General features: G+C 56.5%; 49 protein-coding genes (2 of these 49 only partly in view). 31 read left to right on the top strand and 18 right to left on the bottom strand.

Going from position 1 to position 57,671, the window contains the following annotated elements; all coding sequences use genetic code 11:
- The 3 genes from xdhB to dcp form a co-directional block, all read left to right on the top strand.
- A protein-coding gene (xdhB, locus tag M2407_RS18025; protein ID WP_259218810.1) for a xanthine dehydrogenase molybdopterin binding subunit crosses the window boundary here: on the top strand, window positions 1–1,958 show its 3' portion. The gene continues 436 nt to the left of window position 1, outside the view; the window shows 1,958 of its 2,394 coding nt (coding positions 437–2,394); its start codon lies off the left edge, out of view; it ends in the stop codon at window positions 1,956–1,958.
- Entirely contained in the window at window positions 1,951–2,724 is a 774-nt protein-coding gene (gene xdhC, locus M2407_RS18020) for a xanthine dehydrogenase accessory protein XdhC (protein ID WP_259218808.1), read from the top strand. The genes xdhB and xdhC overlap by 8 nt, the downstream gene beginning before the upstream one ends.
- Before the next feature lie 166 nt (window positions 2,725–2,890).
- The gene (gene dcp / locus M2407_RS18015) at window positions 2,891–5,092 is read left to right on the top strand and encodes a peptidyl-dipeptidase Dcp (protein ID WP_130015691.1); all 2,202 of its coding nucleotides are present in this window, start codon (window positions 2,891–2,893) and stop codon (window positions 5,090–5,092) included.
- 192 nt (window positions 5,093–5,284) lie between these two features.
- Here dcp and M2407_RS18010 read toward each other — a convergent pair whose 3' ends face one another.
- From M2407_RS18010 to M2407_RS17990, 5 genes are all read right to left on the bottom strand, one after another.
- Window positions 5,285–6,592: an MFS transporter gene (locus tag M2407_RS18010; RefSeq protein WP_130015692.1), complete on the bottom strand. Its 1,308-nt coding sequence runs from the start codon at window positions 6,590–6,592 to the stop codon at window positions 5,285–5,287.
- Between the two features lie 118 nt (window positions 6,593–6,710).
- Complete coding sequence (locus M2407_RS18005) at window positions 6,711–7,352, bottom strand: N-carbamoylsarcosine amidohydrolase (RefSeq protein WP_259218806.1); 642 nt, start codon at window positions 7,350–7,352, stop codon at window positions 6,711–6,713.
- Window positions 7,353–7,361: 9 nt separating this feature from the next.
- Complete coding sequence (locus M2407_RS18000) at window positions 7,362–8,114, bottom strand: Asp/Glu racemase (protein WP_409049654.1); 753 nt, start codon at window positions 8,112–8,114, stop codon at window positions 7,362–7,364.
- A gap of 15 nt (window positions 8,115–8,129) precedes the next feature.
- On the bottom strand, window positions 8,130–8,924 hold the full coding sequence (locus tag M2407_RS17995) for an alpha/beta fold hydrolase (RefSeq protein WP_198639606.1): 795 nt from the start codon (window positions 8,922–8,924) through the stop codon (window positions 8,130–8,132).
- Window positions 8,921–10,072 carry an FAD-dependent monooxygenase gene (locus M2407_RS17990; protein WP_041414542.1) on the bottom strand — a complete coding sequence of 384 codons (1,152 nt, stop codon included), beginning with the start codon at window positions 10,070–10,072 and terminating at the stop codon, window positions 8,921–8,923. Before M2407_RS17990 ends, M2407_RS17995 begins: the two co-directional genes overlap by 4 nt.
- A gap of 329 nt (window positions 10,073–10,401) precedes the next feature.
- On the opposite strand from M2407_RS17990, the gene M2407_RS17985 reads away from it, so the two are divergent.
- From M2407_RS17985 to M2407_RS17970, 4 genes are all read left to right on the top strand, one after another.
- Window positions 10,402–11,460, top strand: a complete 1,059-nt coding sequence (locus M2407_RS17985) for a 2,5-dihydroxypyridine 5,6-dioxygenase (protein WP_217331220.1) — start codon at window positions 10,402–10,404, stop codon at window positions 11,458–11,460.
- A gap of 66 nt (window positions 11,461–11,526) precedes the next feature.
- Entirely contained in the window at window positions 11,527–12,000 is a 474-nt protein-coding gene (locus M2407_RS17980) for a MarR family winged helix-turn-helix transcriptional regulator (RefSeq protein WP_046373624.1), read from the top strand.
- A 203-nt stretch (window positions 12,001–12,203) separates the two neighbouring features.
- Entirely contained in the window at window positions 12,204–12,746 is a 543-nt protein-coding gene (locus M2407_RS17975) for a (2Fe-2S)-binding protein (protein WP_198639608.1), read from the top strand.
- Window positions 12,739–16,314: a molybdopterin-dependent oxidoreductase gene (locus M2407_RS17970; RefSeq protein ID WP_259218799.1), complete on the top strand. Its 3,576-nt coding sequence runs from the start codon at window positions 12,739–12,741 to the stop codon at window positions 16,312–16,314. Before M2407_RS17975 ends, M2407_RS17970 begins: the two co-directional genes overlap by 8 nt.
- A gap of 19 nt (window positions 16,315–16,333) precedes the next feature.
- Here M2407_RS17970 and M2407_RS17965 read toward each other — a convergent pair whose 3' ends face one another.
- Window positions 16,334–17,215, bottom strand: a complete 882-nt coding sequence (locus M2407_RS17965; protein ID WP_259218797.1) for a LysR substrate-binding domain-containing protein — start codon at window positions 17,213–17,215, stop codon at window positions 16,334–16,336.
- Window positions 17,216–17,326: 111 nt separating this feature from the next.
- Between M2407_RS17965 and M2407_RS17960 the strand changes: the two genes are divergently transcribed.
- From M2407_RS17960 to M2407_RS17950, 3 genes are all read left to right on the top strand, one after another.
- Window positions 17,327–18,073, top strand: a complete 747-nt coding sequence (locus M2407_RS17960) for a sulfite exporter TauE/SafE family protein (RefSeq protein ID WP_128864943.1) — start codon at window positions 17,327–17,329, stop codon at window positions 18,071–18,073.
- Window positions 18,074–18,838: 765 nt separating this feature from the next.
- A complete protein-coding gene (locus tag M2407_RS17955) occupies window positions 18,839–20,107 on the top strand; it encodes an HlyD family secretion protein (protein WP_122079263.1) in 1,269 nt (422 codons plus the stop codon).
- A 2-nt stretch (window positions 20,108–20,109) separates the two neighbouring features.
- On the top strand, window positions 20,110–22,245 hold the full coding sequence (locus M2407_RS17950; protein WP_128864941.1) for a peptidase domain-containing ABC transporter: 2,136 nt from the start codon (window positions 20,110–20,112) through the stop codon (window positions 22,243–22,245).
- A 32-nt stretch (window positions 22,246–22,277) separates the two neighbouring features.
- On the opposite strand, the gene hpxO is transcribed toward M2407_RS17950, so the two are convergent.
- Complete coding sequence (hpxO, locus tag M2407_RS17945) at window positions 22,278–23,435, bottom strand: FAD-dependent urate hydroxylase HpxO (protein WP_259218795.1); 1,158 nt, start codon at window positions 23,433–23,435, stop codon at window positions 22,278–22,280.
- A gap of 331 nt (window positions 23,436–23,766) precedes the next feature.
- On the opposite strand from hpxO, the gene M2407_RS17940 reads away from it, so the two are divergent.
- The 3 genes from M2407_RS17940 to M2407_RS17930 are packed head-to-tail and all read left to right on the top strand — an operon-like array spanning window position 23,767 to window position 27,763.
- On the top strand, window positions 23,767–25,974 hold the full coding sequence (locus M2407_RS17940) for a xanthine dehydrogenase family protein molybdopterin-binding subunit (protein WP_020826796.1): 2,208 nt from the start codon (window positions 23,767–23,769) through the stop codon (window positions 25,972–25,974).
- Window positions 25,975–25,988: 14 nt separating this feature from the next.
- On the top strand, window positions 25,989–26,447 hold the full coding sequence (locus M2407_RS17935; protein WP_020826797.1) for a (2Fe-2S)-binding protein: 459 nt from the start codon (window positions 25,989–25,991) through the stop codon (window positions 26,445–26,447).
- A gap of 11 nt (window positions 26,448–26,458) precedes the next feature.
- Window positions 26,459–27,763: a cytochrome c gene (locus tag M2407_RS17930; RefSeq protein WP_048759055.1), complete on the top strand. Its 1,305-nt coding sequence runs from the start codon at window positions 26,459–26,461 to the stop codon at window positions 27,761–27,763.
- Between the two features lie 34 nt (window positions 27,764–27,797).
- On the opposite strand, the gene M2407_RS17925 is transcribed toward M2407_RS17930, so the two are convergent.
- Complete coding sequence (locus M2407_RS17925) at window positions 27,798–28,967, bottom strand: cupin domain-containing protein (protein WP_048759053.1); 1,170 nt, start codon at window positions 28,965–28,967, stop codon at window positions 27,798–27,800.
- Between the two features lie 602 nt (window positions 28,968–29,569).
- Between M2407_RS17925 and M2407_RS17920 the strand changes: the two genes are divergently transcribed.
- Genes M2407_RS17920 through licT form a run of 3 tightly spaced genes read left to right on the top strand, consistent with a single transcriptional unit; the run spans window position 29,570 to window position 33,710 of the window.
- On the top strand, window positions 29,570–31,435 hold the full coding sequence (locus M2407_RS17920) for a beta-glucoside-specific PTS transporter subunit IIABC (RefSeq protein ID WP_259218794.1): 1,866 nt from the start codon (window positions 29,570–29,572) through the stop codon (window positions 31,433–31,435).
- Window positions 31,432–32,844: a glycoside hydrolase family 1 protein gene (locus M2407_RS17915; RefSeq protein WP_130015701.1), complete on the top strand. Its 1,413-nt coding sequence runs from the start codon at window positions 31,432–31,434 to the stop codon at window positions 32,842–32,844. Before M2407_RS17920 ends, M2407_RS17915 begins: the two co-directional genes overlap by 4 nt.
- A 26-nt stretch (window positions 32,845–32,870) precedes the next feature.
- Complete coding sequence (licT, locus tag M2407_RS17910) at window positions 32,871–33,710, top strand: BglG family transcription antiterminator LicT (protein WP_048759048.1); 840 nt, start codon at window positions 32,871–32,873, stop codon at window positions 33,708–33,710.
- Here the strand turns inward: licT and M2407_RS17905 are convergent.
- Window positions 33,707–34,627 (bottom strand): LysR family transcriptional regulator, encoded by a 921-nt coding sequence (locus M2407_RS17905; protein WP_046373611.1) that lies wholly within the window; start codon window positions 34,625–34,627, stop codon window positions 33,707–33,709. The genes licT and M2407_RS17905 overlap by 4 nt on opposite strands.
- A gap of 99 nt (window positions 34,628–34,726) precedes the next feature.
- Between M2407_RS17905 and M2407_RS17900 the strand changes: the two genes are divergently transcribed.
- On the top strand, window positions 34,727–35,299 hold the full coding sequence (locus M2407_RS17900; protein WP_020826804.1) for a chromate transporter: 573 nt from the start codon (window positions 34,727–34,729) through the stop codon (window positions 35,297–35,299).
- Window positions 35,296–35,817, top strand: coding sequence for a chromate transporter (locus tag M2407_RS17895; protein ID WP_020826805.1), 522 nt, complete (start codon window positions 35,296–35,298; stop codon window positions 35,815–35,817). The genes M2407_RS17900 and M2407_RS17895 overlap by 4 nt, the downstream gene beginning before the upstream one ends.
- 38 nt (window positions 35,818–35,855) lie before the next feature.
- Here the strand turns inward: M2407_RS17895 and M2407_RS17890 are convergent, their stop codons facing one another.
- Entirely contained in the window at window positions 35,856–36,215 is a 360-nt protein-coding gene (locus tag M2407_RS17890; protein ID WP_020826806.1) for an AprI/Inh family metalloprotease inhibitor, read from the bottom strand.
- A gap of 418 nt (window positions 36,216–36,633) precedes the next feature.
- Here M2407_RS17890 and M2407_RS17885 point away from each other — a divergent pair, with 418 nt between their 5' ends.
- Window positions 36,634–38,244 carry a serralysin family metalloprotease gene (locus M2407_RS17885; RefSeq protein WP_128864934.1) on the top strand — a complete coding sequence of 537 codons (1,611 nt, stop codon included), beginning with the start codon at window positions 36,634–36,636 and terminating at the stop codon, window positions 38,242–38,244.
- A gap of 57 nt (window positions 38,245–38,301) precedes the next feature.
- Here M2407_RS17885 and M2407_RS17880 read toward each other — a convergent pair whose 3' ends face one another.
- The 3 genes from M2407_RS17880 to M2407_RS17870 all read right to left on the bottom strand — a co-directional run bounded on the left by M2407_RS17880 (window position 38,302) and on the right by M2407_RS17870 (window position 41,373).
- Complete coding sequence (locus tag M2407_RS17880; protein ID WP_130015705.1) at window positions 38,302–39,309, bottom strand: alpha/beta fold hydrolase; 1,008 nt, start codon at window positions 39,307–39,309, stop codon at window positions 38,302–38,304.
- Window positions 39,310–39,392: 83 nt separating this feature from the next.
- Window positions 39,393–40,550, bottom strand: coding sequence for a phytanoyl-CoA dioxygenase family protein (locus tag M2407_RS17875; RefSeq protein ID WP_259218781.1), 1,158 nt, complete (start codon window positions 40,548–40,550; stop codon window positions 39,393–39,395).
- The gene (locus M2407_RS17870) at window positions 40,543–41,373 is read right to left on the bottom strand and encodes an SDR family oxidoreductase (protein WP_234530236.1); all 831 of its coding nucleotides are present in this window, start codon (window positions 41,371–41,373) and stop codon (window positions 40,543–40,545) included. The genes M2407_RS17875 and M2407_RS17870 overlap by 8 nt, the downstream gene beginning before the upstream one ends.
- Before the next feature lie 161 nt (window positions 41,374–41,534).
- Here M2407_RS17870 and M2407_RS17865 point away from each other — a divergent pair, with 161 nt between their 5' ends.
- Window positions 41,535–42,575 carry a LacI family DNA-binding transcriptional regulator gene (locus M2407_RS17865; RefSeq protein WP_046373604.1) on the top strand — a complete coding sequence of 347 codons (1,041 nt, stop codon included), beginning with the start codon at window positions 41,535–41,537 and terminating at the stop codon, window positions 42,573–42,575.
- 85 nt (window positions 42,576–42,660) lie between these two features.
- Here the strand turns inward: M2407_RS17865 and M2407_RS17860 are convergent, their stop codons facing one another.
- The 4 genes from M2407_RS17860 to M2407_RS17845 form a co-directional block, all read right to left on the bottom strand.
- Complete coding sequence (locus tag M2407_RS17860) at window positions 42,661–44,265, bottom strand: GMC family oxidoreductase (protein ID WP_128864932.1); 1,605 nt, start codon at window positions 44,263–44,265, stop codon at window positions 42,661–42,663.
- Between the two features lie 19 nt (window positions 44,266–44,284).
- On the bottom strand, window positions 44,285–44,815 hold the full coding sequence (locus M2407_RS17855) for a sugar dehydrogenase complex small subunit (RefSeq protein ID WP_174574188.1): 531 nt from the start codon (window positions 44,813–44,815) through the stop codon (window positions 44,285–44,287).
- Complete coding sequence (locus tag M2407_RS17850; RefSeq protein WP_130015709.1) at window positions 44,812–46,107, bottom strand: cytochrome c; 1,296 nt, start codon at window positions 46,105–46,107, stop codon at window positions 44,812–44,814. Before M2407_RS17850 ends, M2407_RS17855 begins: the two co-directional genes overlap by 4 nt.
- A 216-nt stretch (window positions 46,108–46,323) precedes the next feature.
- Window positions 46,324–47,229: a DMT family transporter gene (locus M2407_RS17845; protein ID WP_020826815.1), complete on the bottom strand. Its 906-nt coding sequence runs from the start codon at window positions 47,227–47,229 to the stop codon at window positions 46,324–46,326.
- A 177-nt stretch (window positions 47,230–47,406) separates the two neighbouring features.
- On the opposite strand from M2407_RS17845, the gene M2407_RS17840 reads away from it, so the two are divergent.
- The 4 genes from M2407_RS17840 (at window position 47,407) to M2407_RS17825 (ending at window position 49,999) form a co-directional block, all read left to right on the top strand.
- The gene (locus M2407_RS17840) at window positions 47,407–48,276 is read left to right on the top strand and encodes a helix-turn-helix domain-containing protein (protein WP_020826816.1); all 870 of its coding nucleotides are present in this window, start codon (window positions 47,407–47,409) and stop codon (window positions 48,274–48,276) included.
- Window positions 48,277–48,293: 17 nt separating this feature from the next.
- Window positions 48,294–48,731, top strand: a complete 438-nt coding sequence (locus tag M2407_RS17835) for a glyoxalase (RefSeq protein ID WP_259218775.1) — start codon at window positions 48,294–48,296, stop codon at window positions 48,729–48,731.
- 319 nt (window positions 48,732–49,050) lie between these two features.
- Complete coding sequence (locus M2407_RS17830; RefSeq protein ID WP_238387455.1) at window positions 49,051–49,500, top strand: MoaF-related domain-containing protein; 450 nt, start codon at window positions 49,051–49,053, stop codon at window positions 49,498–49,500.
- A gap of 10 nt (window positions 49,501–49,510) precedes the next feature.
- Window positions 49,511–49,999, top strand: coding sequence for an ester cyclase (locus M2407_RS17825; protein ID WP_020826819.1), 489 nt, complete (start codon window positions 49,511–49,513; stop codon window positions 49,997–49,999).
- 31 nt (window positions 50,000–50,030) lie between these two features.
- Here the strand turns inward: M2407_RS17825 and M2407_RS17820 are convergent, their stop codons facing one another.
- A complete protein-coding gene (locus tag M2407_RS17820) occupies window positions 50,031–51,227 on the bottom strand; it encodes a multidrug efflux MFS transporter (protein WP_259218772.1) in 1,197 nt (398 codons plus the stop codon).
- 262 nt (window positions 51,228–51,489) lie between these two features.
- On the opposite strand from M2407_RS17820, the gene M2407_RS17815 reads away from it, so the two are divergent.
- The 7 genes from M2407_RS17815 to M2407_RS17785 form a co-directional block, all read left to right on the top strand.
- Window positions 51,490–52,338, top strand: a complete 849-nt coding sequence (locus M2407_RS17815; protein WP_259218771.1) for a GNAT family N-acetyltransferase — start codon at window positions 51,490–51,492, stop codon at window positions 52,336–52,338.
- A 246-nt stretch (window positions 52,339–52,584) separates the two neighbouring features.
- Entirely contained in the window at window positions 52,585–53,457 is an 873-nt protein-coding gene (locus tag M2407_RS17810; protein ID WP_020826822.1) for a MurR/RpiR family transcriptional regulator, read from the top strand.
- 17 nt (window positions 53,458–53,474) lie between these two features.
- A complete protein-coding gene (gene ddpX, locus M2407_RS17805; protein WP_046373595.1) occupies window positions 53,475–54,038 on the top strand; it encodes a D-alanyl-D-alanine dipeptidase in 564 nt (187 codons plus the stop codon).
- A 35-nt stretch (window positions 54,039–54,073) separates the two neighbouring features.
- A complete protein-coding gene (locus M2407_RS17800) occupies window positions 54,074–55,624 on the top strand; it encodes an ABC transporter substrate-binding protein (protein ID WP_115058858.1) in 1,551 nt (516 codons plus the stop codon).
- Window positions 55,625–55,672: 48 nt separating this feature from the next.
- On the top strand, window positions 55,673–56,689 hold the full coding sequence (locus M2407_RS17795) for an ABC transporter permease (RefSeq protein WP_259218770.1): 1,017 nt from the start codon (window positions 55,673–55,675) through the stop codon (window positions 56,687–56,689).
- A 5-nt stretch (window positions 56,690–56,694) separates the two neighbouring features.
- On the top strand, window positions 56,695–57,582 hold the full coding sequence (ddpC, locus tag M2407_RS17790; protein ID WP_020826826.1) for a D,D-dipeptide ABC transporter permease: 888 nt from the start codon (window positions 56,695–56,697) through the stop codon (window positions 57,580–57,582).
- Window positions 57,582–57,671, top strand: partial view of an ABC transporter ATP-binding protein gene (locus M2407_RS17785; RefSeq protein ID WP_259218768.1) — the start only. Its footprint extends 915 nt past the window's final position; 90 of the gene's 1,005 nt are visible here — the first part of the coding sequence; the start codon lies at window positions 57,582–57,584; its stop codon lies off the right edge, out of view. Before ddpC ends, M2407_RS17785 begins: the two co-directional genes overlap by 1 nt.

The raw sequence follows: 57,671 nt of genomic DNA, 5'->3' as shown, positions 1-57,671 counted from the left end.
TACCGGCACGGTTGGACGTCACTCAATCTTTACGGGAAGGCTTCCTGGTGCAGGAGGCGCATCGTCATCAACGGGGTGACGCCGACCGCGCGTTGGCGCAGGCCAAACACCGCATTCAGGGGGAGCTGCATGTCGGCGGTCAGGAACACTTTTATCTGGAAACCCAGATTGCGTCGGTGATGCCGGCCGAGGACGGCGGCATGCTGGTGTATTCCTCGACCCAGAACCCGACCGAGATCCAAAAGCTGGTGGCCTCGGTGCTCAACCTGCCAATGCACAGAGTGACAATCGATACGCGGCGCATGGGCGGTGGTTTTGGCGGTAAGGAAACGCAGGCTGCCGGCCCTGCGTGTTTGTGCGCCGTGATGGCGCATCTCACAGGGCGACCGGTCAAAATGCGCCTTAACCGCCGCGATGACATGTTGATCACCGGCAAGCGCCACCCGTTTTATATTCAATATGACGTAGGTTTCGACGACAGCGGGCTGCTGCACGGGGTGAAAATCAGCCTGGCAGGCAACTGTGGCTATTCGCTCGACCTTTCGGGTTCTATCGTCGATCGCGCCATGTTCCACGCTGATAATGCCTATTTTCTGGAAGATGTGCTGATTACCGGCCACCGCTGTAAGACGCATACCGCTTCCAATACTGCTTACCGGGGCTTTGGCGGGCCGCAGGGCATGATGGCGATTGAACAGGTCATGGATCATATTGCACGCTATCTGGCGCTCGATCCGTTGGCGGTGCGAAAAACCAACTATTACGGCAAGGATCAACGCAACGTTACGCATTATCATCAGCCGGTGGAGCAGAACCTGTTGCAGGAAATCACCGCAGAGCTGGAGCAAAGTGCCGATTATCAGGCCCGCCGTCAGGCGATCCGGCAGTTCAACATGCAAAATCCAATCCTGAAAAAAGGGCTGGCGCTGACGCCGGTGAAGTTTGGTATTTCATTCACCGCCGGCTTCCTTAACCAGGCAGGTGCGTTGGTGCTGGTTTACACCGACGGCAGCATTCAACTTAACCACGGCGGCACCGAAATGGGCCAGGGGCTAAACACCAAGGTGGCGCAGATTGTCGCCGAAGTGTTCCAGGTGGACATCGAACGTATTCAAATCACCGCTACCGATACCGGCAAGGTGCCGAATACCTCGCCGACGGCGGCGTCATCCGGCACGGATCTCAACGGCAAGGCGGCGGAGAATGCCGCGCTGATCATTAAACAGCGGCTGATCGAGATGCTGAGCAAACAGCATCAGGTCAGTGCGGAGCAGATTATTTTCAATAACGGCCAGGTCAAAGTGGCCGAGCGTTATTTCAGCTTCGAGCAGGTGGTTGAGCAGGCGTATTTCAATCAGGTTTCGCTCGCCAGCACCGGCTATTACCGCACGCCGAAAATTTTCTACGATCGCGACCAGGCCCGCGGTCACCCGTTCTATTACTTCGCCTACGGCGCGGCCTGCGCGGAAGTGGTGATCGACACCCTGACTGGCGAGTACAAACTGCTGCGCGCCGACATCCTGCACGACGTGGGCGACTCGCTGAACCCGGCAATCGACGTCGGTCAGGTCGAGGGGGGCTTTGTGCAGGGCATGGGCTGGCTGACCAGCGAAGAGCTGGTGTGGGACGAACAAGGGAAGTTGCTGACGAACGGGCCTGCCAGCTACAAAATCCCGGCTATCGGCGATGTGCCTGCCGATTTGCGCGTCAGGCTGCTGGAAAACCGCAAAAACCCGGAAGATACGGTATTTCATTCCAAAGCGGTGGGCGAGCCGCCGTTTATGCTGGGCATTTCGGTATGGTGCGCAATCAAAGACGCGGTCGCCAGCCTGGCGGATTACCGCCTGCAACCCAACATTGACGCACCGGCCACGCCGGAACGGGTGCTGTGGGGCGTGCAGCAGATGTTACACGGTGACGTTGTCACCGATGACGTGCGGGAGAACGGCGATGGATGAATGGATTGAAGTACTGGCCGATCTGCGGCGACGCGGTGAACCTTGCGTATTGGTGACGCTGGTGGACGAACTGGGCTCCACGCCGCGCAACCGGGGTACCAAAATGCTGGTAACCGCCGAACGTGCGGTGAATACCATTGGCGGCGGCCATCTGGAGTTTCAGGCATTGGCGATTGCCCGCGAAATGCTGCAACAGGCTGCGCCCCAGTTACGGCTGGAACGTTTCCCGCTGGCGGCGCGACTGGGCCAGTGCTGCGGCGGCACCACCAGCGTGCTGTTTGAGCCGATGATATCGCCGCGCCCGCAGATCGCTCTGTTTGGTGCCGGCCACGTCGGGCGCGCGCTGGTGAATATCCTCGCCACGCTGCCGTGCCGGGTGCGCTGGGTGGACGGCCGCGCGGCGGAATTCCCGCGGGTTATTCCCGCCGGGGTGCAGCAAGAAATCAGCGATGAGCCACTGGAGATCGTCGACGCCATGCCGCCGGGCAGTTTCTTTATCGTCATGACCCACGATCACGCGCTGGACCTGGCGCTGGCGGAGCGTATTTTGCGCCGTGGCGACGCAGGGTACTTCGGCCTGATCGGATCGCTGACCAAACGCAAACGCTTCGAATACAAGCTCGGCCAACGCGGCATCAGCGAAGCGGCGATCGCCGCCATGCGCTGCCCCCTGGGCCTGCCGGACGTGAAGGGCAAACTGCCGGCGGAGATCGCGGTGGCGGTGGCCGGAGAGGTTATTGCCTGCTACGGGCAAGGTTTACGCTGAAAAGGTTTTCATTAAACCGAAGGCCAAAAGCCTGATGCTTAGGCCAACTCAACATTCTAATCACTTGTTTTTGCTCAAACTGCCAACTGCGCCTAAGCTAGGATGTGGCCTGGGAACTGGGGTTCCCGCGCAATTTATTCTGTGAACATGGAGGAGTTTCGATTTGATGCGTTTATCTACATTGGTGTTGGCGATCGGCATGGCGCTGAGCTCGCAGGCACAGGCAGCAGAAACTAACCCGCACGCTGACCACACCGCGTTGCCGAGTGGTCAGGCGAAGGAGGCTAACGTGACCGGTGAAGCCAACCAGCACAACAATAAAAAGAACCAGAACCCGTTCTTCTACCAAAGTCGCCTGCCGTTCCAGGCGCCGCCGTTCAATTTGATTAAAGAGAGCGACTACGCCCCGGCAATTGATGCCGGTATCAAGCAAAAGCTGGAGGAAGTGGAGAAGATTGCCAACAACCCGGCCAAGCCTGATTTTAAAAATACCTTCGTGGCGCTGGAACAGTCTGGGGCGTTGCTGTCGCGGGTGATGAACGTGTTTAGTGCCATGACCTCGGCCAACACCAGCGACGCGCTGCAAAAGTTGGATGAAGAAAGCTCACCGAAGCTGGCGGCGCTGGACGACGCCATCATGCTCAACAGCAAGCTGTTCGCGCGTATCAAGACGATTTATCAGCAGCGTGATGCGCTGAAGCTGGATGCGGAATCTCGCCGCCTGGTGGAAGTGACTTACAAAAATTTCGAGCTGGCGGGGGCCAATCTCTCCGACGCCGATAAAACCAAGCTGAAGGCGCTGAACCAGGAAGCGGCGACGCTGAGTACCCAGTTCTCCAACAAGCTGCTGGCGGCGACCAAAGACGGTGCGCTGGCTATCGCCGACAAGGGTAAGTTGGACGGATTGTCTGAGAGCGAACTGGCCGCTGCCGCTCAGGCCGCCGGTGAGCGTAAGCTGGACAAGCAGTGGTTACTGGTATTGCAAAACACCACCCAGCAGCCGGATTTGCAAAGCCTGAAAAATCGAGACACCCGCAAGGCGCTGTTTGACGCTTCGTGGAACCGGGCAGAAAAGGGTGACGGCAACGACACTCGCCAGACGATTGCCCGGCTGGCCAAAGTCCGTGCCGAACAGGCCAAACTCTTGGGCTTCCCGAACTATGCGGCCTGGAAGCTGCAAAACCAGATGGCCAAAACGCCGGATGCGGCGCTGAGCTTTATGCGTAATATCGTCCCGGCAGCCACTGCGCGTGCCGAACGTGAAGCCAAAGACATTCAGGCGGCTTCCGACCAGCAGAAAGGCGATTTCAAGGTTGCCGCCTGGGATTGGCAGTTCTATGCCGAACAGGTGCGCAAGGCGAAGTACGATCTGGATGAATCGCAGATCAAACCTTACTTCGAATTGGATAACGTGCTGAACAACGGCGTGTTCTATGCCGCCAACCTGCTGTACGGCATCAGCTTCAAAGAACGTAAGGATATCCCGGTTTACCAGCCGGACGTGCGCGTGTATGAGGTGTTCGATAAAGACGGCAAATCGATGGCGCTGTTCTATACCGACTTCTTTAAACGCGACAACAAAGGCGGCGGCGCCTGGATGAGCAACTTCGTCGAACAGTCGAAGTTGAAAGGCACCAAACCGGTGATTTACAACGTTGCCAACTTTACCAAACCGGCACCGGGCCAGCCTGCGCTGCTGTCGTACGACGACGTGATCACCATGTTCCACGAGTTTGGTCATGCGTTGCACGGTATGTTCGCCGATCAGGAGTACCCAAGCCTTTCAGGTACCAATACCGCACGTGATTTTGTCGAATTCCCCTCGCAGTTCAACGAGCACTGGGCCAGCGATCCTAAAGTCTTTGCGCATTACGCCAAACACTACAAAACCGGTGAAGCCATGCCGCAGGAACTGGTCGATAAAATCAAAAAAGCCGACAAGTTCAACAAGGGCTACGACATGACCGAGCTGCTGTCTGCGGCACTGTTGGATATGCACTGGCATATGCTGAGCGCCGATCAGCCGCAGCAGGACGTGGATAAATTCGAAGCCGAATCGCTGATGAAAGACAAGATCGATCTCAGCTACGTGCCGCCACGCTATCGCTCAAGCTACTTCAAACACATCTGGGGTAACGGCTATGCCGCCGGTTATTATGCCTATCTGTGGACTGAAATGCTGGCGGATGACGCCTTCCAGTGGTTCAGCGAGCACGGTGGGCTGACGGCGGAGAACGGCCAGCGTTTCCGCGATATGGTGCTGTCGCGCGGCAACAGCCAGGATCTGGAGAAGTTGTACGTCGAGTGGCGCGGTAAAGAACCGAGTATCGAGCCGATGTTGATCAACCGCGGTCTTAAAGACGAATAACAGTTCGCGGCATAACCCAAAACTCCCAGAAGGGCGCAAGTTTCTTGCGTCCTTTTTTTCGTCGGGACATAGCCGAAACGAGGATTTATCATGCGCCGGATATTTTTGGCCCGTGAGCAATCAAGCACAAAGATGGCAGACCGATCCTGTGGTTGCCAATAAGTCAGGCCCCGCGAGCGGGGCCCAACGTCCTCAGCGGTTAACCACCTTGGCAGGCAATGCAACTACCAGCAATGAACTGATCAGCAGACACCCGGCGAATGCCCACAGAGCGCCGCCGCTTTTACCGGTCAGGTCCAATGCCAGCCCCATCAGCGAGTTACTCACTAACCCGGCAATGTTTGCTAGCGAACAGGCCAGCGCGAAGCCGGTTGCCGCTGCTGTGCCGCGCAGAAAGGTGGCCGGCAGGCTGAAAAACACCGGTACCGCACCGATGATTGCGGCCTGCGCAACAGAGAACAGCAACACCGTGGCGATCACGTTATGGGTGAAGAACGTGCTGCCGGCCATCGCCATCGCGCCGACAATAAAGGGCACAATGATGTGCCAGCGACGCTCACGCATGCGGTCGGAACTGGTACCGATCAGCAACATCCCCAGCAGGGCAGCAACGCTTGGTAACGCAGTCAGCAGGCCGATGGTAGTGATGTTGGTCACGCCGGCAGTCTTGATAAAGGTTGGCATCCAAAAGCCCATGGCATAGGCGCTAAGCAGGATCGAGAAGTCAATGCCACCCAACATCCACACTTTGAGGTTAAAGAAACCGTCGCGAAAACTGTGCTTGCTGTGGCTGGCTTCGGCGTCGTCCTGGGCCAGATCGTCTGCAATACGTTGTTTTTCGTCCTCGGACAGCCATTTGGCCTGTCGATAGTTGTTCGGCAGCACCCAGAACGTGAGTACGCCCAACAATACGCTGGGAATGCCTTCCAGCAGAAACAGCCATTGCCAGCCGTGCAGCCCGTGTCGCATATCAAAATGTCCCATGATCCAGCCAGACAGCGGGCCGCCAAGCACGCTAGACAGGGGCAGGCCGATCATGAACAGCGCAATGATGCGGCCGCGACGGTAAGTCGGGAACCACAGCGTCAGATAATACAGTACTCCTGGCAGGAAGCCGGCTTCCGCTACGCCAAGTAAAAAGCGGATGATGTAAAACTGGTTGGGGGTAGTGACAAACATCGTACAGGCGGAAAGCAGGCCCCAGGTGATCATGATGCGGGCAATCCACACCTTGGCGCCGACGCGCTGCAGGATCAGGTTACTCGGCACTTCAAACAGGATATAGCCGACAAAGAACAGCCCGGCGCCCAGCCCGAAGGCGGCCTCGCTAAGTTGCAATTGGTCGGCCATCTGCAACTTGGCCAAACCGACGTTGATGCGGTCGAGATAGGCGGCCAGATAGCACAAACAGAGGAACGGGATCAGCTTCCAGGTGATTTTGCGGTACAGAAGCGATTCTGCTCCCGCTTTCCCGGTTAACGGGGTTTCAACAATGGCCATGATGATGTCTCCAGGTGGTGCATGGTGGCCTCCGGAGGAGGAGCGTTGTGTGTTTGCTTTTGAGGCGCTTTCCGCGCCTTCTTTATTGTTCAGCTCTCCGTGCAGGTGAAGCTCTGGGTTACAGCCGATTCAGATAATCGAGGGCCTCCTTTTTAGTCACGACGTCACCGTATTTACTGTCGATGTCGAACAGATTGGCCTCATGCGGCCCGGGGTGACGATCGCCTACGCATTCCCGCACGACGATGGTGCGGAAGCCGTGCTGTACCGCGTCCACTGCGCTGGCACGGATACAGCCGCTAGTGGAGCAACCGGCTAACAGCAGGGTATCGACGCCCAGCGCCACCAACATCGGGGCCAAAGAGGTGCCGAAAAAGGCGCTGGCATACTGTTTGCTTAATACCACTTCTGCGGCCAGAGGAGTTACCTGCGTGCAAAAAGCCGCCAGCGGGTTGCCTTCCACCATGTCCTTCATAACCGGAGCTTTTTTCACCCAAATGCCGCCATTGGCAAAATGCCCCGCATGATAGCGGATATTGGTGTGAATCACCGGAATTCCCGTTTGGCGAGCGGTGGCCAACAGCGCCACGCTCTCGTCGACCGCGCTGACCACGCCGGGAGCGAACAGCGGTGCACCCTCGGTTGTGTAGCCCTGCATAAAGTCGATCATCAGCAGGGCCGGATGTCGGCCGAAGCCGATGCGGTTGCCCCAGACGCCGCTGTAATTATCGGTGAGTGAGTTATCGGCTGCGGATGCCATAGTTGCTCCTTAATAGGCGCCGGACAGCAGGGCACCTGCGCCGGGAACGATCGGCTCCAGCTCCAGCGCGGTCAGCATGGCGTAAGTGGTTGCGATGGCGGCGGTCAATACCGGTTTGCCGGTTTGTGCTTCAACGGTAACCACCGCCGGTAAGGACGGCATTTGCACGCAGGCGGACAGCACGATGGCGTCAACGTCGCTCAGATCCATCTCGGCGACAATGCCCGGCAGTTTGGCCGGGTCATGGCGTCCCACGGCCAGATTGTCGGCAATCTCCAGTGCCCGCCATACCTTGACCTCAATACCCTCGTGCTCGATATAGTCCACCACCATTTGGGTCAGGGGTTTCATGTAGGGGGCGACTAACGCAATGCGTTTGGCCCCCAGCACTTTCAGACCGTTGACCAGCGCTCCGGCGCTGCTGATTACCGGAGCGCCGGCGTTATTATCTTGCGTCACCTGTGCCAGTCGAGCCTGTGACTCACGGTGATAGCCCAGCCCCATCGACATGATTGCCACCAGGCAGGCATAACCGAGCACGTCGACTTGTGCGTCGGAAAGTTCCAGAGCACAACGGTCGGATTCGGCGTCCATCGCCGCCAACTCCGCCTTGCTGACGTGTTTCATGCGCATGCGGCTGGAGTGAAAGGTGAAACGCTCCGGGCGGATCAGTTGGCGAGCGTTCAGCATCGCCGGAATTTCGGTTTCCATCGTGGTGTTGGAGCTGGGGACGATTTGGCCGATACGGTAATTTTTAGTCATGACACCACTCCTTAATTAATCCAGAAAATTGCCCAGAGCACGGAAGAAACCGTCAAAGTCATCCCACGGGATCATATGTCCGGCATTTTCAACGTGCGCGAGAGTTATCTCTGGCTGCAATGCGCGGATCTCCGCCTCGTCTTCCTGCTGGATCACGCCGCCAAGGCCCGCGACCATCAGTAATGTCGGCATGCTCAACGCGGGATAATCGCGATGACTATCGACCTGATGGAAATCTTCATAGGCGCGTTGGATGGCCGGTTCATAGCAGGTGTGCAGCCATTCGGCACGCAGTTGGCGCTGCGATTCGCTCCAGTTGGGGCAGTAAGTGCGCATCTGTTCGGCGTTCATACCCAACAGTGACTGACGGATCGAATCGACATACCAGGGCCACTTGCCCGGATATTCACGACGACCGGGACCGGAAACTGGCGGGTCGATCAGCACCAGCCGTCGCACCCCTGCCGGATGGAGCGCGGCAGCGCGTAAGGCAAAGCGCGCCCCCATTGAATGACCGAGCAGGGCGTAGTTTTCCAATTGCAAAGCGCCAGCGAAAGAGGTTATGTCCTGGGCACAGGTTTCGGCGTCATAAGCCAGGTCCGGTCCGCTGGCGGATAGACCGCGCCCACGCACGTCCAGCACGTAGGTGTCGTACTTTTCAGCCAGTCGTTCGGCGACGAAGCCCCAGGTGATCGCCGGGCTGGTGATGCCGGGGATCAGGATCACCACCGGGCCTTGCCCGCCGTAGCGCAGATAGTGCTGGCGAATGCCGTTGGCCTGCACGTTGGCGCCATACAGAAAGTGGCTCATGCGGCGTTCTCCGATTTCAGTGCTTGCGCGTACAGGTCATAGCCGTAAACCCAGGCGGGATCTTCCTGCGTGCGCAGGAAGGTATTGGCATTGGATACCGCCTGCACGCGAGAAGCCCGCTCTTTGCGGTTGGCTTCATACAGTTGGAAAGCGGTGCGATAGTCGGTCAGGCCGGTTTCCTGCAGACAACGCGCCAGCATGGCGGCGTCTTCGATCGCCATGGCTGCGCCCTGAGCCATGTGCGGCTTCATCGGGTGGCAGGCATCGCCAAGCAGTACCATGCGGCCTTCGCTCCACAACGGCAGCGGTTTACGGTTCAGCAACGGCCATTTGGTGACCTGTTCGCTGGACTCGATCAATGCCTGCACAATCGGGTGATAACCGGCGAAGGTTTCGTACATTTCCTCGCGGCTGCTGTCGATAAAGCTGCCCTGGAAATCCCATGCCGGGTGCGGCACGCCGCTGACGTAGTAGTATTCGTCGCGCTTTTGGGTGGTGTAATAGACCATCAAGTGACGATCGGCCGACCACCATTTAACGCAGTCTTCAAAACTCAGGTTGTATTTGGCCAGTTTATCGCCGCGAATCAACGCCCGGTGCGCCACCCAACCACTGTAGGTTGGGGCTTCAGTGCCCAGCAGGTGTTCGCGAATGCGGGAATTGATGCCGTCGGCGCCAATCACGATGTCTGCACTGGCCTGAGTACCGTCGGCAAAATTCAGCACCACATGGTTTTCGCGCTCTTCAATCTTGCTCAGGTGCTTGCCAAAATGCACGCTGCCCGGTTGCAGTGCCGCCATCTGCAAGGCCTGCAGATCGCCGCGGTGTACCGTCACGTAAGCGGCACCGTATTCTTTGCGGGCAAATGCCCCCAGTTCGATGCGAGATAGATAATCACCCGTTTCGGCGTCGCGGCTGAACCAGAAGTCCGGGTGAGACGCCATTTGCTCCAAGGGTTGTTCAATGCCGAGACGGCGGAAAATCTTCAATACGTTTGGCCCCATATGGATACCGGCACCCAATCGTGAAAACACCGGACTCTGTTCGTACAGGTCGACGGTAAAGCCCGCTTTTTGCAGCAGACCGGCGGCGGCGGCGCCACCCAAACCGGCGCCGACTACGGCAATGCGTTGTTGTTTGCTCATCATTTTTCCCCTGACTGTTGGTTATTTTACCTGCCATCCGCTGCGATAACGGATAATCGATTTATAGTGTATACGCTAAATAACGCAAAGTTGCATAAGTGTTAATTTTGACTTGGCTCACGCTAATAGGCCGCCTGTTTCTGTTAACCTTATGTTAATCACAGGACGGGGAGGGCTTAAAATAGGATTTGCTTATAGGTGTCTCGGGCTTCTTGCTTCCGGTGTGTTTTTAGTCTTAGATAATTAAAAGAGTGTATTCACTGTAATTTGTGCAAAATAACCTCGTTGGCGCCGGGCGCGTCGACCCCTTTAGGCAAAACAGGAGATACCGCATGGCGGTCAATGATAGTCAGTTGGTTCAGCTGTTCGAGCAGGTGCTTACGCTGTCAAAGGTTGATGCTTCGCAAAGCGTGGCGATCCTGAAAAGTCACTATTCCGATGCGCGCACGGTACGCGCAGCTACCGATGCTGCACTGCGATTGGGCGCTAAGGTTTATGCGGTGGAGTTGCCCTCGTTTAACCATCCGCGCGCCATGGGCAACGACATGACTGCTTATTGCGGTGATACGGCATTGACCGGCAACCATGCGGCTCAGCGCGCGTTGGAGGCCGCCGATCTGGTGGTCGACACCATGATGTTGCTGCACTCGCCGGAGCAGGAGCAAATCCTTAAGACCGGCACGCGTATTTTGCTGGCGGTCGAGCCGCCGGAGGTGTTGGCACGGATGTTGCCTAATGCGGAAGACAAAGCGCGAGTGTTGGCGGCGGCTGCCGTGCTGGAACAGGCAAAATTAATGCAGGTGAAATCTGTCGCCGGCAGCGATTTTCGCGCCCCGCTGGGGCAATACCCCACGGTAACCGAATACGGTTACGCCGACGAACCGGGACGTTGGGATCACTGGCCAAGCGGCTTCCTGTTCACCTGGCCGAATGAGGAACAGGCCGAAGGGGTACTGGTGCTGGATGTGGGCGATATCCTGCTGCCGTTCAAGAGCTATGCGCGGGAACGGATCACGCTGGAGATAGACAAGGGCTTTGTGACGTGTATTCACGGGGGGTTTGAGGCGGAATATCTTCGGGAGTACATGAAATATTTCAACGATCCGGAAGTGTACGGCATCTCGCACATCGGCTGGGGCTTACAGCCACGTGCACAGTGGACGGCGATGGGGCTGCACGACAAAAACGACGGGATGTGTATGGATGCACGTGCTTTCTACGGCAACTTCCTTTTTTCCACCGGGCCGAATACCGAAGTCGGTGGTACGCGTAAAACGCCGTGCCACATGGATATCGCGCTGCGCCATTGCGACATTAGCCTGGACGGTACGACGGTAGTGGCGGATGGCGAAGTGGTGGCTCCTGCGGCGTCCCGAGTAAGCCAGGGCTAACCTTGCTGCTAAACGCGGGGGTTTGTACTATTCTCGGTGGTTTCCATAGATGGTGAGAGTAACGCAATGACGCCCCCCGAATACCCGGCTGCAGAAAACGGCAAGACCGAAAATTATCATTTTACTGAACAAGTCGGGCACCTGCTTCGTAAGGTTTACCAGCGCCATGTGGCCATCTTTCAGCAGAACGTTGGCGATTCGCAGCTGACCGCGGTGCAGTTTATTACCCTGTGCGCGGTGCGTGACATGGGCCCGAGTTCGCTAACTGAGCTGGTGCAGGTGACGGCGGTCGATCAGGCCACCATTCGCGGTATTGTCGAGCGCCTCAAAGCGCGTGAATTGATCACCGTTATGCCGGATCCTGTCGACCGGCGCAAAGTGGTGGTCGGGCTGACCGATACCGGTGCCGATCTGTTGAGGGAAACGGTGCCGCATGCGGCGAAGATCACAGAATTAACCTTCGGCACGCTCAATCCGGCCGAACGTATAGCACTGATGTTCCTGCTCAATAAAATGCTGGAAGACCAGCCACCCGGCTGATTCGTCCCGCGCAACTGCTGTTGTCTGGTGAGTGCGGTGGCGGCGAGGTCACGGCCCACAATTCATACCCTATAGCTTTCAAGTTGCAACCAGGCTGGTAGCTTGCCCACTCTCAAGTCAGTAACTGGGATGAGCAAGTGCGGCAACGACGCAGCGGCGTGAAAGATGACGGGTATCACCAGAGCGCAGGCGGAGACGCGAGAATGGCGATATCTGAAGTGCAATCGCCCAGGGAAGGCGCGGTAAAAACGCTGACGGAGCATCCATTGATGCTGTCGGTAAATGGCGAAAATATTCATACCTGGGTGATGGCGGATACGCCTCTGTTATTGGTGTTACGCAACGATTTGGCGCTCAATGGCCCAAAGTACGGCTGCGGCCTCGGAGAGTGCGGCGCATGCACCGTATTGGTTGACGGCATTGCCGCACGCTCCTGCGTGATCCCGGCTCTGGGTGTGACCGGCCGTGAGGTCACCACGCTGGAAGGGCTGGGCGATCGCCAACATCTGCATCCGGTGCAGCGCGCTTTTATTGAGGAACAGGCGGCGCAGTGCGGTTATTGCCTGAACGGCATGATCATGACCACCAAAGCCCTGTTGGATCGAAATTCCTCGCCCAGTGACACAGAAATCCGTCAGGCACTGTCCGGCAATCTGTGTCGTTGCGGCACCCATATCGAAATCCTGCGTGCGGTTCAGCGCGCTATCACTCTGTATCGCAACGAGGAAACCTCGTCCCATGACTGATACCCATTCCTCATTGCCGAGTCAGGCGGAGCTATTGCAGCGCCAGGGCACATTGCTGATTGTCGATCAGATCCAACCGCCGCCAGGGCTGGTACCGAAAGGTCAGACGCCGAGCCTGAAACCCAAAGAACAAGGGTTGTTCATTGCCATTTGCGACAGCGGTGAGGTTTATGCCTTCAACGGCCATGTCGATCTGGGCACTGGCGTGCGCACCGCATTAGGTCAGATTGTCGCCGAAGAGCTTTACCTGCGCATGGATCAGGTGCGCATGGTGCTGGGCGACACTGAAAGTACGCCGAATCAGGGGGCGACTATCGCCAGTGCCACCCTGCAGATTTCGGCGGTACCCCTGCGTAATGCCGCCGCCGAAGCGCGCCGCTGGTTGCTGCAGCAGGCGGCACAACGTTTTGACTTCAGAGTAGAGCAACTGACGCTGGACGACGGCATCGTTGTTAGCCCTGACGGGCAAAGGCTGAGCTATGGCGAACTGGTGGCTGGTGTACATATTGCATTAACGATAAGCGGTGATGCACCGCTTAAGCCGCAGGCCGAGTACCGTTTGGTGGGGACCAGCACCGCACGTGTCGATATCCCGGCCAAGGCTACAGGCGAATCCACCTATGTGCATGATATGCGGCTGCCGAACATGTTACATGGGCGGGTGGTGCGACCGCCCTATGCGGGCTACGACAGCGGTGAGTTTGTCGGCACCAGCCTGCTGGCGGTGGACGAACGATCGATTGCCCATATTCCCGGCATCGTCAAGCTGGTGGTGATAGAAGACTTTATCGGCATTGTTGCCGAGCGCGAGGAGCAGGCGATCAAGGCGGCACAGGCGCTGCAGGTGAGCTGGAAAGACTGGCGGCGTAACCTGCCGCAGATGACCGATGTGGCTCAGGCGCTGCGCGATAATCCCCATTCGACGCGGGTGGTGCATGATACCGGCAACGTGGATACAGCGTTGGCTGCCGCCGACCGACGCTTTACCCGCAGTTATCTTTGGCCATATCAACTGCATGCGTCGATTGGCCCGTCCTGCGCATTGGCAGATTACCAACCACAGCAACTGCGGGTGTGGTCGGGCACCCAGAACCCGCACTTGTTGCGCGCCGATCTTGCCTGGCTGCTGGAGTACCCGGAAAATCAGATTGAAATCATCCGCATGGAGGCCGCCGGCTGTTATGGTCGTAACTGCGCCGATGATGTCTGTGCGGATGCGGCGCTGCTGTCGCGAGCGGTAGGCCGTCCGGTAAGGGTGCAGCTAACCCGTGAGCAGGAACATCTGTGGGAACCGAAGGGCACTGCGCAACTGATGGAGGTTGACGGTGGGTTGGACGCCGCCGGTGATCCGGTCGCCTATGATTTTCGCACCTATTATCCTTCCAACGGTGCGCCCACCCTGGCGCTGTTGCTGACCGGAAGGGTGGAGCCGGTGCCGGTGGCTTATGAGATGGGGGATCGCACTTCGGTACCGCCCTATGAATATCCGGCGTTGCGCGTCAGCATTGAGGATATGGCACCGATTGTCCGCGCTTCCTGGATGCGGGGCGTATCGGCACTGCCGAATACCTTCGCGCACGAGTCCTATATTGATGAACTGGCTATCGCCGCCGGCGTCGATCCGCTTGAATATCGACTGCGTTATATCAAGGATCAACGTGCCACCGAACTGATGCGCAGTACCGCCGAACGTGCCGGCTGGACGCCGCATACCGAACCTATGCAAACCCCGGCGGAAGACGGCGTACTGCGTGGACGAGGCTTTGCCTATGCGCGTTATATTCACAGTAAGTTTCCCGGTTTCGGTGCCGCGTGGGCAGCCTGGGTCGCCGACGTTGCCATCGACAAAGTCAGTGGCGAAGTGGCGGTCACGCGGATTGTGGTCGGGCACGACGCCGGCATGTTGGTCAATCCGGACGGCGTACGTCACCAGATCCACGGCAACGTTATCCAGTCGACCAGCCGGGTGCTAAAAGAGCGAGTGACCTTCGAAGAATCCACGATCTCCAGCAAAGAATGGGGGGCTTACCCGATCCTGACTTTCCCGGAGGTGCCGGAGGTGGATGTCGTGATGATGCCACGCCCTTACGATCCGCCATTGGGGGCCGGTGAGTCTGCCTCGGTGCCCAGCGCGGCAGCCATCGCCAATGCGGTGTTTGACGCCACCGGTATTCGGTTTCGCGAGTTGCCGATCACCTCTGATCGACTGCGCGAGGCGTTGAACGGTCCGGATAGTCAGCGGCAGCCGTCAACGCAGCCAGTCAAAACCAAACGCAGTAAATGGTGGTTTGGTGGCGTGGCCGGGATTTTAGGGGCCGCGCTGGGTGTTGCGACGACGGCACTGCCATGGCGTGCCGAAATTGCGCCGGTGGCTACCCCTGGCTCAGGTACCTGGTCTGCCGCGACCCTGGAAAGGGGGCGTCAGTTGGCCGCTGCCGGGGATTGCGCGGTATGCCATACCGCCTCGGAAGGGCTAACCAATGCCGGGGGGCGGGCGATGGAAACTCCGTTTGGAACCCTGTACAGCACCAATATCACCCCAGATGTGGAAACCGGTATCGGCAACTGGTCGTTTACCGCGTTCGACCGGGCGATGCGTCAGGGCATCAGCCGCGATGGCAGGCATTTGTATCCGGCATTTCCCTATACGGCGTTCAGTAAGATGACCGAGGGTGACATGCAAGCGCTGTATGCCTATATGATGTCGCAACCGGCGGTGGTGCAAAGTACCCCGGCTAATCAGATGCGTTTCCCGTTCAATGTGCGCCCGTTAATGGCCGGCTGGAATGCGCTGTTTCTCCGCCAGGGCGAGTTTCAGTCAAATCCGACGCAAAGCGCGCAGTGGAACCGTGGCGCTTACCTGGTTAACGGGTTGGGCCATTGTGCCGCCTGCCATTCCCCGCGTAATCTAATGGGCGCTGAAAAGGGCGGTAGCAGCTTTTTGGCGGGGGCGATGGTGGATGGCTGGGAAGCGCCGGCATTAAACCAATTGGCCAATGCGGACAAATCCTGGACCGAAGAGCAGCTTTTCCAGTATTTGCGTAGCGGTCATTCTGCCGAGCACGGCGTCGCGGCCGGCCCGATGGGACCGGTGGCCGGCGAACTGGCCACACTGCCGGAAACCGACGTTCGAGCGATGGCCAATTACCTGATTTCATTGAGCAACCCGACCGGATTGAACCTGGAACCGCAGGCCAAACCGGCTGCCACTCTTTCGACCGCCGTAGGGCAATTGGGCGGAGAACGTCTGTTTCAGGGCGCTTGCCAAGCCTGTCACAGCGCCGCCAGCGGTGGGCCGAAGCTGTTTGGCGTCAGCCCGGATTTAGCGAACAACACCAATATATTCAGCGAGCGGCCGGATAACCTGATTAACGTGATTTTGCAGGGAATTTCCAAACCGGCTACCGCTGATTTGGGCTTTATGCCTGGATTCAAAGACAGTTTTTCCGATCGTCAAGTGGCTGATCTGGTGAATTATCTACGGCAGCATTATGCCGGGGACAAACCGGCATGGCGCGATGTCGAAACGCAGGTTGCCAGGCTACGTGCCAATCCGGGCAGCCATTAACTGTGGTTAAAAAACGGCGCTATTGCGGTTGCAGGAAAGCAATAAGCCGTTGCGCCGGTAGCGGTAACTGGGCCAACTGACGCACGACAATCGACAGCTGGCGTGTGGCCCAGGTATCGTCCAGCACAAGAATTCTGACTTGCATGCCCGGCCATTGCCGGGCGATCTCCTCCGGTACCACGGCGATACCGGCACCACGCGTCACCATCCGACACACCACTTCAAAGCTTCCTGCACGGGCGCGTAAACGCATTGGGCCGCCGTTGCGTAGGGCGTGTTGCGCCAAATGTTGCTGCAGCGCGCTGTCGTCGCTTAAGCCAATAAAGTCATATGCCAGCGTTTCGCTAAAACTGACGCTGGCGCTGCCGGCTAACGGATGATCGACCGGTAGCACCAGCACCAGGCGATCCTGGCGGAACGGGTAGCTTTCCAGCCCGCGCAGGTCGGCGTGGTTGGCGACAATGCCGATATCCGCAGTTTGATCGAGGATCGACTGGCTGATCGCCGTGCTGGGCAACTCTTCCAACGCAATGTCCGTCTGTGGGTTAAGCAGCAGATAGTCGGCCAGCAGCTCCGGGAGAAAAGCGCTGGCGGCGACGGTATTGGCCAGAATACGCAAATGGCAGGCATTGCCCGGGGAAAACTCTGCCATATCCCCCCGTAGCCGTTCGCTTTGCTGTAACAACAGACGAGCATGGCCCAACAGGCGTTCACCGGCCTGAGTGGTTTGTACTCCCCGCGCGCCGCGGGCCAAAAGCTGAATACCAGCCTGTTGCTCCAATCCGCGAATGCGGGCACTGGCCGATGCCAGCGACAGGCAGGCACGATCGGCCCCGGCGGTGATGCTGCCCGCCTCTGCCACGGCGATAAACAGCCGCAGGTCGGTAAAATCGAAATGCATCGGCTTCTCCTACGTATTTGCCTCAGGCTGGCTCAGTGATTGCCGCATTGTGCGGCAGGCAAGGGCTGCGGACAATCCATGCACCAAGGGATAATGAGGAAGGATAGACCTATGACGTTGACGCTACCTGAAATTTTAGCCCTGCTGGGCATCTTTATGCTGGCGGGCACGGTAAAGGGAGTGATTGGCCTGGGGCTGCCGACGGTATCTATGGGGTTACTCAGCCTGCTGATGTCTCCGGCACAGGCTGCGGCGCTGTTGCTGGTGCCGTCGCTGGTGACCAACTTCTGGCAGTTGTTCACCGGGCCGGACGTCCGTGCACTTTGCCGCAGGTTGTGGCCGATGATGGCCTGTGTCGCCATGGGCACAATGCTGACCACGGGCACCTTGACCACCGGTCAAAACCGGTTGGCACCGATAGCGTTGGGGGTCTGTTTGGTCGTTTACGCGCTGTTGGGTTTTAGCCGTTTTCAGTGGCGGCTTTCACCCAGGGCTGAACGCAGGTTGGGCCCTCTATGCGGTGTACTTACCGGGCTGATTACCGGTGCTACCGGGGTATTCGTGATCCCGGCGGTTCCTTATTTAAATGCATTGGGATTGGCGCGTGACGATCTGGTGCAGGCGTTGGGGCTGTCATTCACCGTTTCGACGTTGGCATTAGCCGCCGGCCTGGCGTGGCAACATGCATTGCCGGGCACGTTGCTAGGCACCTCATTATTGGCATTGCTTCCTGCGCTGGTGGGGATGTGGTTGGGGAGTGTGCTGCGCCGGCATTGTCGCCCTGCGGTATTTCGTCGCTGTTTTTTTATCGGTCTGTTAGTTTTGGGAATTGAAATAGTGTGGAATGGCATTAATTAAATGCGAGTAAATAATGTTTCACCCAGTTGCGAAGTAATTGGTTTGTATTAGAAGTTAAATTAAACACTCCGTATAATTCATTCTATTTAGTTAACTTGACTCTATCGGCGGAAATGGTTTTATATATTGACATGTCGGCGACGTATGTTTATATCTATGAGTTCAGATCAAGAATGGATTTTAAATGTGAATATTATAAAAATAAGGAAATATTATGAAGACCCTAACGAAAGCTGAAATTATGATGATTGGCGGGTGGCCTCATTGCTCGAGGGGCTAGAGCTGTTTTTGGCAGTGTGGTCGGTTCATCGATTGGTTCGTTGAGTGCTTGTTTTGGTAGTGGGAGTGGTTCACAAAATGCTTCAAGAAGCAACTCTGGCTCTTATAATGGCGGCACCTGCAACTGGTAGTAATATATATTACCCAGTGTGATGTGACTGTGCCAGATATTGGCATGGTCGCATGCTAATGTTTAACTGGTACTTTTATGAAGACGTTTTTGTCGGCTTTTATTATGGTCGCTCTTTCTGTCGGGCTATCTCGTAATTTGCTTTTTATTGTGGGGCTTAGCCAATATAGCGGTATATTTAGATTTAACATCCCTTGTGAAATGGCTAAATGGATGATTTATTTCCTTGTGCTGCTAGGGACAATGACTTTTATGAGGTTAATATATACCTCGGCACGAAAATTTGTCCGCAAATGGAAGCGTCGTGGTCAGTAAGATAATTATCGTTCCAAGATCCCGATAAAGGTGTAACCCCCATGTCAGAACGTTCTCCCCAGATTTATCGTGAGGGTTATTTCGCTGCGCAGGTCAATAAAGCGGAGGGTGAGGTAATTATTCCTGCCAGCCTCAGTCTGACCGCCTATGCTTGGGCCAGCATCTTGCTGGTGTTGGCTATCGGGCTATTTCTGATCCTGGGTGAATATACCCGTAAAGCGCGTTTGGACGGTGTGGTGATGCCATCCAGCGGTTTGATCAAGGTAGTTGCCCGCGGCGCCGGACAGGTTACAGAACGTTTAGTGACGGAGGGGGCGACCGTCAAAGCCGGCCAGGCACTTTATCGGCTCAGCGGCGAATATTTCAATGGTCAGGGTATCGCGACGCTGGCGTCGGTTTCCGACTCGTTAAAACGGCAATATCACATGCTGGAGCGCCAACGCGCTCAAGAACTGGCCACTCGAATTTTACAGCAAACCGGTGTGCGCCAGCGCATGACGCAACTTCAGGATGAACTGACCAGCGCAGAGGCGGCAATGGTGGAGGTAAAGCAACAGGCGGAATTATCGCATTCGCTGATGGTGCGCTACCGCAAGCTGATCGGCAAAGGTTACGTTTCCGAACTTGAGTTTCAGCAGCAGAAAATGACGTTGTCGACGGCGCGGGAAAAAGTAGAAATGCAGCGTCAGGCGCAGTTGCGGTTAAAGCGTGAGCTTGCCGCGGCGGCCTCGGAACTGCGGACGCTGGCGCAACAGCAACAAGGGCGTGACGCCGAACTTGAACGCCAGTTGCAGGGCATCAGGCAACAGGAAATAGAACTGGTTGCCCAGCGTGACCACACGCTCACTGCGCCGGTGAACGGCCACATCGCGGTGGTGTTGGCCCGGGCGGGGCAGACGGTCAAGCAAAACGATCCTTTGCTGATGATGGTCGCTGACGGTGCCGAGCTGCAGGTTGAACTCTTTGCGCCCAGCAAAGCGGTGGGCTTTATCAAACCTCACCAACGGGTCGGGTTGCGCTTTGCCTCCTTCCCCTATGAAAAGTTTGGCGTGCAGTATGGCGCCACCCGCGCCATCACCGATGCCAGCCTGAGCGCCAATGACGTCATGCAGCAAAATCCGATGACCTGGAAGGAAAACGAAGGGCATTACCGCGTCATCGTTGCGCTGGAGAAAACCACCATTACCGCCTATGGGCGCCAGGAACCATTGCGCGTCGGGATGACCGTGTCCGCAGACGTGGAGTTGGATCGCCGCCGCCTGTACGAGTGGCTGCTGGAGCCGTTATGGAGTCTGCAAGGAAGGATATAAACATGGACGTTACAGAAGGGCTCAACTGGGGCTGGCGAAAGCGCCTGCCGTTGATACGCCAAACGGAGTCCGCAGAATGCGGCGTGGCGTGCCTGGCGATGATTGCCGGTTGGTATGGGCATCGCGTAGATCTGCCTACGCTGCGTGCGCAGTTTAAAGTTTCGCAGCTCGGCATGACCTTCTCGCAGCTGATTGCCTGCGCCGAACGGCTGCACCTGAGCGGCCGAGCGGTGCAGCTGGAGCTTGAAGAGCTGCACCTGTTGTCGCTGCCCTGTATTTTGTACTGGGACATGAATCATTTTACCGTGCTCAAGCGGGTGCGAGGGCAAACTCTGGAGCTGCATGATCCTGCGCGGGGCCTGGTTAAAATGAGTCTGCAGGAGGCAAATCGTCACTTTACCGGCGTAGCGATGGAATTGACGCCAACCCATCAGTTTGTCGTCAAAGATCGGCGAAAAAAGATCCGCCTGCGGGAGCTGATCGGTAAAACCCAGGGGCTGAAGGCGGCATTGGCCCGGATCTTCTGTTTCGCGCTGGCGCTGGAAGTGTTTGCGTTGATCGGCCCATTAATCAACCAACTGGTGATTGATGAGGTGCTGGTGGCGTTGGACGCCAGCTTATTGACGTTGATCGTCATTGCCATGCTGCTGATGGCCGCCACCCAGACGCTGCTGGAGCTGGCCCGCCAGTGGGCGACGCTCACCATGGCGGTCAACTTCAATATGCAGTGGACGGCGAATGTTTTTCACCACCTGTTGCGGCTGCCTATCAACTGGTTTGAATCGCGCAACATGGGCGATATCAGCGCGAAATTTGATGCCGTCGACACCATTCAGGACACCCTCACCACTACGCTGCTTGAAGCCTTTTTGGATGTGCTTTTGGTCCTTGGTACCTTGACCATGATGTTTTTCTACAGCGTGAAGTTAACCCTGGTCGCTTTGGCCGCCGCGATGGTGTATGGGCTGCTGCGCCTGTTCTGGTTCAGTACGTTGCGTAAAGCGGCGGATGACTCCTGGGTTGCCGGCACCCAGGAATCCAGTCATTTTCTTGAAAGCCTGCGCGGCGTGCTGAGCCTGCGGGTCAACGGGGCGCTTACGCCGCGGGAAACGGTTTGGCGTAACCTCAATGTCGCACGGCGCAATGCTGAACTGCGCGAAAGCAAGCTGATGATGGTTTACGGCATTATGCAAACCGTCATTGGCAGCCTGGTTGGGGCGGCGGTGCTGTGGCTGGGGGCCGGGGCGGTGTTGGCCGGGCAGTTTTCAGTCGGCATGCTGGTGGCCTACATGTCTTTTCAGGGCCGGTTTTCCGCCAGCATCAGCGGCCTGATCGACAAGGCCGTTGCCTACAAAATGCTGGATGTTTACAACCAACGGCTGGCGGATATCGTGCTGACGGCGCGTGAAGACGCAGCGGCGCAGGCGGCGGGCAACTCAACGCTGTTATTGTCCGCCAGCGCCTGGCCCCAAGATCGGCCGGCGCTGAGTTTGGAGCAGGTCAGTTTTCACTATGCCGGCACCGAATCTGAAATCCTGTCGCAGGTCTCGCTGGACATTATGCCCGGTGAGGTAGTGGCGCTGGTGGGGGCGTCCGGCAGCGGCAAAACCACATTGGCTAAACTGGTATTGGGGCTGTATTCGCCCACGGCCGGCATGATACGTACGCTGGGCATTGAGCATCGACAGGGGGATTATTCGCAGGTACGTCAGCATATCGGCGTAGTCTTGCAGGAGGATCAGCTGTTTCGCGGTTCTATCGCCGAGAATCTGTCATTTTTCACGCCACGGGTTGATCAGGACAAGCTCGTTGAATGCGCGCGGCTGGCACAGTTGGATCAGGATATCGATAACCTGCCGATGGGCTACCAGACGTTAATCGGTGAAATGGGAGGCACCCTGTCTGCCGGGCAAAAACAGCGCTTGTTGTTGGCGCGGGCACTTTACAAAAAACCACGACTGTTGATCCTGGATGAGGCGACCAGCCATTTGGACGTGAATAATGAAATGCTGATTAGCCATACCCTGCGCCAGCTTGGCCTGCCGATTTTACTGATTGCCCATCGCCCGGAAACCATCGCCTCGGCGGATCGGGTCGTCGAACTGGCGGCCGGGCGTCTTCACCGGCGCAAAGGGTGAATCAACCCTCTTCGACTCGAAGAGGGGGCGGATCAGGCCAGCGGCCCACCCAGAATCGTTTCTTTCATGCCAGAAAGAATGCGTTCACCGGTTTCGGTTTTCAGCTCCTCGTACCAACTGCGGGTGACGTCCATCTCTTTGCCGTGTGTGACATCACAGCGCTTACGTGCCTTCAGCACCAAATCTTTCACCCGATAGCTGCGTTTTTCCTGATAGCGCAGCAGCGCATCTTCAATACCCAGTGAATTGGTCTGCAAGGCAATCGCCAGCACCACCGCGTCCTCCATTGCCGCGCAGCCGCCCTGACCGATGTCCGGAGTGGTGCTGTGCCCGGCATCGCCCAGTAAGGCTACGCGGCCCCGCACCAATTGCTCGAAAGGTTCGATATCGTGGATCTCAATGCGGTTGACGCTTTCCGCATCAATTGCGGCAATCAGTTTCTGTACCGGTTCGGCCCAGCCGGTAAAGTAACGTTGCAGGTCGGCTCGCGCGGTGCTGCGGTCTTCCGCCAGCCCGATCGGCAAGGGAACGTCGAAGAAAAAGTAGAAGCGGTTGCCGGAGACCGGCATCAGCGACACGCGCTTACCTTCGCCGACGAAGGTGGTCCACTGGTCGGCCGGCGCGATGGACTCATCAATGGTGACCAGCCCGTTCCAGTTGACGTATCCGGCATAGCGCCGATCCACGCCATGGCCCAGCACATAAGGGCGAATAGCGGAATGGGTGCCGTCGGCGGCGATCAGAAAATCTCCGCGGGCCTGACTGCCGTCTTCAAACCAGGCGGTAACGCCCTGCGGGGTTTCTTCAATACCGCTAACCCGTTTGCCGAAGCGCACCTGGTCGCGGCCGTAGGTGTCCAGCAACATGGCCTGCAGCTCGGCACGCGCTACCGGGTAAGGGCGTTCGCCGACGCTGGTGATTAACGGATCCAGACTAAAACGCGTCAGCGTTTGTCCGTGCAGGTATTCCTGATAGGCCATGAAATGCATCGGCCCCCCGAGCGCCCGCAGTTGTTCTTTCATCCCCAAATAGTTAAGGCATTTGACGCCGTTAGGCCAGATGGAGATTGCCGCGCCAACCGGTTTGATCGCCTTGACCGCTTCAAAAACCTCGGTATCGATACCGCAACGCTGCAATGCGATGGCGCTACACAGCCCACCAATACCACCGCCAATGATGATTGCTTTCATGTTTTTCTCCTCCATAGCCACGATGGGGAGAAGCAATTTCCGTACCAGTCCACCAATACCGCTGACGTCAACGTGGCCGTAGCACCATCAGGGGCGTTTCTGATGCAATTTGGTGCAATCCATGAGCGATAACGGAGCAGGGTTTCGAGGACCATTGAGATCTCGCAGAGCACGAATCAGCAACGGAAAACGGCGACTGAATGTTAAACAGACAAAATAATAGACTACGCTAACTATTAGCCCGTCGCGTCAGTGCAGGCAGACGGCGCAGATAAAAAGAACGATGTCGCCGCATTGATTAAGGTTGATCGGCATTTTGGAGCGATGAGCAATGAAACTACCTCAAGTCCCGCTTACCCGGCGGCGGTTTATCGTTGGCGCCAGTGCATTGGTGATCGGCGCCTATCTGCCGTCAACCGGCGCACTGGCGCGTACAACGACGACCACGGCGCCAGAAAACACCGCTTATGAAGCCAATGCTTTCGTGCAGATCGACGAAAATGGCATTGTCACCGTCCTCAGTAAACACACCGAAGTGGGCCAGGGCGTTTATACCGGCATGGCAACGCTGGTCGCTGAAGAGCTGGATGCCGACTGGTCGCAGGTGCGGGTGGTTGCCGCACCTGTGGATACCAACGTCTATAAGAATCTGGCGTTCGGTTTTCAGGGCACCGGCGGCTCCAGCTCGGTGGCCAACGCCTACGAGCAGATGCGCCGCATGGGCGCGATGGCGCGCGCCATGCTGGTTCAGGCCGCTGCCCAAAGTTGGAAAACCTCAGCGGAAGAAATCACCGTGCAGGCGGGCAAGATCCGCCATGCCGCAAGCGGCCGCGAAGCAGGGTTCGGTGAGTTTGCGGCGCTGGCCAGCCAGTTGCCGCCGCCCGATCCCGCCAGCCTGACCCTGAAGGATCCGAGCCATTTCACCCTGATCGGTAAGGTCAGTGGCTTGCACCGCGTAGACTCGTTGGCGAAGACCAACGGCTCGGCGCAGTTCACTCAGGATATTCATGAGCCGGATATGCTGACCGTTACCATTAAAAAACCGCCGCGTTTTGGCGGCAAGGTGGCCGCGTTCGACGCCAGCCGGGCGCTGAAGGTGCCGGGCGTGGTGGATGTGAAACAGACCGATACCGGCGTGGCGGTATATGCCAAAAATACCTGGGCGGCGATCCAGGGCCGTGAAAAATTACAGGTGGAGTGGGACGACTCGCAGGCAGAGCGGCGCGACACCGAGCAGATATTTGCCGAATTCCGTCAGGTGGCGCAAAAGCCCGGCGTAGTGGCGAAAAGCCAGGGTAAGCCGGGCGAGATTTTCGATCAGGCGGATAAGGTGATCGAAGCGGAATACACCTTCCCCTATGTGGCCCATGCGCCGATGGAGCCGCTGGATGGCTATCTGTTTTGGGATGGCGAGAGCGTCAAGGCACGCTACGGCTGCCAAATCCAAACCCTCGACCATAAACAGCTGTGCGATCTGTTCCAGCTACCGCCGGAAAAAGTGCAAATCGACACCATTTTGGCCGGTGGCAGCTTTGGCCGCCGCATCGATCTGGGCAACCCGAAGCTCGGGCCCGATCTGGCGGCGGACATGGCCGCGGCGGCCAAAGCCATTGGTCCCGGTCACGGGGTCAAAGTGGTGTGGACGCGAGAGGATGATATTCGCAACGGCTGGTATCGTCCGATGATCCTCCACCGGATGAGAGGGGCGATCCGCGACGGTAAAGTCGTGGGCTGGAGCGATACCGTCGTTGGTCATTCCTGGACGCTTAACAGCGCGATGACGGCGCTGGTGGTTAACGGTCTCGACCAGATGATGGTCGAAGGTGCCAGCGAAGTGCCGTACACCTTCGAAAACTTCCTCTGCGACGCGCATATCGTCGCGGGTAAAGTGCCGACCACCTCATTAAGATCGGTCGCCAGTACTCATACCGGTCACGCCGTCGAAAGTTTTATTGACCAGCTGTTGCAGGAGACCGGGCAGGATCCGGTCGAGGGGCGTCTGGCATTGATGGGTGATGCACCGCGTGAGGCCGGCGTGCTGCGGGCGGTGGCCAAAGCCGCCAACTGGCAGGGCGCGAAGGTGGTGGATGGACGAGCACGCGGCGTAGGCGTCGCCAAGGCGTTTAATACTCGGGTGGCGCAGATAGCCGAGGTGTCAATCGGCGAAGGTGGCATTCCGCGCGTGCACAAGGTGTGGTGCGCGGTGGATTGTGGTGTGGCGGTCAATCCGGATGTGATCCGCGCGCAGATTGAGGGCGGCATAGGTTATGGCCTGAGTATTGCTCTGTACGGCAACATTACGCTGAAAGACGGGGTGGTTGAGCAGTCCAACTTCAATAATTTCCGTCCGCTGCGCATCGACGAAATGCCGGAGATAGAGGTGATTATCGTACCTTCAAGCGAAGCGCCTACCGGCGTTGGCGAGTTGGGGGTGCCAACCATCGCTCCGGCCGTCGGCAATGCACTGGCACTGCTCGGGAGACCTCGCAGTTCACTTAGCCTGCCTTTACACCGTCCCAACCGTGACGCCAGCGTCTGAGCAAGGAGAACAGCATGATAACTTTAACTGTAAACGACCAACCGCTGACGTTTGATGGCGATCCCCATATGCCGCTGCTGTGGTTCTTGCGTGATGAGGCCGGATTGACCGGCACCAAATTCGGCTGCGGCATCGCGATGTGCGGGGCCTGTACCGTCCACCTGGATGGGGTGCCGGTGCGCTCTTGCATGACGCCGGTCTCTGCCGCCGAAGGCAAGAAAATCACCACCATTGAAGCGATCGGCGAAACGCCAGCGGGCAAAGCGGTGCAGGCGGCCTGGGTCAATCTGGACGTAGTGCAATGCGGCTACTGCCAGTCCGGTCAGATCATGAGTGCCAGTGCACTGCTGGCCCAGAGTAAAAATCCGAGCGATGCGGATATCGATGCGGCAATGAGCGGCAACGTCTGTCGCTGCGCCACCTATGTGCGCATTCGCGCTGCCATCCACCAGGCCGCCAAGGCGTTGGATTAAGGGAGAAACTCATGAGCAACGCCCTGAGATGGCTATTTTGGTTGATCGTGGCAATCGTGGTGCTGGCCGGCGGTTATGCGATCTATACGCTGCTGCGGCCGGTCGGCCCGGAACCTGCTGCGCCGATCGCCGGTGCCCCTGCCGGGATCAGCGATAAATTGGCGCGTGGCGAATATCTGGCGCGGGCTGCGGACTGCGTGGCCTGCCACACTGCGCCCGGCGGTAAACCTTTCGCCGGCGGTTTTGCTTTTAAACTGCCTTTTGGCACCATTTACGGCACCAATATAACCGCCGATCCCGACACCGGTATCGGTAATTGGAGTGACGATCAGTTTGTGCGTGCGGTGCGTGAAGGCGTTGGGCCGCAGGGTAATCTTTACCCGGCAATGCCGTACACCTCATACACGGCCATGAGCCGTGACGACGTGTTGGCGATCAAAGAGTATCTGTTCAGCCTGCCGCCGGTGAAGCAGGCCAATCCGGAAAATGGGCTGTCGTTCCCGTTTAACCAGCGCTGGGGCATGAAGTTTTGGAACCTGGCGTTCTTCAACGAAAAACGCTTCGAGCCGAACCTGAATCAGGATGAGCAATGGAACCGAGGCGCATATCTGGCTACCGCACTGGGACACTGCAGCGAATGCCACACGCCGCGCAATTTGGGCTTTGGCATTAATCAGAGTAAAAACCTCAGCGGTGAGGTGATCCAGGGGTGGTTTGCGGCCAACATTACTCCCGATCCGCAGACCGGTATCGGTGCCTGGAGCGAACAACAGCTGTCGCAGTATCTGGCGACCGGCCACGCGGAAGGGCGCAGCAGCGCAGCCGGTCCGATGGCAGAGGCGGTGGAAAACAGCCTGCAGTATCTGACGCCGGAGGATAATCAGGCGCTGGTGAAATACCTGCGCAATATCGAGCCTATCGCCACGGACAGTGCCAGCGCGGTCAATCTGCAGCCGAAGGGGGCAACGTCGTCCAGCGCGATATTGCCGGGCGGGCAGGAAGACTCGTTGGGACGGCGACTGTTCGCTGGAGACTGCAGCGGTTGCCACCAGTGGAACGGAACGGGACGCCAGAGCAAATATGCTTCCTTGGTCGGCAGCACGGCGGTTAACGATCCGCAGGGCCGCAGCGTGGTGCAGGCGATCCTGAAGGGGACGCGCATCAGCATCGGCGAACAGCATGAATTCATGCCGGACTTCGGTGCTCAATACTCGGACGAGGAAGTGGCGGCGGTTGCCAATTATGTTGTCGGCCAATTTGGCGAAAAACAGGGCAAGGTAACGGCCAAACAAGTCGCTGAACAACGCAAACAGTAAGAGGCGGCGAGGGGGCTGCCCCCCTCGCTACCTGTCATTTTCTGCGCCGGGACATTACCAGTTTGTCTTTGGGGCGATCCAGCCAATCGGCAACCTCGTTATTGAAGTTATCCGCTAACAGGTAGGCAGGAGTTTTCGCCAACCAGTCAGACAGCGAAATGTCCTGATAGATGCCATTATCCAGCACGATTAATACCTTAAGATCGTCATCCCCCATATTTTCGATATAGTGACCAAAACCCTGTGGAACATAGCCAACGTCGGTAGGAGAATATTCTTCAGTCTGCACATGGCCGTGCGAACTGAACACCGTCATGCGCCCCTTACCGGAAATATAGTATTGCCACTCATTGGCATTGGGATGCCAGTGTAATTCCCGCACCGCCCCAGGCTTAACGATTTCTATAATGCCGGTCATGGTAGTGGAAATAGGGAATTCTTTTGAAGAGACCAAGTGCACGCTGCCGGCATCATTTTCGAAGAAAGGCTTTTGTTTCATTAATTCATAGCGATGAGCCAAAGGTGCATTATTTAAACCGCCATCGTGGGCTGGTAAGGGCAGTGCGGGCGGAATGGCACCGCCGACAATATAAGCCTCACCTTGTTTTGCCTTGGAAAATACCGCCGCCGGCATATTCACGCTTTTTTCCAACACTTCTTTGGGCATATGGGCTACCCAGTCGGTAATGCTGAAGGTGCCGAACTCGGAAAAGTGACCATTATCAAAGGTCAGAACAAAATGTGCGCCGTCTGCCAACGCCTGAATCGAGTGGCCGTAACCCTTGGGGAAATACCAGACGTCGCCGGGGCCGAAATCTGCCACCTCACATTTGCCTTCAGGATCAATGATGGTAATGCGGGCATGCCCCTCCAGCATAAATGCCCATTCGGCAGCGATGGCGTGCCAGTGCAGTTCACGTACGCCACCCGGCTCCAGCGTCATATCCACCCCGGCAACCCCCTCGGAAATCGGGAATTGTTCAACGGTAGCCTCCCTGGCCCAGCCGTTGGGTAAACTGCGTTTCTTACTGTGGCTAAAGACGTATTTATACAGATTTTTTGCATCGGCAGCGGGTTGGAAATTGCTGGGGGGAACTATATTTCGATGTTCATCGGCGCTGGCGGATTTAATCATGCCGCCCATAACACCGGCGGCTGCGGCGCTGACTGCGGAAACTTTCAATATATCTCGACGCGATAACATAGGGCTTTCTCCAAATAAAAGTGGCCCACAGCGAATACGGCTGACTGGGTTTATTCTTTTGTTTTATTGTGTGCAGGGGGTTTATTGCTGAAATGGAAGCATTCGGCAACGGTTAAAGCATAGTGGGTTAAAAACAGGATGCCGCGAATAATATATTAATTTATGTTACTAATTGAGTGCGGCTATGATTTTTAAATCCGCTTTAAAATAGTTATCTACCGGTATCAAATAAATGTATTCCATTATTAAATAAAAGGTAAACAAAGTGAGTTTAATTAAAGTGGATAATGTGTTTCAGGTGCTATTTTATGCGGTTGAGTAAATGGGTATCAGTAAAAAAGGCATGGCAGGGTACGGCGGGCAACGTTGAAGTGCGTTTTCGGTAAAGAGTGATGTGAATCACAAAGCGTAACTAAGACTATTGCCGAAAAATGGCAACTATGACGATACTTTCGCCGCGATCTTAACGATCGCCAGACATTTTTATTACGGCGTGTTACTGCTCAGGCAGGCAAGACCAAAATAGGAATGCACCTCTCCTTGTGATGAGGCGCATTTTGATTTTGGTCTTTTTTTTTTTGCTTTTTTACCGGGGATATTCGATGGATTACAAACAGTTGGGCCTGGAAATTTTGCTGCAGGTCGGGGGCAAGGACAACGTCAGCAAACTGACGCACTGTGCCACCCGTCTGCGGATGGAGTTTAACGATGATAGCAAGGTACAAGCGAAAGCGATCGAGTCCTTGCCTGGGGTGATCAGCGTGGTGGAACGTGGTGGCCAGTTTCAGATCGTGGTCGGCAACAACGTGCAGCAAACCTTCCGCGCGATGCAAAAAGAAATCGGCGATCTCAGTGGCCGTCAGAGTGAGAAAAATTCCCAGGCGCGGGGCGGGGTGATTTCACAGATTATCAGCGTTATTTCAACCACTTTCACCCCGGTGATCCCTGCTATCACCGGTGCGGGGATGATTAAGGCGCTGCTGGCGATCCTCAAACTGACCGGAGTGATAGATGCCGCCAGCCCGACCTACCATCTGCTGGACACCATCGCCGATGCGGCCTTTTTCTTCCTGCCGGTGCTGCTGGCTTATGGCGCGGCAATCAAATTCGAATGTAACCCGATCCTGGCAATGACCATTGCCGGCGCGTTGCTGCACCCCAATTTGGCACAAATGCTGGCGGCGGGCACGGTGATTGATTTCGTCGGCATACCGGTGCGCCTGGCGGATTACGCCGGCTCGGTGTTGCCGATCATTTTCACCGTCTGGTTAATGTCCTATATCGAACGGTTTGCCGAGAAAGTGTCGCCGACGATGATCAAGTTCTTCACCAAACCTATGATTATCCTGTTGGTGACCGCCCCGTTGGCGTTGGTGGTGGTAGGGCCGTTCGGTATTTTCCTCAACGATCTGGTGGCCGCCGGTGCCGCTATCGTCGACGGTAAAGCCAGTTGGCTGATCCCGATGCTGATGGGCGGCCTCCAGCCGTTTCTGGTGATCACCGGTACGGCCTGGGCAATGACGCCGATTGCTACCGGTCAACTGAGTAAAAATGGTTTCGAAATGATTAACGGCCCAGGCATGTTGGCTTCCAACATTGCACAGGGCGCTGCGACGCTGTGCGTGGCCTTTCGCACCAAAAACAAAAATCTGCGCCAGCTGGCGTCCTCTGCGGGTTTCACCGCGCTGCTGGGTATCACCGAGCCTTCGTTGTACGGCGTGACGCTCAAACTGCGTAAACCGCTGATTGCAGCAATGATCGGCGGCGGCTGTGCCGGTATTTACGCCGGGCTGAGTGGGCTGGTGCGCTATGCCTTCGTTTCTCCCGGATTAGCGGCGCTGCCGGCGTTTATCGGCGAAAACCCAATGAACATTGTCCATGCGCTGATCACCTGCGCCATTGCTATTGTGGTGACTTTTGCACTGACCTGGATGCTGGGGTTCGACGATCCGGTTGAAGAAACGGGATCTGGGGTCTCGGAGGCCGTCAGTGGCGACGAACAGCAAATTGTCAGTCCGCTCAACGGTCAACTGGTGGCATTGGCGCAGGTTAACGACGACGTGTTCTCGCAGGGGCTATTGGGTCAGGGTGTCGCAATACGGCCGCAGGAAGGCGTGTTGCGCGCGCCGCTGACGGGGGAAGTAGTGACGTTCCTGCCATCCATGCATGCGGTCGGTATCAAGGGTGACAACGACGTCGAGCTGCTGGTGCATATCGGCATTGATACGGTCAATCTGGCGGGACAGCATTTCACTTCCGAGCTTAAAGTGGGCGATCGCGTCCAGGTGGGAGATGAACTGGTGCGCTTTGATCTGGCGGCGATCGTCGGGCTGGGTTACGACATCACCACACCGGTGCTGGTGGTTAACAGCGAAGCTTTTCCTGAGTTGAATTGCCGCCAACCGGGGGCAGTGGATTTTGGGCAGCCCATCATCACCCTTAATAATGCGCAGCAGGAGCAGGCATGATTTACCAACGACTGAACGATTTCCCCGCAGATTTTCTGTGGGGGGCTTCCACCTCTGCCTATCAGGTGGAGGGGGCCTGGAACGAAGACGGCAAAAGTCCATCGATTGTGGATATGCTTGATCACCCGGCAGAAACCGCTGATTTTAAGGTCGCCAGCGATCACTATCACCGCTTCCGAGAGGATGTGCAGCTGTTTGCCGAACTGGGGTTAAAGGCCTACCGTTTCTCGATTGCCTGGACGCGAGTGCTACCGCAGGGGACCGGTGAGGTCAACGCCGCAGGGCTGGATTTTTATCGCCAGTTGATTGATGAACTGCTGAGCCATGGCATAGAGCCTGTGGTAACGCTCTATCACTTCGATCTGCCTTATGTGCTTGAGCTGCAGGGCGGTTGGTCGAACCGCGCCACCATCGATGCCTTTGTCGATTATGCCGAAGTGTTGTTTGACGCATTCGGTGACCGGGTAAAGTATTGGCTGACCATCAACGAGCAGAACACCATGATCCTGCATCCGGGCGCCATTGGCACGCCCAAGGGCGGTGAACTGCCATCCAGGCGAGTGCTGTATCAGCAAAGCCACCATATGTTGGTGGCTCAGGCCAGGGTGATGGCGTTGTATCATCAGCGCTGCCCGGCCGGGAAGATCGGCCCGGCGATTAATACCACCTCGATGTATCAGGAAACCTGCAATCCGCTGGATGCCATCGCCGCCCATAACTGGGAAACGCTGCGTTGCTGGAGCTTCCTCGACGTGGCCGTGCAGGGTCGTTATAACCCGCTGGCCTGGCGTTACCTGCTGGATCGTCAATTGGCGCCACGGATGGAACCCGGTGATGCGGCGCTGTTGCTGCAGGGCAAACCGGACTTCGTGGCGATAAATTATTACTCGACCGCCACCATTGCCGCCAGCCGAGGCGATGCGTCGGACATCAGCGCACGGGCCGGCGATCAGCAAATCATGCTGGGGGAACCGGGCGTGTATCGTGCGGCGGAGAACCCGTTCGTCGGTAAAACCCGCTACGGTTGGGTGATCGATCCTGTCGGATTGCGGCTGACGCTACGTAAAACCGCGGAGCGTTACCATTTACCGATATTAATTACTGAAAACGGCATTGGCGCCCCGGACCAGCTACAGGCCGATGATACAATCAACGACGATTACCGCATCGAGTTTATGCGACAACACGTCGAACAGATGCAGTTGGCCATCAACGACGGCGTCGAACTGATCGGCTATTGCCCTTGGGCGGCAATAGACGTGGTCAGCACCCATCAGGGCTATGCCAAGCGCTACGGGTTTATCTATGTAAACCGGGGTGAGCAGGATCTGAAGGATCTGCGGCGGATCAAAAAGCGCAGTTTTGACTGGTACCAACGGCTGATTGTCTCCAATGGCCGGCAACGATAATAAAAACAGAGGGTGTGGCCGCGACGATGAAAGTCATTAAGGTACTCAATAATAGCCTGGTGCTATCGGCGGATGACGATAACAATGAAGCTATCGTGATGGGCAAGGGTATTGGCTTTAACAGCAAAGTGGGTGACGTTCTCGACCCGGCCGCGATAGAGAAAGTGTATGTGGTGCAGAACAGTCAAAAGGGCCGCGATTACCTGCGGCTGATAGAAACCACGCCGGAAGAGCACATCGAGATTGTGCAGATGATCCTGGCGGAGGCTAACCGGCAGCTTAACGGGCGGATTAACGAGCAGATTTTCTTCACCCTGGCGGACCACATCAGTTTCGCCATTGAGCGCTATCACAAGGGTATCGCAATCCAAAATCGCCTGTTGTTCGAGGTGAAGCGCTTTTACCCGCAGGAGTTCGCAGTGGCGAGCCAGGCACTGGCACACATCAACCGGCGGTTGAACATTGCGCTGCCGGAAGAAGAGGCGGGCAATATTGCTTTTCATCTGGTTAATGGTCAAACCGACGTGCAGAACATGGAGCACACGCTGCTGTCGGTGAAGATGCTGAAAGACATTTTCAATATCATCAAATACCATTTTCGCATCACGATCGACACTGACTCGCTCAACTACTCGCGTTTTTTGGTGCATATGCAGTTTTTTATTCAGCGAATGATCGAGGGGCAGCAAATGGCGTCGAAAGACGACTTTATCTTTGCGCAGGTGACCAGGGAGTATCCGCATGCCTATCGCGGCGCACTGCTGATCCGCGACTACGTGAAGAATCTGCTGCAGATGGAGATGTCGAACGATGAACTGCTGTATCTGGTGATCCATCTGACGCGTATCGCCGACCGGTCTGATTAGCCGGGCGACTGCTCGCTGACGGCTTCGGCCACCAGATCGCGAAAGCGTTGGATGATGGCCGACGTCCGGTTGCTGCGCAGCGCCAGATAAAGCGGCGCGCTGAGCTGGGCCTGTTCGGCAATGGTTCGGTAAACGATGCCGTCCCCGCCCAACCGCCGCATGGAGGCCGGTACGATCGACAACCCCAGACCGGCACCTACCAGGCTAAGGGTTGCGGGCAGGCGCGGGGCTTCCTGAATAACGCGCGGGCTGAACCCGGCACCGTGGCAGGCCGCCAGAATGGCATCATACAAGCCCTGGCCCGCCGGGCGACGATAAAGAATAAAGGCCTCCTGGGTTAACGCAGTCAGCGGTAGTGGTTGGTCGTCATGGGTGGCCAGCGGGTGACCGATGGGCAGGGCGATCAGCATCGGTTCGCGCAGCACCGGCTCAATTGTCAAACCGGGAATACCGCCCACCGGCGAGCGGACAAAGGCCACGTCGAGCCGCTCATCCACCAAGGCATCCAACAGTTCGCCGCTGCCTGCCTCTTCCAACTGAGTGGTAATGCCAGGCAGGATCTCACGGTAGCGGCGCAGCAGATTGGGCACGAAGGGATGCAATGCGGCGGAGCTGGTGAAGCCGATAGCGATATGCCCTTGTTCACCCCGCGCGGCGCGGTGTACTGCTTCGGTCAGATGCTCTGCCCGCGTCAGTAGCGCCCGCGCTTCATTGAACAACACGCTGCCGGCCTCGGTAACGCGTACGCCACGGGGCAGGCGTTGCAGCAGTTTTACCCCCAATTCCTCTTCCAGCCCCTGTAACAGGCGGGTCAACGGCGGTTGTTGTATAAACAGTCGTTCGGCGGCGCGGGTGATATTGCCTTCTTCCACCACGGTAACGAAAGCCCGCAGGCGGCGAAGTTCGATCATTGACATACCTTAAAGGTATCCTTGTTGCTTGTGAAATGCATTAGACATCATGGCATGGCGACGCGCATCATACCAGCCATCAAAATAAGCGATGTGGAACGGACAATGTCGGAATCTGATGCGGTAAAAAATGACCCGCAGGCAGCACCGCCGGGCAACGGCGAGTTGTTTTTGGGCTTTCTGATGCTCGGGCTGATTGGCTTTGGCGGCGTACTGCCGTTGGCGCGCAATATGCTGGTGGAAGACCGCCGCTGGCTCAGTGGTCAGCAGTTTACCGAGCTGCTGGGGCTGTGCCAGTTTTTGCCGGGTGGCAACGTGATTAACCTTTCGGTAGCGGTTGGCATGGAGTTTCGCGGCCTGCGCGGGGCTTTTTGCGCCCTGCTGGGGCTGATCAGCGCACCGACGGCCATCGTAGTCGGTTTGGGTATGGTTTATGCCCGCTTCCAAAATGACGCGCATGTACAACACGTATTTGCCGGTCTGGCTGCTGCGGCGGCCGGTTTGTTGCTGTCTACCGGGGTGAAGATGCTGCTGCCGCTGCGCGGTAAATGGCTGGCACTGGGCATTGTGGCGCTGTGTCTGATCGCCATCGCCTGGCTACGCTTGCCCTTACTGCCGACCATGCTGACATTGGCGCCGCTGAGCATCCTGCTGATGTGGTGGAGGGATCGCTCATGATGGCGGTATTGATCTCGCTGGCGATCATATTCACCGAGCTGTCACTGCTGGCCTTTGGCGGCGGCATGACCATTCTGCCGGAAATGCAGCGTCAGGTGGTGGAAGTTCACCAATGGATGAGCGCGCAGGAGTTCAGTGCGCTGTTCGCCATGGCGCAGGCCGCGCCGGGGCCGAATATGATGATTGTGCCGCTGGTGGGGTGGCACGTGGCCGGGTGGGCCGGGCTGTTGGTGTCCTCCATCGCCAAGTTCGGCCCGTCGTCGATTGTTACCCTGCTGGTGATGGGCGTCTGGCGACGCTTCAAGGACAAGCCCTGGCGGCGTCGGGTGCAAAGTGGATTGGTGCCGGTGACCGTTGGTTTGGTGGCGGCCAGTGGCGTGCTGATTGCCGAAGCTTCCGCACCGAATTGGCCGTTGGCGATGATTATCCTGCTGGCAACGGTGCTGAGCATGAGCAAACGTATCCACCCATTATGGGTGTTGGCGGGCGGGGCGATACTGGGGCTGTTGGTGGCGTAATCGATATTGGCGGCAGGGGCTGCTGCCGCCAGAGTGAGTTACTGGCGCGGCGTCAGCGAAAAGCGGGGCTTGCCGTTATGGTTCATCACTTCATAGCGTTTGGGGGCCGTCAACGCCAGAAACGCTACCATGCTGCCATCGGCATTGGTCAGCGTCATGCCGTCCGGCGTCGGACGCCAGGCCACCGGCAGTTCGGTGAGCGACAAGGGTTGCAGACACTGCTCTTCAGCGGTGAAACGGTAGGCGTTAGTTCCTTCGATCAGTTCATCGCTTAATTCAACGTTGCAGGCTGGGGCTTTGCCTTCGGCATCGTTTAACTGCCAGTGCCCCTTCAGCGCAGAGGGGGCCAGCAGGGGCAGTGAACTGGCAAAGGTAGTGCTGCTTAACATAAGGCTCATAACAACTCCTGTCAGGGCAACGCGCCTGAGTGCGCGCAAAGAGAGAAATCTCGACATCGGCCACTCCTTACTGAAATCCGTTAATACCATAGCACGATCCTTGTTGCTGGGTGATCCAAGGATAAGTGATTTTAATACTCGTTTATTCTGAATCAATGAATAGCCCGCAGTATAAATGACGAGCAATTAAAGCCAATAGTCTTCTTATTATTGTGGTCTATGTTTTTCAATTATTTGTTTTTAATTGCTTTAATGATTTTATTTGATTTGAAATGCCTGCTTATTATTCCACTATTGTATGGTTGCGCCGTCAGACTAATTCCCTATGCTGGATTGCGGAACTGGAATGTTCCCATTAGTTATTTTGATTGAATGCCTCACCAATTGACTGAATTCCTATTGTGTAAAGGAGAATGCGATGAACCGCAATCACAATGAAATTTTGCAAGATGACGAAGCGTTTACCGGCCTGGCGGCCACATCCCCCCACGATCCCAACTATCAATTCTACTATCACCAAACCGGCAGCATCTACAATGGGCTGGGCTATGGCGCTTATCTGACGTTGGATAATGCCAATCTCTACAGCAACCAGCGAGGTACCGGCCCGCTGACTACCTGGGGCAAGACCCGCGAAAACTACAGCTCCGAGCGCGCTGCCGATCAGCTGACTCGCAGCGGGTATACGCACAACGGCGACAACGTTTTCCATCAGCCGGCAGATCTGACCTTTTCCTTCCTGACCCAGGAAGCGCTGGATGTTATCGGCAGAACCGGAACGGGTAACAACGCCAATAAAGGGCTGGAGCCGTTGACCGAAGCGGCTAAAAGCCAGGCGTTAAAATCGATGCAGGCCTGGGCAGACGTGGCAAATGTCACCTTTACCGAAGCGCAGTCCACGGATCTGAACCACCGGGCAGACATCACCTTCGCTTATTACACCCAGAAAGCCGATGGCAGCGCTGCGGATGACAATGCCTTTGGTTACTATCCCGCCACCTCTGATCCTGCGGATGATAACAGCTACGCCGGTACGGTCTGGTTTAATAAAGGTTTTCTTACTCATCAAGCGCCGGTGCCAGGGGATTTCAGCAGCCAGACCTTCACCCATGAAATTGGCCATGCATTGGGCTTGATGCACCCTGGCGATTATGATGCTTCCGACGACAAGGACCCCACTTATATCGATGACGCCGTGTATTATCAGGATTCGGTACAATATTCGATAATGAGCTACTTCAGCGGCAATAACACCGGCTCCGATACCAAAGGGGTCAACGGTTATGGCCCGATGATTGACGACATCGCCGCGATGCAGAAACTCTACGGTGCCAATATGGAAACGCGCACCGGGGATTCGGTGTACGGCTTTAATTCCAATACCGGGCGTGACTTCCTGACCGCAACGGCGGATAACGGCAAGCCGGTGAACTTTGCGGTGTGGGACGCGGGCGGCAACGACACGCTGGATTTTTCCGGCTACAGCCAGCAGCAACTGATTAATCTCAATGACGGCGCCTTTTCCAGCGTCGGCGGCGGCACGCAGAACGTATCGATCGCCAATAATGCGGTGATCGAGAATGCCATTGGTGGCAGTGGTCGTGATGTGCTCATCGGCAACGAACAGGACAATTTACTGGCCGGCAATGCCGGTTCGGACATGTTGTATGGCGGGTTGGGGGCGGATCATCTGTGGGGCGGCAAAGACGCCAACAACTTCGCCGATTATTTCGTTTACCTCAATGCTAATGAGTCCACCACGACGGCGTTCGATGTGATTGAGGATTTCGAGCACGGCGTCGACAAGATCGACCTTTCCGGGCTGCGTTTCAACAACAGCCTGAGTGAACTGCGGTTGATCGACAGTGCCGACAGCTTCAGCGGACAGAAAGGCGAGTTCAAACTTAACTTCGATACCTTTAACGGCACGACCGATTTATTGCTGAATACCCATAACGACAGCTATGCGGCGGATTTCAAAATCCAGGTCGTAGGCCAGGTGGAGCAAAGCGATATTCTGTTTGCCTGAGTGCCGCGCTTGATAAGGGCCCGAGGGCCCTTTTTCTCAAGCTGCCATCTCCGGTCTTTAAGGGCGCAGAGCCCTGATCAGCGCCTGATTGAACCGTTCGGGCTCTTCCATTTGCGGCGCATGCCCCAGGCCAGGGAATTCGATCAGGTTGGCGTGCGGGATCATTTTCGCCACCTGTTTCCCCAGCAGATTATAGTGCCCGAGCTGAGCCTTGACGGCGGGGGGAGCGATATCGCTGCCGATGGCGGTGGTGTCGGCGGTGCCAATCATCAAGGTGGTCGGCGTTTGCAGATCCTTGAACTCGTAGAACACCGGCTGGGTGAAAATCATGTCGTAAATCAGCGCCGAGTTCCAGGCCACCAGGCGATGGCCAGGCCCATTGTTCAGCCCGGCCAGCATATCGACCCAGCGGTCATATTCTGGCTTCCAGCGGCCAACATAATAGGTCTGCAGTTCGTACTGTCGAATACCGGCAGCGGAGGTTTTCAATTCACGCTCGAACCACCGATCGACGCTGCGCCACGGCACGCCTTTGGCTTTCCAGTCTTCCAGCCCAATCGGATTGACCATCACCAGCCGTTCCACCGCCTGCGGGTACATCAGGCTGTAGCGGGTTGCCAGCATGCCGCCGGTAGAATGGCCGACGATCACCGCTTTAGCGATTTTCAGGTTATTCAATAGCGCGTGGGTATTGTTCGCCAACTGCTGAAAGCTGTATTGGTAGTGCTGCGGTTTGGTGGAGCTGCAAAAGCCGATTTGATCGGGCGCGATCACCCGATAACCGGCCTTACTTAGCGCTTTGATGGTGTCTTGCCAGGTGGCGGCGCAGAAGTTTTTGCCGTGCATCAGCACCACAGTATGGCCGTTGGCATCGCCCTCTGGCGGCACGTCCATATAGCCCATGCTTAACTGCTGCCCCTGAGAGCTGAAGCTGAATTGTTGCAGCGGGTAAGGGTAGTGAAAGCCCTGTAGCTCCTGACCGTATTTGGGCGTTTCGGCAGCCACGCTGGCAGAAAAGGCGGCCAGAGCAGCGGCTAGCGCGACTCGACGGGTCAATCTCAGCATCCTGATGTCCTTATGAAAATCGGCAAGAGTCTGAGTATAGCCGTAAAGACCATGCCTCCCTGATGAAAAGGAGGCATGAAACGCTAGGCGCTGCGCAACTGTTGTTGGCGCTCAAGCTGCTGGTTGAAATGCGCGGGGGCCCAATCCGCCTGCAGCGCCTGCATCAGCAACTGCTGCTGGGTCTGCGGAGCCAGTCCGGCCAGCGGCGGATCGCTGTCCAGATTGGTGGGGAAAGAGTAGCCGTCTGCCGCCGCCGCCACGGTCGCCGCCAACTCCGTACCCAGCAGTTCTCCTGCTTGATAGCGCCGCAGCAACGCCGGATAGATCTGCTGCAGCAGGCGCAAGCGGTTCACGGTTTCCATCGGCTTGCCGAATGCCGATGAGACCTGCAACAGATTGGCGATGCGCACATGGTCGTGGGTGACATTGTTGCCCGCAGCATGGAACAGCGCCGGGTTAAAGAACAGCGTGTCTCCCAGCTCCAGCGGCAGCTGTACGGCATGTTGCTGGAAATAGTTGATAAACTCCGGACGTCGCCAGGCCAGGTAGCCGCCGGGATACTGGTGTGAGAACGGCAGTAATTGAGTTGGGCCGGACTCCAGCGGCATCGCGGAATGCGCCACCGCACCTTGCAGCGTCAGATACTGGGACAGCAGTTGCAACGGCAACGGAAAACGTTGTACGTCCTGATTTTCCTGAAAGCCCAGATGGTAGTCACGGTGCGGTTGCTGTGCTTTGCCCCCAGGGCGCACTACGTTGACCTGCGCCGTCATTTGATACCAGGGCCCGAGCCAGGCTTCGCTGACCAACGCCAGCACAGGGTTGGCGTAGTAATCAATAAAAGCATCGGGATCGTGCTGGGCGGCCTTTTGCAGCGAATTCCAGATGCGGCCGTTATTGCCGGCGGCAGAGAAGTGATCGCCTGCGTTCCCTCTGGCGGCCTCCTCCTGGAAAATGGCTTCGAAAACCCGGTTATGGCGCTCTATGATGCTCTTGTCGGGATAGGTATTTTTAATCACCAGCACGCCGGGGCCGGTGGAAAGCGCCCGGTGCAGCTCACTCAATACCGAGGTTTTATCGGTTTGCGCACGCTCAATCAACGTGGCGGCGTGATAAATCAGCACGTTTTTTTGCGCGTCGGCCGCCAGTGGATAGTCACTCAATGTGAGCGACTGCTCACATGTCTGGCCAAAGTCATCAACCGAAAGCCGGTCAGGCTGTAAAAAAAGAGTTTCAGTCATGATGTGCTCCCGAGTTCAGGCTCAGCGGGTGGTCCGGTTTAGGTGAGCCGCCATCGCCGCAGCCAATCACCCCCTGATCGAAGTCGACAACCGCGCCGGTCATCATTCCGGACTCCTCAGACAGCAAGAACGCCACCGCACGCGCCACTTCCCGTGGTTTCAACAAGCGCCCAAACGGCTGTTGTCGTTCCGCCTGCGCTAACCAATTCTCATCGGCGTCGTGATACTGGCGCTGAATTTCATGCTCATGTGGCGTGTCCATCCAACCGATATTCAGGCCGTTTACCCGGATGCGGTTGCGCATGGCGCTGAAGGCGACGTTTTTGGTCAGGGTGATCAGTGCGCCTTTTGACGCGGCATAAGGCGCGAGAAACGACTGACCCCCGTGCGCAGTAATGGTAATGATGTTAACGATGGAACCCGCAACCTGATGCTTGATCATCACTTTGATGGCTTCCTGCATCAGGAAGAAGGGCGCGCGAATATTGACGGCGAAAATGGCGTCAAACAGCTCTGGCGTGGTGTCGATTATGGTACCGCGGTCGGACATGCCGGCGCAGTTAACCAACCCATGCAGGGTACCGAAAGCGTTTTCCGCTTCGGCAATGACGTTACGGCAGGCTGCCGGATCGGCAATGTCAGCGGTGACGAATCGGGCATCGCAGCCGGTAGCGCGTAACTTCTCTGCCTGGGCGGCCCCCGCTTTCTGATTGCGGCCGCAAAGCATCAGCCCGGCGGCTCCGCGCTCGGCCAGCAGTTGTGCCACCGCAGCGCCTAGTCCCTGGGTTGCTCCCGTCACCACGTAATAGTTTCCGGAAAACATAGTGTTTACATTCTCGTGCATTGCGTCAGCCTCAGATAATTTTTGATATTGAAAATCAATCGGTTGTTTTTATCTTCATCTTGCTATTGTTAACCCTAGCATCTACATTTTGTTAACAAAACCTCACTGAAACCTCAAAAAGACCTCAATTTGGTGGCGTCATGAAATTCTCTATCAAGCAAATTGCCGCGCAGGCGGGCGTCAGCAAGGCAACGGTCGATCGCGCGCTGCATCAGCGGGGCAAGGTGCATCAACAAACCTTGCGGCGTATTGAGCAGGCGTTGCAGGATTTGGAAAATCAGCAGCGCAGCGGCCTGGCCAGCGGCCGTACGCTGCCGATTGACGTGGTGATGCACACGCCGCAGCGTTTCAGTCAGTTGGTTACGGATGCACTGTGTAGCCAGTTGAGTGCTTTTGTGCCGTTTCGCATTACGCTGCGCTTTCATATTTTCGAACAGATCGGTACCGCTGAATTGCAGCAGGTGCTCGAGCGCTGCCGTAGCCAGGGCTCCTACGGGGTGATCCTGAAGGTGAGCGATGAGCAATTGCTCAATGACAGCGTCGGTTTGTTGCAGCAGCAGGGCATACCGGTGGTGACCATAGTGACCGATCTGCCACAAAGTCGGCGCATCAGCTATATCGGCATGGATAACCGAGCCGCCGGTCGTACAGCGGCTTATCTGATGGCACGCTGGTTACCGCCCCAGCCGCAGCGGGTGGCAGTGGTGATCAGCAGCCAGGGTTTTCGCGGCGAAGAAGAAAGAGAGAGTGGATTCCGTCAATGGCTGCGGGAAAGGGCACCGCACCTGAGCGTGGTGGACATTAGCGGCGGCCTGGGGGTGTATGCACCGACTCTGGCACGAGTGACAGAAACGTTGCGCTGTCATCCGGATATTCACGCGGTTTACAGCGTCGGTGGCGGGAACTCCGCGATTGTTGAGGCGTTCAGCCGGCAACAGCGGCCGCTGGCGGCGTTTATCGGCCACGATTTGGATCAGGAGAATCGCCAACTGCTGGCACAAGAGCGGATTGATGCGGTGATCGACCACGATTTACAACGGGACGCGCGCAATGCCTTCCAGGCCATTTTGCAACACCACGGCTTTGTTCCCGGCAATATCATCACGCATGCCTTTTCAAGGGTTAGCGTGGTGACGCCGTTTAATCTTTCAATGGTCGACGAACCCTCTGCCGGTGTTTAACGCCGAAGGTTTTTGCCACCGGCGAACCGGTGGCGAAGGGGGGAAATCAGCCTGGTGACGGGCTCTTTTTAACGGCAATAGGTTATTAAATCTCTTTATTGATGATATCGGCAACGCGCAGGGCAATGGCATAGCCGGTTAAGGTTGGATTCACCACGGTAGAGCTGGGGTGGACGCTGGTGCTGGTGATAAAGAGATTGGCATGATCGAAGGAGCGGCACTCGTGGTTGACCACCGAGTCCCGTGGATCACTGCCCATAATAGTGGTGCCCATGATATGGGAACTGGGTACCCATGCCTGGATGTCATTTAGCACTTCAGTGGCGCCAAATAACGCCTTGAACTGCTCATAGTCTTTATAAAGTTGGCCCATGGCGTTCAGGGTGTATTCATGTGCGATGTCGTAATTGATACGCGGCGTCGGCAAATTAAGCGCATCGCGCTTATTGCTCAAAGTGACGCGGTTCGCGGGATCGGGTAATACCTCGACGTAGGACGCAATTTTCAGGTAGCGTGCGCTATTGTGACGAATAAGACGATCCAGCTCAGGGCCGACGATACCCTGGTCCAGCAAACGCTTGGTGATCAACTCGTTAGGGACGGTATTATCGAGAAAGTGGCGGATTGCCGCATGCTGGTGTCGCAGCGGCGTGTCGCGCCAGGTGTTGATGCTTCCCTGCTGCGTCGGACCACGACCTGCCCAAACGGGATCTTTCGCCAGCATGGCGATAGCCCGCCCAGTATGCCCCATCATGTTACGTCCGACCTGATCCGACGAGTTGCCTATGTCCGACATCAGCATCAATTTCGGTGTTTCTACCCCATGGGCAGCCAGCACGAAATAGCGGGCCGTGAGGCGCGTACTTTCCCCCTGCGGATTCTTATAGTGCACGGCGACGATTTTGTTGTCCGGGCCTTTTTCGATACGGTAAACCACCGCATTCACCCGCAGCTTTGCCCCCCGATGCTCTGCCCAAACGACCGGCTTATCGCCAGAGAACTGCGCACCGATCGGGCAGATAGGGGCACAGTTGTTGTTACCCGCGCATATTGGTCGCCCTTGATAGGGGCGGGTCGCACGTGCATTGGGTTCATCGACGAAGTGGTGATGGGCACTGGAGACTTTTTCCGCTACCTGCTGGGTCAGATAGGTCCAGGGTTGCATCGCCATGGGATAAGGTTTGGAGCGTGGGGGATAGGGTTGTTCACCATGGCCACGCTGGTCATCGGTATCGGAGCCGCTCACGCCAATTTCTTCTTCGGCCAATTGGTACCAGGGTTCCAGCGTGTCGTAGTCAATAGGCCAGTCACGACCGTGCCCATAGAGCGTTTTTAATTTGAAGTCTGCAGGCAGATTACGCCAGGTTGCCCCGCCCCAGTGCCAGGTGGTTCCCCCAACCAGACGCAAGAAGGAAGGCTTTTGGGTAATATTGCCCACGCTCTCAATATAGTCGTCAGAATACTTGCCGGTCGCCGATTTGGGCGCCCAGGGCAGGTCTGGGTAAGGGCCGTTATAATCTGATTTATTCCCATATTGGCGAAATGCTTCAAGGATTTCCGCACGCTTAACGCGGGGGCCCGCTTCTAAAATGATGACGGATCTTCCTTGCCTGGCAAGGCTGTTCGCAATAGCACCGCCTAAAATACCGGCACCCACGACGATAATGTCGCAATCATATTCAATGGCCATATTTGCTCACTAATGATCTTCAATTTTCTAAATTTGGCGTGGCTATCCAGTAATTGGGTCGCGCGCGAATATAGGTAGGGATCACGGTCACATCACTCGTTGCCTGGAACATCAAGGCTTTCTCGTAATTCACTACCACGGCCTGGCGGCCACGCCCTACATTACCGGTATAAAAGCTCTCTATAATTAGCAGTGCTAATTTCCGATTTTCATCCTCTGCGGGCAGGGCAGAAATAAAGGATTGAACATCGGGTGCACCACTATCGCTTATCCTTTTTTCCAACATGCCGAGCCTGTCGCCAAACTTCTCGGTATGGGACGCCATGGTTGAATACATGGCAGCGGTAAATGCCGGATCGAGGTTCTGTCGGAGGGTCAGCCACTGAGCCAACTGATTAAAAAGCACCTCTGTGTGTTTGTCATCGAGCCGTTTTAGCGGGGTTGAAACGGCATTGACCGACAGAAAGGCAGCCCCCGCGATGAGGGTGCTTTTCAGCAGATGGCGACGAGAAAAGCCGTAGCTCGCTTTACTTTTGCTCTCTTTTTTCATTGCACGACGTCCTCATTGCTGGAACCACGCAGTTTTTCAACCTGATCGGGGGTGACGTTGAGTGCATGTCCGCCGAAGCTTTCCACCAGATATTCAGCCAGTTGAGCGATTTGTTGATTGCTCAACTGATCTGAGAACGCGGGCATAAAGTAGTGGTCCTTACCGTTGTTCACGTTGGCGCCGTGTAGAATGACCTGAATCAGGTTGTTGGCGTCGTTCGCGCCGATCACGCTGTTGCCGAGCATTGAAGGGTAATAACCGTCCGTTGTGCCGGCACCTTCTCTGCCATGGCAGCTTGCACAATTGTTCAGATAAATGTTGGCGCCCGGCATTTCGTCGTTCGGCCTCGGCTGCACCTGAGATGAGCGCGGTCGGGTCTGTTCATCACCTACGGCCTGTATGTCTTTCAAATACCCTGCAATGGCGTTCAGGTCCGCATCATTCATTTTGCTGAAGCTGTGGGTAATGGCTTCCGCCATGGAACCGGCTGCCTGAGCTTTAAAGGGGACATTGCCTGTTTTCAGATATTGAACGATCTCTTGCTGTGTCCAGCTACCGATACCTGATGCTTTGTCGCTGGTGATGTTAAACGCCTCCCAGCCGCCAATCTTGGCGCCGGCCAGGAAGCCTTTCTGGCTTTCGTCATAGGCTTTTTCTTGCATGCCCAATCCGCGGGGGGTGTGGCAAGAGCCGCAGTGTGCGGCGCCTTGCACCAAATAAGCGCCACGGTTCCACTCTGGGCTGCGGTCTGATTTGTATTGATAAGCCCCTTTCTCCAGAAATAGAGTATTCCAGGCCATCAGCGGCCAGCGCAGGGTAAGGGGCCAAGAGAAGTCAGGCTTTTTATTCGGTTGGTTAACAGGCTCAACGCCATGCATAAAATAGGCATACAGGTTGGCAATGTCTTCGTCCGTTAACTTGGTGTAAGAGGGGAATGGCATTGCCGGATAAAGATTTGAACCATCACGTCTAATCCCTTCCCGTAATACCTTCTTAAAATCTTCCAATGTATATTCGCCAATGCCGTAGGTTTTATCTGGCGTGATGTTGGTGGAGTAAATATTGCCCATGGGCAATGGCATAGCCAACCCCCCGCTAAAAGGCTTGCCACCCGACGCGGTATGGCAGGCCACACAGTCTGAAGCAATGGCTAAATATCGGCCTTTGTGCTGTGCAAAATCACTCTCTGCGTCAGCAGTTTGCGCGTAACTCAATGAAGAATATAAAGGCATCACGACGACCAGGAAACGGGTGAGCCTCTTTATACTCCAATGAGTTTTTTTATTACTCATCTTTGTTTTCCAAACCAAAATGGTGATATATAGCGTTAAGATACAAAAATACTGTAACGGTTTAGTATTCAATGTATTGATCTGCAGCCGCTAATGTCAACGGTTATGTCTGTCGTTCAGCATTAATTGTTAATTTTTAGTGGGATGTAAATGGCGGAGTCAGATTGGGGAGTTTTGGGATAAAGCGCCTTGGGTTCAGGCGCTTTTGACGTATGTTTATGCCACCGGGCGCCGCCATAACCCAGCAAACCGGCCCGGTTTGGCAAACATCACCAGATTGCCAAGCAGAATCAGGCACAGGCCTATCACCGCATTGGTGTGCCACTGATAGCCTTCATACAGGGTTGAAATCGTCAGTGCCACCAGAGGAAACAGCAGGGTGCTGTAGGCAGCCGCCCCGGCGCCGATCCGCCCCAGCAGGCTGAAATAGGCCGCAAAGGCAATCACCGAGCCGAAAATCGCCAGATACAGCAACGAGCCGATGTAACGGGTGCTGAACTCAATCTGGAATGAGGCACCCTGGGCCAACGCAATCAGCGCCATCAGGATTGCGCCGTAGCTCATGGCATAGGTATTGGTGGAAAGAATGTCCAGCCCATGCCGCTGGTGGCGGGAGCTGATCATATTCCCCAAAGAGAAGCCGTAGGTGCCAAGAGCGCTCAGCCCGATGCCTTTCAACAGGTCCGGCGCCATTTGCGTTGCCACCAGATCTTGCCAGAACAGGGCGACGATCCCGGTCAGGCCCAGCACCGCAGCCGGTAACAGATTGGGGCTAGGGCGCTGGCGAAAGAAAATAATGCCGTTAACGGCATTGAACAGCACTGCCATCGAGAAAATCACCGATTCCAGCCCGCTGCTGATGTAGGCTGCGGCATGGTAAAAACAGTAGAAGTTAAAACCGAAAACGCAGCAGCCTTGCAGGACGCAAAACAGATGGTCGCGCAGGGCGATACGGCGCAGACGTCGTGCCAATAAAAGAATGACGAGCATCACTACTGCGGAAACCACAAAACGGTAACTGATGGAAACGGGAATGGCCACCGGGCCTTCCTGCTGCAGGGTAATGGCAATCCAGGTGGTGCCCCAAATCAGCACCACGGCAAGGTACAACAGCACGTTCATAATTAACTCCGGCAAAATGGATAGGCTCAGTATCCGCCGCTGCACGGCGCCGCGCTTTCAGCGCTTTGCGAGCAATTGCATATTCTTGCGCTTTTTTTGGCAAAAGCGCGTGCTGATGGCTGGTATGGCATCGCGCCACTCTCTAAACTGGAAAGATTGAGCAAAGCGGGGTCGGTAATGTCCAGATACAAGGCGTTTGAAACGCTGCGGGAACATAAAGCGCAGTTGCACGACAGTGTGCGATTAAGCTGCGGCGTAGAGCTGGCCGCCTGGTCCAACTGTGACGACCGTATTACCCAGGAAAGCGCAGAGCACCATACTCTGAGCCTGTACGTCGCCGACGGTTACGAGTGCTATCAAAAAGTGCCTGGAGGGTGGAGAAACGGCGGCGGACCTGACCGTTTCTGCATTATGCCGCGCCAGTATGAGTCCACCTGGGACGTGCGCAGCGATCTGTCTTTCGTCCACCTTTACTGTACCGATAAGCACCTGCGTCAGGTGGCGGAACAAATCTGGGATCGCAGCCCGGCGTCGATAAATCTGGTGCCCAACGCGTTTGCCGAAGACCCGCAAATCACCTTGCTGTATCGCCAGTTTCTACTCAGTTGCAACTGGCAGGAACGGGCCAATCAGCTGTCCCTCAGCAGTGCCACAACGCTGCTGATGACCTGTCTGGTTCAGCGCTACAGTGAACTGCAATGGACGCTGCCGCAGGTCCGTGGCGGTCTGGCCCCGGCCGTTGCCAAACGGGTGAAAGAGTATATCGAGCAGCACCTCGATCTGCCGCTGGTATTGGCCGATTTGGCCGCGCAGGCGGGGCTGAGCGAGTTCCACTTCGCCCGTATGTTCAAACATGACACCGGTCTGGCGCCGCATCAGTTTGTCATGCGCGCACGGCTACAGCAGGCAGAGCAGTTGCTTTGCCACAGTCAGTTGCCGCTGACGCAGATAGCGCTGGAGTGCGGTTTCAGCTCCGCCAGTCATTTCAGCAATCGCTTCAAAGTGGCCTATGGATGTTCCCCAACGCAGCGGCGTCAGGGGCGTTAACCTCAACAGGAGAGAACATGGAACAGCAGTTCGCAGGACTGGGCGTGTTGTTTGTCGCCGGATTTGGGCCCATTACCCAACAAACAGAGCACAGCAAGGCATTTTACGTCGATGCCCTGGGGCTGCCGTTGAAGCCGATGGAAGGCAATGCCGATTATCTGCTGAGCGAGCACGGCGCGCTGGAAGGCGTGAAGCACTTTGCTCTCTGGCCGCTGGCGCAGGCCGCGCAGTCGTGTTTGGGCAGCGATCAATGGCCGACGGACCTGCCGGTGCCGCAAGCCTGGATGGAATTTGACGTCGCTGATATGGCGCTGGCAACTCAGGGATTGGTTGACCGTGGCTACCGTCTGCTGGTTGCCAATCGCGAAGAGCCTTGGGGCCAGAGTGTCACACGGTTGCTCAGCCCTGAAGGGCTATTGATTGGCGTTACCTTTACCCCTTGGTTGCGTGATTGATTTTCACTGGTCTAATTCCCTCGCCGCTGGTGGGGGATATATCGTTTTTTAGAAAAATTGATTATTAGCTTATTCAAAACCCCAACTGATAAACCTATTGTTCTCGAGCTTTTCATGTGATTGGTGATAGTTATTCCTGTTAGTTAGATAAAAACATCATCCATAGATCGTTATTTCCTTTCTTTAGAAGCCTAAATAAAATTATGGTACTCATAATTACACGCCAAGGAAAATTAAATAGAGATAATTCTTATATTCCACGCCCATCGCTAAAATAATAATGATTCTCGTTTTCAACCAAGGAAAGGAAGAGGGAACTATGGGTAAATTAGCAAGGGTAGGGATGACAACATTAATATCCCTGGGGATGACGATGATATTACCTACGGCAATGGCGGAGAATATCAATACGCCAAATAAGGATGTTACGGCCCAGCAAACGCAGCCGTCGTTTATCGCGGCCGGAAAAGTTGTGCAGGTTACTTTCGGCGATTTTGCCTTCAAACTGGATTTCACCGACGACAAAACCATGACCTTTACGGGGGTTGGCGCGGCCTCTCAGGGCGTAACCGACACCGTTCAGTATACGGCGGTTGAGATACGTCCCAAGGTCTACATGGTTTACTGGAGCGAACCCAAGTCCGGCGATAATGTCACTCATGTCGAGGATTTTCAGCGGGGTGAGGTCTACACCAATATCGCCAGTAAGGATGGGACTTTCACCCATCTGAAAGGGCAATTGAAAATCATAGGTCACTCAGGAAAATAAAGGAGCTACAATGAAAAAGGTATTTATCCCTTTGGTTATCGTCGGCAGTATGCTGGCCAATTACCCTGCATTGGCGGTTAAAAACAGCGAGCCTCATAAAGTCGCTGGAAATAAAAACATTCAGGATCAAAAGAAATTAAAGGTAGTGGAAGATCTGTACGCCGGTTTCTTTAATAAGCATGATATCAGCGTGGCGCAGCGGCTGATTGTGGAAAACTACAAGCAACATAATCCGTTTGTTGGCGATGGCATTAAACCGTTCCTGGATTTCTTCAGCCAGAATTTTAAAGATAATCCACAGTTCAGCGCGAAAATATACCGCAGTGCAGTGAGCGGCGACCTGGTGTATGTCCACGTATTGTATAAAAACAATCCACAAGACCGCGGTACCGCCAGCGTGGATATTTATCGGGTGAACAATCAGGGAAAAATCACCGAACACTGGGACGTCAATCAGGAAGTGCCGGAGAAATCGGCCAACGACAACACCATGTTCTAACGCTACAGGGCCGCTCCGGCGGCCCTGTTACTCATCTGCGCCCACTCTCGACCTGTTTGAACTGCCTGCGTACCTGTAAGCAATTGAGCAGCACCAACACCGCCGTGACGGCAAACACCCAGCGGAACCCCATCAGCGCCGAAACTCCAGAACCAATCAACGGACCGACCACGTTGCCAAGATACATAAACGACTGGTTGTAGCCGAAGATACGGCCGGTGACCTGATCGGAAGAGTACTTCAACAACAGCGTCTGTACCGCAGGCATCAGGGCACCGTCGGCAAAGCCCAGCAGAAAACGTAGGATCCCCAACTGGAGCGGTGTTTCCACCCAGGCCATGATGGCGAACAGCAGGGTGGTTAGCCCCAGCGCCGCCAGCAGAATGCGTGCGGTGCCAATACGATCGCCCAGCCGGCCGAGGCGTGGTGCGGAAATCAACGCCGCCACCCCAGGCACGGCGGCAATCATGCCGCTAATAAAGGCGATATTACCGCTATCACCTGACAACTCTTTTATAAACAGCGTCAGTATCGGGCTGATGGAGGAGTTGGCAAGTTGGATCATCAGGGTGCTGATAAACAGCGTTACAATCAGCGCAGGATAGGGCAGCGACTGGAAAACGGCCTTGCCGCTCAATCGGTCGGCTTTTTTTACCTCGATACGCCGCTCTTTTATCAGGAACAAGGTAATCAAAAAGCTGACGAACATCAGCCCAGCGGTAACGTAAAACACCACGCGCAACCCCAAGTGGTCCGCCATCAGCCCGCCGAGCAGCGGGCCGGCGATCACTCCGGAAATTTGACCGGTGGACAAGGTGCCCAGCGCCCAACCGCTTTTATCGCGCGGCACCTGCGAGGCAACCAGCGCCATTGCATTGGGGATATAGCCGGAGGTCAGGCCCATCAACGCACGCAGCGCAAACAGCTGATAAACGTTAGTGACCATGCCCTGCAGTGCAATGACAATAGCCATGCCCAGCGAGGCGCGCAACAGCATCAGCTTGCGGCCTTTGCGGTCCGCCAGACTGCCCCACAGCGGCGACACCAGTGCAGACACCAAAAAAGTGCCGCTGAACACCAGGCCCGACCAAATACTGAGCGACTGGTGACCGCTGACGCCGAGCTGTTCGACGTACAGCGGCAGAAAAGGGAGGATTTGGCTCATTGCCAGCCCGGTGAAGAAACAGCCGAGCCAGACCGAAATCAGATTGAGTTTCCACGCTTCCATCAGCTTGTCGTACCACTTTGAATTAGGAGGGAATTATTGAGCAAGATAATAATAACACCGGTTACCAGGGCATGCCGGATGAAATAAGTGAACAAAAGTAAAACCTGCCGGTTGGCGGATGGCTGTAAAGGCGGTATCCCGCGCTATGGCGTCGTAATGCTACTGTTAAATGCTCACCGGTAACGCAAGATTGCCGGTTGCCATCGGCGATGCCGTCATGGTGCTATAGCAAGAAATCAGCATTGTTCAGGAGACGCGGAAAATGACGTTTACGCTGCGAGAGATGGGGGCGGCCGATGTAGCGCCCGCGCATGTGCTGTCGCAAAAAATACAGTGGCCGCATCGGCTGGAAGATTGGCAGCAAGCGTGGTCATTGGGTGGCGGGGTGATCGCTGAAGTCGAGGGAGACGTGGTTGGTTGCGCCCTGCGCTGGCTATGGGGCGACCAACGGGCCACGCTAGGGTTGGTGATTGTTGCAGAGCAATGTCGTGGGCAAGGTATCGCCAGAGCCATGTTGCAGCAGATGATAGCGCCTTTGCCCGACTATCAGCTTCATCTGGTAGCGACCGCTCAAGGCAAACCGCTGTACCAAAAATTGGGGTTTATCGATCAGGGATTACTGGCGCAGCACCAATGCCGGGAGATGCCGGCAGGCCATACCGCACCTTTGCCCAAGGGGGCAAGTTTACGGCCGGCCTTGCCGCAGGATCTTGCCACCCTGGTTGAGCTGGATTTGGCCGCCAGCGGCCTCAGCCGCCAACCCCTGTTGGCCGCAATGTTGGCAAGCGCCGAACAGGCTTTGGTGCTGGAGCAGCAGGGGATTGCCGTCGGATTTGCCTTCCGACGTCGTTTTGGTCACGGCAACATGATTGGCCCAGTGGTTGCGCCTGATCTAACGGGGGCCATTGCCATGGTTGACGCCTTATGCCTGCCTTGTCAGGGCGAGTTTGTGCGGGTGGATGCTCCTCTGGCCAGCGGCCTCAGCCCTTGGCTGGCCGAGCGCGGTTTACCCTGTGTCGATACGCCGACCATTATGGTGCGTGGCGTGCCCCATAGACCGGATTGCGACGTTGCACTGACATTTTCACTGGTTTCGCAAGCCTGGTCATAAAATTGAAATTAAGGGTTCAGGGTGGTGCATCGCCCGATGCATTGCCCAAATGTTGTGCAATAGTTATCAACTGATGACTATGTTGTAACCGCAGGTTTTTGTCGTTCCTGCGCCGCCGTACGCCGTCGCGCGTGAAATTTCCCCTGCAATCCGCAATTGGCACAGGCCATGCATTGTCATCATCTCGCTTTGTTATCTGAGTAACAGAGTGGGGTTTGGTGACAACTCAACAACAGCGGGCGAACTATGGCAGAGCATCCAGATGTGATGGCACAAATAGAAGCGTCATTTGCGGTGCAAACTCCCACCGGGAAACGCATTGCCGGATATCTGCTGGCCAATTTGCCGCAGGTGCCATTTGAGACCGCCGACAGCATTGCTCGTAGCACCGCCACCAGCGGTATTTCGGTCGGGCGCTACCTGCGCAGCCTGGGTTACCGCAACCTTGAGGACTTAAAGCGCACCTTGCGCGAGCAGGGTACGGCTTTGCATCAACCCTGGGGCGTGACCGATCGCCTGGGGGCTTATCGCCGTCGGCGCGAACAGCCGCAACCCCAAAAATTACGTCAGTCATTAACGCTGGAGCTGGAAGCGATCGAACACGTTTACCAATTGGCCGGCGGCGAAGCCTTTGCGCAGGTCAGCCGTCAGTTGGCGCAGGCGGAAGCGGTGTTTGTCGTGGGCATACAGTCGACGCGCGGCATTGCCAATGCCTTTTACAGCCATCTGGAATATCTGCGGCCCAAGGTCTATTACGCGGACGGGTTATCCGGCACCTATGTGGAGTCGCTAAATTCGGAATTCAGTGCGCCATATCTGGTGCTGACGGACACGCGCGCGTATTCGACCATCGCACAAAAATACTGCCAGGCGGCCTGTGCGCGTGGGCTGCGGCTGGCGCTGATTACCGATATTTACTGCCCCTGGGCTCGGGATTACCCGATCGACCTGCTGCAGGTAAAAACCGACACCGGTCAGTTTTGGGATTCGCTGGCCCCGCTCAGTTGCCTGTTCAACCTGCTGCTGTCTTCGGTGCTGGAACAGGGCGGTACAGCGGTCGAGCAACGGCTGGCAAGCAACCGAATGCTGCAAAAAGAGCTGGGGCAATTTGAATCTTAACCGTATGGGAAAACGCAATGAGTGACAATGTAACATTAACCGATCTGGCCGAGGCCTTCCCTGGTCTGCCGATTGAGTTGAAATATGCCGGCGCCGACAACCTGACGGGCCGGGCGATTTATCGCGAGAGCCGCTGCCTGCTGCATCCTGATGCGGTGCAGGGGCTGACGCGTTGCCTGCTGGCGGCACGGCTGGCCGGTTTTTCCCTGCTGGTATTTGACGCTTATCGACCGCAGCAGGCGCAGGCGTTGCTTTGGCAAGCCTGTCCGGATCCGCAGTATGTCACCAGCACCTTGACCGGATCGCATCATAGCCGGGGTGTCGCGATCGACGTGACGCTGTTGGACGCCGAGGGTATCGCTCTGGATATGGGCACCGGCTTTGATGAAATGAGCGAAAAATCACACCCGTTTTATCCCGATTTCCCTCCGGAGGTGCAGCGCAACCGGCTGCTGCTGAATGCGGTGATGGCCGCCGGAGGTTTTCGCGGGATCGCCAGCGAATGGTGGCACTTCGAGCTGCCCAACGCCGGGGATTATCCGCTGCTGGCCGATCGCTTCGGCTGTTTTTCTTACGACTAAAACAACACACATTCAACGCATCAGGAGCTTTGTTTATGAATCAGATCAAATACGCCGCTCTGGCGGCTGCAGTGACGTTGGGCCTGACGGTAGCCGGGCCGGTACAGGCGGCGGTGCCCAAAGACATGCTGGTGATTGGCAAAGCGGCCGATCCGCAAACGCTGGATCCGGCGGTGACTATCGATAACAACGACTGGACGGTGACTTACCCGGCCTATCAGCGACTGGTGCAGTACAAGACCGAAGGCGGAAAAGGTTCGACCCAGGTGGAGGGTGAGCTGGCCGACAGCTGGACCAGTTCAGACGACCAACTGGTCTGGACCTTTAAGCTAAAACCCGGCAACAAGTTTGATGACGGTTCGGACGTGAACGCCGAGGCGGTCAAATGGTCGTTCGAGCGTCTGATGAAGATTGGTCAGGGGCCGTCAGAGGCCTTCCCGAAAGACCTGCAGGTCACGGTGGTGGATCCGCTGACGGTGCGTTTCACTCTGAAAACGCCGTTTGCGCCGTTCCTGTACACCCTGGCCAATGACGGTGCCGGCATTGTTAACCCGGCGATTGCCAAGGCGAATCCGGCGGACGAGGGCAAGGCCTGGCTGGCGAACCATAGTGCCGGCTCTGGGGCGTACAAACTGGATCGCTGGCAGAAGGGACAGCAGTTGGTGTTGGTGCCTAACCCGCATTACAGCGGTGCCAAACCGGCGTTTAAACGCGTCACGGTGAAAATCATCGGCGAAAGCGCCACCCGCCGTCTGCAACTGACCCGAGGCGACCTGGATATTGCCGAATCGCTGCCGATTGACCAGCTCACGGCGCTGAAAAGTGAAAACAAGGTTGCGGTCAACGAGTACCCGTCGCTACGGGTGACCTATTTGTACCTTAATAACGGCAAAGCCCCGCTTAACCAGGTGGATCTGCGTCGCGCCATTTCTTACGCCGTGGATTATCAGGGCATGGTGAAGGGCATTCTCGGGGGCAACGGCAAACAGATGCGCGGCCCGATCCCGGAGGGCATGTGGGGCTATGACGCCAATGCCCAGCAGTACAGTCAGGATGCGGACAAGGCCAAGGCAGCATTGGCGGCGGTGAAAGACAAACCCGCTTCGCTGAACTTCCTGTATTCGATCAGTGACCCTAACTGGGAGGCGATTGCGCTGTCGGTACAGGCCAGCCTGGCGACGGTCGGCCTCAACGTCAAACTGGAGAAGCTGGCCAACGCCACCATGCGGGATCGCATCGGTCAGGGCAATTACGATATCGCCATCGGCAACTGGAGCCCGGATTTCGCCGACCCCTATATGTTCATGAACTACTGGTTTGAATCCGACAAGAAAGGGCTGCCGGGCAACCGGTCGTTCTACAGCGATCCGCAGGTGGATGCCCTGTTGAAGAAAGCGGTATCGGTGTCCGATCAGCAGGTTCGCACCGCGGATTATCAGGCGGCGCAGAAGATCGTCATCGACCAGGCGGCCTACGTCTATCTGTTCCAGAAAAATTATCAGGTGGCGATGAACAAAGAGGTGAAGGGCTTTGTGTATAACCCGATGCTGGAGCAGGTGTTCAACGTTGGGCAGATGAGCAAGTAATTTTTTTCGGGCAGCCGTTTGGCTGCCCCTGCACCATGGGAAACCGCTATGAACGTTTGGAGCCTTATCCGTCAGCGCTGCTGGGGGTTGGTGCTGGTGATGTTCGGGGTGTGCGTGATCACCTTTACCATCTCGCACCTGATCCCCGGCGATCCGGCGCGCTTGCTGGCCGGTGACCGCGCCAGCGAGGAAATCGTCCAGCATATTCGCCAACAGCTGGGGCTGGACCAGCCGCTGTATGTGCAATTTGGCCGCTACGTGCTGGATTTGCTGCATGGCGATTTGGGGACTTCCATTCGCACCGGACGGCCGGTGCTGGAAGATCTGCGCGCCTTCTTTCCCGCCACGCTGGAGCTGGCTTTTTGCGCTTTACTGTTGGCGATCGCGTTTGGCGTCCCGCTTGGGGTGGTGTCGGCAGTGTATCGTAATAAATGGCCCGATCATCTGGTGCGGCTGTTGTCGGTGACCGGCATCTCCACTCCGGCGTTCTGGCTGGGGTTGGGGGTGATTATGCTGTTCTACGGGCAACTGAATCTATTGCCCGGCGGCGGCAGACTGGACGACTGGCTGGATCCTCCCACCCACATCACCGGGTTTTACCTGCTGGACTCCTTGCTGACCGGCAACGGCGAGGCGTTCTGGAACAGCCTGCAACATCTGATCCTGCCGGCGCTGACGTTAGCCTTTGTTCATCTTGGGGTAGTGGCGCGCCAAATCCGCTCGGCGATGCTGGAACAATTGGGAGAAGACTATATCCGCACGGCCCGTGCCAACGGCCTTTCGCACTGGCGAGTGGTGCTTGGGCATGCGTTGCCCAACGCGTTGATCCCCTCGGTGACGGTGTTGGGGCTGGCTTTGGGGGACTTACTCTATGGCGCGGTGCTGACCGAAACGGTCTTCGCCTGGCCGGGCATGGGCGCTTACGTGGTGGATTCCATTCAGGCGCTGGACTTTCCGGCGGTGATGGGGTTTGCCGTGGTGGTCTCTTTTGCCTACGTGATGGTTAATTTGATCGTCGATCTGCTCTACCTGTGGATCGACCCAAGAATGGGGCGCGAGGGATAATGACAATGACTCAAATCGAACAACCGCCGATCGCGGAACCCGTATTGCGCTATCTCAGCCTGCGCCGCGCCTGGTACCGGGTCCGGCGGAGTCCGCTGACGCTGCTGGGTGCCGCCATCATGATAGCCGTGCTGTTCCTGATGCTGTTCTCGCCGTGGCTGGTGCCGCATAACCCGGACGCCATTGACCTAACCGCCCGCTTACTGCCGCCTTCGCCCGAGCACTGGTTCGGTACCGACGAAGTGGGCAGGGACCTGTTCAGCCGAGTCCTGGTTGGCAGCCGTCAATCGGTGGCCGCCGGGCTGGCGGTGGTGGTATTGGCGGGGAGCATTGGCTCGCTGCTCGGCTGTTTCTCCGGCGTGATGGGCGGTACGGTTGATGCGTTAATTATGCGCTGCATGGATATCATGCTGTCGGTGCCGTCGCTGGTGTTGACCATGGCGCTGGCGGCGGCGTTGGGCCCCAGTCTGTTCAACGCCATGTTGGCGATTGCCGTGGTACGCATTCCTTTCTACGTGCGGCTGGCGCGCGGCCAAACGTTAACGCTGCGTCATCAGGCGTATATGCAAGCGGCGCGCACCTTTGGCGCTTCGCGCTGGCATCTGATTGGCTGGCACGTGCTGCGCAATGTGATGCCGCCGTTGGTGGTGCAGGCGTCGCTGGATATCGGTACCGCAATCCTGATGGCGGCTACGCTGGGCTTCATCGGTCTGGGTGCCCAGCAACCGACCGCCGAATGGGGCGCTATGGTGGCGAATGGCCGCAACTATGTGCTCGACCAATGGTGGTATTCGGCCTTTCCCGGCACGGCGATCCTGATCACCGCCACCGGTTTCAACCTGTTCGGCGACGGTCTGCGCGACCTGCTGGATCCTAAAACCCGGGGGCGCTGATGAGGGAAACCACCGTTTTATCAATCGATGAATTGCAGCTGGAGTTTCCGATTTACGGCGGCAGCGTCAAGGCGCTCAATCGCGTTTCG

This window comes from Serratia sp. BIGb0234, assembly GCF_024809915.1.
In the GTDB taxonomy this organism is placed as follows: domain Bacteria; phylum Pseudomonadota; class Gammaproteobacteria; order Enterobacterales; family Enterobacteriaceae; genus Serratia; species Serratia liquefaciens.
This window is presented reverse-complemented; position numbering and strand designations above follow the sequence as displayed.

What these genes read in the sequence shown, in the direction of transcription:
- xdhC (WP_259218808.1), top strand. Translation starts at nt 1,951, where the DNA reads ATGGATGAATGGATTGAAGTACTGGCCGATCTGCGGCGACGCGGTGAA.
- dcp (WP_130015691.1), top strand. Translation starts at nt 2,891, where the DNA reads ATGCGTTTATCTACATTGGTGTTGGCGATCGGCATGGCGCTGAGCTCG.
- M2407_RS18010 (WP_130015692.1), bottom strand. Translation starts at nt 6,592, where the DNA reads ATGGCCATTGTTGAAACCCCGTTAACCGGGAAAGCGGGAGCAGAATCG.
- M2407_RS18005 (WP_259218806.1), bottom strand. Translation starts at nt 7,352, where the DNA reads ATGGCATCCGCAGCCGATAACTCACTCACCGATAATTACAGCGGCGTC.
- M2407_RS18000 (WP_409049654.1), bottom strand. Translation starts at nt 8,114, where the DNA reads ATGACTAAAAATTACCGTATCGGCCAAATCGTCCCCAGCTCCAACACC.
- M2407_RS17995 (WP_198639606.1), bottom strand. Translation starts at nt 8,924, where the DNA reads ATGAGCCACTTTCTGTATGGCGCCAACGTGCAGGCCAACGGCATTCGC.
- M2407_RS17990 (WP_041414542.1), bottom strand. Translation starts at nt 10,072, where the DNA reads ATGATGAGCAAACAACAACGCATTGCCGTAGTCGGCGCCGGTTTGGGT.
- M2407_RS17985 (WP_217331220.1), top strand. Translation starts at nt 10,402, where the DNA reads ATGGCGGTCAATGATAGTCAGTTGGTTCAGCTGTTCGAGCAGGTGCTT.
- M2407_RS17980 (WP_046373624.1), top strand. Translation starts at nt 11,527, where the DNA reads ATGACGCCCCCCGAATACCCGGCTGCAGAAAACGGCAAGACCGAAAAT.
- M2407_RS17975 (WP_198639608.1), top strand. Translation starts at nt 12,204, where the DNA reads ATGGCGATATCTGAAGTGCAATCGCCCAGGGAAGGCGCGGTAAAAACG.
- M2407_RS17970 (WP_259218799.1), top strand. Translation starts at nt 12,739, where the DNA reads ATGACTGATACCCATTCCTCATTGCCGAGTCAGGCGGAGCTATTGCAG.
- M2407_RS17965 (WP_259218797.1), bottom strand. Translation starts at nt 17,215, where the DNA reads ATGCATTTCGATTTTACCGACCTGCGGCTGTTTATCGCCGTGGCAGAG.
- M2407_RS17960 (WP_128864943.1), top strand. Translation starts at nt 17,327, where the DNA reads ATGACGTTGACGCTACCTGAAATTTTAGCCCTGCTGGGCATCTTTATG.
- M2407_RS17955 (WP_122079263.1), top strand. Translation starts at nt 18,839, where the DNA reads ATGTCAGAACGTTCTCCCCAGATTTATCGTGAGGGTTATTTCGCTGCG.
- M2407_RS17950 (WP_128864941.1), top strand. Translation starts at nt 20,110, where the DNA reads ATGGACGTTACAGAAGGGCTCAACTGGGGCTGGCGAAAGCGCCTGCCG.
- hpxO (WP_259218795.1), bottom strand. Translation starts at nt 23,435, where the DNA reads ATGAAAGCAATCATCATTGGCGGTGGTATTGGTGGGCTGTGTAGCGCC.
- M2407_RS17940 (WP_020826796.1), top strand. Translation starts at nt 23,767, where the DNA reads ATGAAACTACCTCAAGTCCCGCTTACCCGGCGGCGGTTTATCGTTGGC.
- M2407_RS17935 (WP_020826797.1), top strand. Translation starts at nt 25,989, where the DNA reads ATGATAACTTTAACTGTAAACGACCAACCGCTGACGTTTGATGGCGAT.
- M2407_RS17930 (WP_048759055.1), top strand. Translation starts at nt 26,459, where the DNA reads ATGAGCAACGCCCTGAGATGGCTATTTTGGTTGATCGTGGCAATCGTG.
- M2407_RS17925 (WP_048759053.1), bottom strand. Translation starts at nt 28,967, where the DNA reads ATGTTATCGCGTCGAGATATATTGAAAGTTTCCGCAGTCAGCGCCGCA.
- M2407_RS17920 (WP_259218794.1), top strand. Translation starts at nt 29,570, where the DNA reads ATGGATTACAAACAGTTGGGCCTGGAAATTTTGCTGCAGGTCGGGGGC.
- M2407_RS17915 (WP_130015701.1), top strand. Translation starts at nt 31,432, where the DNA reads ATGATTTACCAACGACTGAACGATTTCCCCGCAGATTTTCTGTGGGGG.
- licT (WP_048759048.1), top strand. Translation starts at nt 32,871, where the DNA reads ATGAAAGTCATTAAGGTACTCAATAATAGCCTGGTGCTATCGGCGGAT.
- M2407_RS17905 (WP_046373611.1), bottom strand. Translation starts at nt 34,627, where the DNA reads ATGTCAATGATCGAACTTCGCCGCCTGCGGGCTTTCGTTACCGTGGTG.
- M2407_RS17900 (WP_020826804.1), top strand. Translation starts at nt 34,727, where the DNA reads ATGTCGGAATCTGATGCGGTAAAAAATGACCCGCAGGCAGCACCGCCG.
- M2407_RS17895 (WP_020826805.1), top strand. Translation starts at nt 35,296, where the DNA reads ATGATGGCGGTATTGATCTCGCTGGCGATCATATTCACCGAGCTGTCA.
- M2407_RS17890 (WP_020826806.1), bottom strand. Translation starts at nt 36,215, where the DNA reads ATGAGCCTTATGTTAAGCAGCACTACCTTTGCCAGTTCACTGCCCCTG.
- M2407_RS17885 (WP_128864934.1), top strand. Translation starts at nt 36,634, where the DNA reads ATGAACCGCAATCACAATGAAATTTTGCAAGATGACGAAGCGTTTACC.
- M2407_RS17880 (WP_130015705.1), bottom strand. Translation starts at nt 39,309, where the DNA reads ATGCTGAGATTGACCCGTCGAGTCGCGCTAGCCGCTGCTCTGGCCGCC.
- M2407_RS17875 (WP_259218781.1), bottom strand. Translation starts at nt 40,550, where the DNA reads ATGACTGAAACTCTTTTTTTACAGCCTGACCGGCTTTCGGTTGATGAC.
- M2407_RS17870 (WP_234530236.1), bottom strand. Translation starts at nt 41,373, where the DNA reads ATGTTTTCCGGAAACTATTACGTGGTGACGGGAGCAACCCAGGGACTA.
- M2407_RS17865 (WP_046373604.1), top strand. Translation starts at nt 41,535, where the DNA reads ATGAAATTCTCTATCAAGCAAATTGCCGCGCAGGCGGGCGTCAGCAAG.
- M2407_RS17860 (WP_128864932.1), bottom strand. Translation starts at nt 44,265, where the DNA reads ATGGCCATTGAATATGATTGCGACATTATCGTCGTGGGTGCCGGTATT.
- M2407_RS17855 (WP_174574188.1), bottom strand. Translation starts at nt 44,815, where the DNA reads ATGAAAAAAGAGAGCAAAAGTAAAGCGAGCTACGGCTTTTCTCGTCGC.
- M2407_RS17850 (WP_130015709.1), bottom strand. Translation starts at nt 46,107, where the DNA reads ATGAGTAATAAAAAAACTCATTGGAGTATAAAGAGGCTCACCCGTTTC.
- M2407_RS17845 (WP_020826815.1), bottom strand. Translation starts at nt 47,229, where the DNA reads ATGAACGTGCTGTTGTACCTTGCCGTGGTGCTGATTTGGGGCACCACC.
- M2407_RS17840 (WP_020826816.1), top strand. Translation starts at nt 47,407, where the DNA reads ATGTCCAGATACAAGGCGTTTGAAACGCTGCGGGAACATAAAGCGCAG.
- M2407_RS17835 (WP_259218775.1), top strand. Translation starts at nt 48,294, where the DNA reads ATGGAACAGCAGTTCGCAGGACTGGGCGTGTTGTTTGTCGCCGGATTT.
- M2407_RS17830 (WP_238387455.1), top strand. Translation starts at nt 49,051, where the DNA reads ATGGGTAAATTAGCAAGGGTAGGGATGACAACATTAATATCCCTGGGG.
- M2407_RS17825 (WP_020826819.1), top strand. Translation starts at nt 49,511, where the DNA reads ATGAAAAAGGTATTTATCCCTTTGGTTATCGTCGGCAGTATGCTGGCC.
- M2407_RS17820 (WP_259218772.1), bottom strand. Translation starts at nt 51,227, where the DNA reads ATGGAAGCGTGGAAACTCAATCTGATTTCGGTCTGGCTCGGCTGTTTC.
- M2407_RS17815 (WP_259218771.1), top strand. Translation starts at nt 51,490, where the DNA reads ATGACGTTTACGCTGCGAGAGATGGGGGCGGCCGATGTAGCGCCCGCG.
- M2407_RS17810 (WP_020826822.1), top strand. Translation starts at nt 52,585, where the DNA reads ATGGCAGAGCATCCAGATGTGATGGCACAAATAGAAGCGTCATTTGCG.
- ddpX (WP_046373595.1), top strand. Translation starts at nt 53,475, where the DNA reads ATGAGTGACAATGTAACATTAACCGATCTGGCCGAGGCCTTCCCTGGT.
- M2407_RS17800 (WP_115058858.1), top strand. Translation starts at nt 54,074, where the DNA reads ATGAATCAGATCAAATACGCCGCTCTGGCGGCTGCAGTGACGTTGGGC.
- M2407_RS17795 (WP_259218770.1), top strand. Translation starts at nt 55,673, where the DNA reads ATGAACGTTTGGAGCCTTATCCGTCAGCGCTGCTGGGGGTTGGTGCTG.
- ddpC (WP_020826826.1), top strand. Translation starts at nt 56,695, where the DNA reads ATGACTCAAATCGAACAACCGCCGATCGCGGAACCCGTATTGCGCTAT.